We start from the raw sequence: 40,379 nt of genomic DNA, 5'->3' as shown, positions 1-40,379 counted from the left end.
CGCAAGCTTTGGCGATTGAAAAGCACATCAAAGATATGAAAAGCAAAATCTACATTGAAAACCTATTGCGATATCCCGAAGTCATAAATAAATTACTTGAAAAATATAAAGACTGTTAATCAGAGCCCCGAAAGCTTTCGGGGTTGGTTCGAGCCCAAGAGGAGGAGCTTATTAAAAGACTATCATGCAAATGATGGTCTTTTTTTTTCTTAATACAAGTAAAATAACGGATCAATCCCAAAACTGAACTGCATGTCTAACTTAAACCCAAAAGTGGGGCAAGACAATTTTAAAATAGCAGTGAAGTAAAATTTTCGGTATAAATTTCATCATAAAAGAGTTTATACCAATTTATTATCACTTATTCAAATCCGTTTTTTAAAGCAAAAACAGCGAGTCCTACACGGGTTTTTAATTCTAATTTTTCAAACAATGAATCACGGTAGCTTTCGACAGTTCGCGGGCTGCAAAACATTTTTTCTGCTATTTCTTTATAATTCATTTCGGTAATGGTATACTTTAGAAATTCTTTTTCTCTATCAGTAAGTTTGATAGTGCGTTGTTCTTCTTTTTTATTATTCAGGCTGGCAAAAACTATTCTAGAGGCCCAATCCTGATAATAAAAGCCTTCTTTTGCAACTTGTTTTAATGCTTTTTCCAGTTCGTACGGACTTGTGTTTTTGAGTAAATAACCATTTATGCCAAGTTGGATCATTTTAATAACACTTTGCTCATCGTTTTGCATGCTCAATATCATGATTAGAATACCCGGATGTAGTTTCTTCAGCCATTTAGCGGTTTCAAAACCATCCATAATAGGCATGCTTATATCAAGTAAAACGATATCTGGGATTGGTTTTTTTAATTGAAATTTATCTTGTAAATCTTTCCCGTTTTCGCATTCGTATAAAACTTGAAAATCTTCAAAATTTTCAATGATGCCTTTTAATGCTTGTGCGATTAAAATATGATCGTCTACTATTACAATGGTCTTTTTCATCATTTATAAAGAGAAAGTTATGGAAAGTTGTGTTCCTGTTTTTGGGTTGCTTTTTAAATCAAAATTTCCGCCCAGCATTTCTGTTCTTTTTTTCATATTTGAAATTCCAATTCCATTCGCATGTATTTTTGAAATATCAAAACCAATTCCGTCATCTACTAGAGTTAACATTATTTTGTTTTCAAGTTCTTCTAATTCAATAGTTATCAATTTGCATCGTGAATGTTTGATGCTGTTTTGAATGAATTCTTGTGTAATTCTTACCAAAATTGTTTTTAGTTGATAAGGTAAAGCCAGTTTTTTGTTTGTACAATTGAAATCAATTTTAAAAATTTTAAGCTCATTTATCTTTAAGTATTCAGTATTTAATAGCTTATATATTGAACTGGTTTCGATAATATTATCAGTTAATGACTTTGATAATTCTCTTAATTCTTCAAGTGATTGGTTTATGATGTTGTTAATATTTTCAATATTGTCTTTTATTTTTGGTGATTTGCTTTCAAAAGCTAATTGTTGCATGTATAAGCTGGCTAGCGTTAATTTTTGACCAATATTATCATGAATTTCTCTTCCAATATGTTGCATAGTTTGTTCCTGGATCTCAACTTGAGTAGTAAGTAACTCTTTTTGATGTGCTGATTTTTGGTGTAAAAGCATGACAGAGTGTTCTTTCTTTTTTAATTTATACTCGCGAATAAAAATAACGATTCCTGCAATGAATAAAATAAAAAACAGATTAAAGATTATGATTATAATTATAATTTCACTTTTCCCCATATAAAAGAAGCGACAAAGAGTAAGTACATTAAGCAGTTAGAAACCAGAAAGTAAAGATAATATATACTCCAAATAAAAGGTTCTTTTATTATCAAATTATAGAGCCCAAAGAAAGGTAAGGTGCCTACATAAAACATCATTACTCCAATGTTTATGTAAAACATTTTATTTTTTTTATATTCTAAAATATCATCGTTTTGAATTTGTTTTTTGAATTCTAAGAAAACCAATATCATCAATAAAAATGTACCTACAGTATAATTAAAGGAATATACAACTCTTAATTTTTGAAAATACAATTCAACAGGAATAAACGAAAGAATATAAATACATATAAAGATTAAAAAAACTTCTGTTTTTTTTAAAGACTTTAAAGCATAAAGCCAGTAAAAAAAAATAAATTGTATTGGAATTATTACATATGCATAAAAGTATTGCTTATCAATATTTAATATATAAACAACTTCTGAAATGAAAAAATCACTTAAAGCGACAATACATAAATAAACCGCAAACCACTTCCAGTGAGTTTTATTTATCTTTTTAATATAAAACAAGGCCACTCCGGCTGATATCAGTTCAAGATAAAGTAACACAGTTGTTAATATTGGAAAACTTTTATGCATAATATTAAAATGCTCCAGCCATTGGATCAGCAGGAGGAATCAAGTTTCCATGATTTCTGGCCATAGCATCACTTGATGACGCAGTTGACAATGCCATTGGTTGGTACTTTTGTGATTGATAAGGAGCAATTTCATTTTTTTGATCGCGGTTGCTTTTCTTTATAGTAGAAACAAAGCCATTAAATGTACTGGCATCCAGAGGATTAAAGTCGACATCTCCATTTAAATCCTTGTTAAATATTGTAGGTATCATAACTAAAGTATGTCTGGTTGCAAATTGTTTTTTTATTGGGTCTGTTGCCATAAATGCGATATCTCTATTATATGGTTTTGTAAACTCTGAAAGTTCCGGATATGCGGCATAATATATTCTTAATCCTAACTTATTATTTTTTTCAGAACCATTTTTCGCTACGTTTCGTTCAATATGATATATAAATTTTTTTATAGTATCAAGATCAAACCAAATAGAATGGGCGTCTGGCTCATCAATGTCCCTGCTTTTATTTATTGCTGTATATTGATTGGTTCTGTACTGATTAATCATGTCTCTAATTAGACTACTTGTCAATGTACTAGGTCTTTCATTGTGAAAGTCATTGCAGATAGATGTTTCTTTGCTCCCTGATTCTTTAGATCCAAGCCAATTAAAGAATAAAGAAAATACAAGTGCAACAAATAACACTGTAATGATTAATTTTTGTTTTAAGTGTGTTGTCATAATGAAATAGTTTTAGTTTGTAAAGTAAGAAATTATTTAGCAAATAAAGCAAGTCAAAATTATTTTAAGCTCAGTTTTTTCACTATTCCTGCATCCGTTAAATAACGGTATTGTTTTTAGTTAAATCTACAGAATAATATTAGTTTATCGCCCATATATTGATTATGAGATAGTTTGGAGATTTGTAATGTTAGTTTAATGCATTAAATAACAGATTCCAACAGGGTAACCGAAAACTGTATAGAGTAGGTAATTTAAAAATAAAATAAAACAAAATGGAAAATCAATTAAGAAAAAATCGTCCATCTTTCAAAGCGGTTGTAGATGCTTTTCATGAAAACAAAGTAATTAGTAGTAATATAACCTTAAAAGATTTGGCGTCAGTTTCTGATAAGCTAACTAGTACATTAGGTGTTGATGATTTGGCTTCTTGGACTTTTATCGGGCCTAATTTCGTATATACTGGTAGTGATGATATTGCTTCGCCTGAAGTTATCATTAGAAGTAGCAAAGTTTAATTCACTATTCATTTACCAAAATAGCCTAATTATTAAATAAAGTAATTAGGCTATTTTTAATTATATACTATTATGAATGTATTACAAAACATTAGTAACGGAATAAAATCAAATTTAGAGGTTTTTTCATTCGAAAATGGAATTACGGAGGATAGGTATAAAAAATTTGCAGAATTAAGCATTTTTTTTAGTTATTGCTCATCAGATAATTTTGGAAAAGATAACAATGATAGTATTAAAAAGTTTCTTTTGGAAAAAATTAAAAAAATTCCGGCAGACGATATTTTTAAAAATCCCTATATGGTTTTTCATATTACAATGCCATATGTGTTTTTGAGGAAATTCGAAAAAATCCATCTATTAGAATCTTCATTAAAAATAATGTTTAAAAACAATTTGTTTTCTTTTGAAGTCCCACCCCATAGACAAATGGAATGGAATTTTATTAAAAATAAAATGGGAATATCAAATAAGTTCAGATTATGTAATCCTTCCATTTTATCCAAAAATATTTATGTTTGTTCTGTAAATAGAGAAATTGCATATGCGATCAGTCATAGTTTGTTTTATATAACTGATTTTGGCTTTTGCCCTCCTCCGGATAATTTATTGAACATAAAAAAATTAAAGTTTCAATTAGAATGTCTTATTGTTAAATTTTATAAGGAAAATGATTTGGATGTTGTATTAGAATTAAGTGTCAATTACTTTTCATTGATAACTCAGATTGAACTTAGTTTTAATATTCTCAGTATTGTTGATGATTGTATTACTAGAAATTCATTTATAGAAAAAGAATATTCTGAAAAAGTCTTTATTAAAAAATACCATAGTTTATTCGTTATTGGAATACTTTTTTCTCAACTAAAGAATCATTTAAACAACTGCCATCTATCAATTGATATGAGAAAAAAACTGGAAGAAACTCTTAATTCTACTGTTTTTTCAGACAATAAAATTCAAAAAGAAAAGATTAAAAAATTAGATTTAGAGAACTCAAAGGAATTTTTAGCTTGGGAGGCTCTCTTGCAACTTAAGAATAAGGAAATGAATAAAGAAGCATATACAAAGTATGTTGATTCTTTTGGAGTTAATTATTTTTTAGAATTAGAAATAATTTCAAATTTGAAATTATTAAAAAACAGAAATGAAAATAGTTTGCTTTGGGATAGAGAAATAGAATATTTTAAATTAGATAAAAAATCAAGACAACTTTTAATAAAGGAGTATCAAAACAATATTGAATTAGAAATAAAATTTCATGAAAATAGGTGTAAGGATAAGTATATTGAGAATCCGATTATAAAAAAAATAAATAATTACGCTGAGATTATGGTAGAAAATTAACATACCAATTATGGTCTTGAGGAAATGTTGGCTAGGAATATTAAGTGTTCAGAAGGTATTAAAAAACGAAAAGCTGTCAATAATGACAGCTTTTCCGTTAATGTACCCGGAGCCGGAGTCGAACCGGCACGGTTTCCCACAGGTGTTTGAGACCAGCGCGTCTACCAATTCCGCCATCCGGGCTTAGCAGACGAAAAAACAACTAATAAATCAGTTATTTTAACGCAATAGAATAAGTAATTATGAAGTCATAAGTGTACTTATTCCTTTAACACGGTGCAAATGTAAAAAATAAAATTAAATGTGCTACTAAAAATACTTAAATTTTTCCTTTCAGTGTCCAATAAATTTTCTAAATTTGCACCTCGTTAAAACGAAGCACACACAACTAACTACACCCGAGGCAATTATATGTATTTTGCTTTACCGAAAATGGTCAAGCCGAATTGTACAAAGCGCAGCGGAGCAAAAACAACAAATTATAATGTCGCACCTAGAACCAGAAGCTAAAATTTTTGCTTGTTCACAAAGTGTTTATCTTGCAGAAAAAATTGCAGAACAATACGGAATTCCGTTAGGAAAAGTAACGATGTCAACGTATAGTGATGGAGAATTTCAGCCATCTTACGAAGAATCAATTAGAGGATTACGCGTTTTTATAGTGTGTTCGACTTTTCCAACAGCTGATAATTTGATGGAATTGTTATTAATGATCGATGCTGCAAAACGTGCATCAGCAAGACATATTACAGCTGTTATGCCTTATTTTGGTTGGGCAAGACAGGATAGAAAAGACAAACCAAGAGTGCCGATTGGAGCAAAATTAGTAGCTAATTTATTAGATGCTGCCGGAGCGACAAGAGTAATGACAATGGATTTACACGCAGATCAAATTCAGGGGTTTTTCGAAAAACCGGTAGATCATTTATTTGCATCAACGATCTTTTTACCATATGTAGAAAGTTTAGGACTAGAAAACTTAACCATTGCATCTCCGGATATGGGAGGTTCAAAAAGAGCATACGCTTACTCTAAGTTTTTAGAATCAGATGTAGTAATCTGTTACAAACAAAGAAAAGCAGCCAACGTTATCGATACTATGGAGCTTATTGGTGAAGTAAAAGGACGTAACGTAGTATTGGTAGACGATATGATCGATACTGGCGGTACTTTGGCGAAAGCAGCCGATTTAATGATCGAAAAAGGAGCATTAAGCGTAAGGGCAATTTGTACCCACGCTATCTTATCAGGTGGAGCTTACGAAAAAATTGAAAACTCGAAATTGAGCGAATTAATCGTAACAGATTCTATTCCTTTAAAGAGACATTCAGATAAAATAAGAGTAGTGAGTTGTGCACCTCTTTTTGCCGAAGTTATGCATATGGTACACCACAACAATTCCATCAGTGGAAAATTTATAATGTAGTCATTGCGAGGAACGAAGCAATCTCACTACAATAAGAATTAGAATATTTTTAATAACTATATTTTTTTACAATGAAATCGATTACAATTAAAGGATCAGAAAGAGAAAGCGTGGGCAAAGTGTCAACTAAAGCCTTACGTAATGCTGGAGCGGTTCCTTGCGTGTTATACGGAGGAAATCAGGCAGTACACTTCTCAGCAGACGCTGCAGCGTTCAAAAACTTGGTTTACACTCCAAATGCACACACAGTTGTGATTGAGCTTGGAAAAGGAAAATCATTCAATGCAATTTTACAGGATATTCAGGTTCACCCGGTATCTGACAAAATCTTACACATTGACTTCTTTCAATTATTTGATGACAAAGAAATCACTATGGAAGTTCCTGTAAAAGTTGTAGGTACATCTAAAGGTGTTCTTGCAGGTGGTGTTTTACGTTTAAACACTCGTAAATTAAAAGTTAAAGCTTTACCTAAAAACCTTCCAGATTTTGTTGAAGCAGATATTACGCCACTTGAAATGGGTAACAAATTATACGTTACTAAAGTTGGATCACCAGAATACAAAGTGATGCACCCGGACAACACTGTTGTGGCTCAGGTAAGAATTTCTCGTGCTGCAATGAAAGCTGCTCAGGAAGCTGCAAAAGCTGCAAAAGCTCCTGCAAAAGGAAAGAAAAAATAATTTTTTCAATCAATACAAAAGCATCAATCGAAAGGTTGGTGCTTTTTTTGTTTTTAGAGGTTTTGAGTTGCTAAGAGGTTGAGGTTCTAAATTTTCAAATGTCAGACTGAGCGAAGTCGAAGCTTTTTATATTTTTACATTTTTTGTTTGTAGCAGATACTTTTCGTTTTTTCAAGGCCAGACGTTCCTGCCATCCACTTGTATCTTTTCCTGGCTAAAGAAGCCAGAAAAAGGATACCGCTTCTGTCAGGGCTAGCTAAACGTTTAGTTTTTATAAGCTTTTGAGATGAGAAAATCTACAACATGTCAGACTGAGCGAAGTCGAAGTCCAGTAAAACAATTTTCTTTAGATTGTCGAGCTTCTTGCGGAGATCCTTCCTTCGTCAGGATGACAAAAATGTGGGTAAATTTGGTGTTATAAATAAAAATCCGCGTAAATCGGTTTAAAATCTGCGTCATCTGCGTGCTACCCTTAGCGAACTTAGCGAAAAAAACCTTTGCGTTCTTTGCGGTTAATGACAATGTAAATCAAATTATCTAATTGACACATTTTCTAATTACCAAATTAAACCTATTTTTGCAAGCATGATAAAATGGATTACAAAACTGTTTTCATCAACACAAAAAGAAGAGAACACAGATTATATGAAAAAATATTTAATCGTAGGATTAGGAAACATCGGAGCCGAATATGTTAACACAAGGCATAACATTGGATTTAAAGTACTGGACTTTTTAGCCAAAAAAGAAAGCCTTTCCTTCGAAACTGTCAAACTCGGTGCACTTGCCCAATACAAGTTTAAAGGAAGGATCTTTTTGCTGCTCAAGCCAAACACTTATATGAACCTTAGTGGAAAAGCGGTAAAGTACTGGATGGATAAAGAAAACATTCCGTTAGAAAATATTCTGGTCATTACAGATGACTTAAACCTCTCTTTTGGAACCATCCGAATAAAACCAAAAGGAAGCGACGGAGGGCACAACGGACTTAAAAACATCAATCTGGTTTTGAATACGCAGCAATATACCCGATTCCGGTTTGGTATCAGTGATCAGTTCAAAAAAGGGCAGCAGGTTGATTACGTTTTAGGCGATTGGGATGAAGAGGAAAAAACAAAATTACCGGAAAGGTTAGAAGTCGCTTCAGAAATTATCAAATCTTTTGGCACGGCAGGATTAGAAAATACAATGACAACGTTTAACGGGAAGTAAGGATCTTACAGACGTTTTAGTGTTAAAAAAACAATTATAAGGCAACTTAATTCAATTATAACGAAATAGAATTTCCTATTCCAAAGTTAAATGTATAAATTTGAATAAATAATTATAAATCATAAAAATCATATATCATGGCTTTTGAATTACCACAATTACCTTATGCATATGATGCATTAGAACCACATATTGATGCACGTACAATGGAAATCCACCATACTAAACATCATAATGCGTATACAACAAATCTAAATGCTGCCATTGCAGGAACAGATTTAGAAGGAAAAACAATCGAAAATATCTTAATTAACTTAGATAAATCTAACGCTGCAGTACGTAACAATGGTGGAGGTTTCTATAACCACAATTTATTCTGGACTGTAATGTCTCCAAACGGCGGCGGATTGCCAACAGGAGATTTATTAGCAGCTATTGAATCTTCTTTTGGAACTTTTGAAGAATTTAAAGCAAAATTTGCTAAAGCTGGTGCCACACAATTTGGTTCAGGATGGGCTTGGTTATGTGTTCAAAAAGGCGGTAAATTAGACGTTTGCGGAACTCCAAACCAGGATAATCCATTAATGCCGGAAGTAGGTTGTGGCGGAACTCCAATCTTAGGAATGGATGTTTGGGAGCACGCTTACTATTTAAACTACCAAAACAGAAGACCGGATTATATTGAAGCTTTTTTCAGTGTAATTAACTGGACTGAAGTAGCAAGAAGATTTGCTTTAGAAAAATAAAAAGATAGAATAAAGAAATAGAGAATAGACGGATGACAAAAAGGTTGTCCGTCTATTTTTTTGCCCTGCTTTTAATCTATATTTTATTATTCTTTCTTTAAAGAAAATAAAAAAGGCGGAAGAAATTCCGCCTTTTTTGCCCCAAATTACCATATATTTAACCTACTTAATTTATGGTACATCAAATGTATGGTACTGTAATATTTATTTCAAATATTTCGGATGAAAAGCAATTATATCCGATTAAGAGATTGCTTTTAAAAACGTAACTTTATTGCAATAAAAAAGACGGAATTTCTTCCGCCTTTTTTGCCCCAAATCTACCATAAACTTAACCTACTAATGTTATGGTTCTTCAAAGATATATTAGCATTGCACTTTTCCCAAAAATACAGGATGAAATGCAAAAAAATCCGACGAAATGCATATTTTAACTTTTTATTTAGTATGCTCTTGCGTTTTTTCCTTCATAAAAATTCATAAATGCTTTATTTACAACACGATTCCCGCCTGGAGTTGGGTAGTTTCCGGTGAAATACCAATCGCCTAGATTTTTCGGACAGGCAACATGTAAATCTTCTACTTTTTGGAAGATAATTTTCACTTCAGCATTGATTTCCGGAGAGCTTAACATTTCAGCAATTCGGTCTGAAATTTCTTCAGGACTGAATTGATCATAAATTGCGGTTACATAATTTACAACATCGGTGTCTGCATAATTTTCCTGAGCTTTACATTTTGCATACACTTCATCAACAATATGATATAAATTTCTTTCCTTCAATAAATCTAAAGCAGCCCTAAAAGCAACAAGACCTTCCAGTTTTGCCATATCAATTCCGTAACAATCCGGATAACGAATTTGTGGTGCAGAAGAAACAATTACGATGCGTTTTGGTTTTAAACGATCCATCATTTTAATGATACTCATTTTTAATGTAGTACCACGAACAATGCTGTCATCAATAATAACCAGATTATCGGTTGGTTTTATCACTCCGTAAGTAACATCGTAAACGTGGGCGACTAGATCATCTCGGCTGCTGTCTTCTGTAATAAACGTTCTGAGTTTAGCGTCTTTAATTGCAACTTTCTCTGTACGAATTTTTACTGCCAGTAATTCTTGCAGTGTTTCGGCAGTAAGTGTATTTCTGTTTGCTAAGATATAATTGTTTTTTCTCTGATTCAAGAAATCCTGGGCAGCTTCGATTAAGCCATAAAAAGAGGTTTCTGCTGTGTTAGGGATATAAGAGAAAACGGTATTGTCTGTGTCACTGTCTATGGATTCAAGAACAGCAGGTAAAATTAACTTCCCTAAATTTTTTCGTTCCTGATAAATTTCAGCATCACTTCCTCTTGAGAAATAGATTCTTTCAAAAGAACAGGCTTTTTTTACGGTTGGTTCCAGAATTTGATTCATGGTAACTTTTCCGTTTTTCTTTATAATTAAGGCGTTTCCAGGTTCAATTTCTTTAACACTATCAAACGGAACATTAAATACAGTTTGAATCACAGGTCTTTCTGAAGCAACAACAACAACTTCTTCATCCTGATAAAAATATGCAGGACGAATACCTGCCGGATCCCTAAAAACAAATGCGTCTCCATGTCCTAATAAACCAGCCATAGCATAACCGCCATCTAAATTTTTTGCTGAACGTGCTAATATTTTGGCAATATCCAAACGTTCTGCAATTACCGGTGAGGCTTCTCTTTTTGAATAGCCTTCGGCTTTACAATCCTGATATAATTGCATTACTTCCTTATCCAGAAAGTGGCCAATTTTCTCCATAACCGTAACAGTATCGGCCATTTCTTTTGGATGCTGCCCAAGTTCAACTAAATTTTGAAAAAGCTCTTTGACATTGGTCATATTAAAGTTTCCGGCCAAAATTAAATTACGGTGCATCCAGTTACTCTGACGTAAAAATGGATGTACACTTTCGATACTGTTTTTTCCAAAAGTTCCGTAACGAACATGTCCTAAAAATAATTCACCTATATAAGGAATATTTGCTTTTAGCTCTTTCATGTTGTTAGTCAATTCAGGATTTGCTTTTAGTTCCTCACTGATGCGCTCATTGATTTGCTTAAAAACATCCTGTATAGGTTGCGAGTGGTTAGAACGAACCCTGCTGATGTAACGTTCACCTGGCTCTACATCCAGTTTGATGCTGGCAAAACCGGCACCATCCTGACCACGGTTGTGCTGTTTTTCCATCATCAGGTACATTTTTTGTATTCCGTAAAAAGCGGTCCCGTATTTTTCTTTGTAATATTCAAGCGGTTTAAGAAGTCTGACTAAGGCTATACCACATTCGTGTTTTAAAGCGTCGCTCATTGTTTTTGTATTTGTGTGTTGTTGTAAGTTGTCTGTATTGTCGTAATAAAAAAGCCCCGTTTTATCGAGGCTCTTCGGCATTATATTTCTATGTCAAACTGAGTTAACGACTTAAATTGCTGTAATCGAATCGCTACTTCGGCCTTACTTAATGTTTCCATCCTCTCAGTTCCAAATTTCTCGACACAAAATGAAGCTAAATTTGAACCGTAAATAATTGCGTTTTTCATGTTGCCAAACGAAATATTTTCGCTTTGTGCAATAAACCCTGAAAATCCACCAGCGAAAGTATCTCCCGCTCCGGTTGGATCAAAAACTTCTTCTAACGGTAATGCCGGGGCAAAGAACACTTCTCTGTTGTGGAATAAAAGTGCGCCGTGTTCTCCTTTTTTGATCACCACATATTTTGGTCCCATTTCCTGGATTTTAGCTGCCGCTTTTACTAATGAATATTCACCCGAAAGCTGTCTTGCTTCTTCATCATTGATAGTAATAACGTCTACACGCTTAATTACTTCTAATAATTCAGGTAAAGCACAATCCATCCAGAAATTCATAGTGTCTAAAACTACTAATTTTGGTTTTTTCTCCATTTGATCCAAAACACTGCTTTGTACTAACGGATGTAAGTTTCCTAACATTACAACATCAGCATCTTTAAAATTTTGAGGAACTTTTGGCTGAAAATCAGCTAAAACATTTAACTCTGTTACCAAAGTGTCTCTTGAATTAAGATCGTTGTGATATAAACCGCTCCAGAAAAAGGTTTTTCCGCCTTTTACAATTTCGATACCGGAGATGTCGATATTTTTTGAAGTTAGTAAATCTAAATGTTCTTGAGGAAAATCGTCACCAACTACAGAAACTATGGCCGATTGTAAGTTAAAAAAGGATGCTGATAAACCAATGTACGTTGCAGCACCACCTAATATTTTATCTGTTTTTCCGAAAGGAGTTTCAATCGCGTCGAAAGCAACCGTTCCAACAATCAATAATTTATTCATTTTATGAATTTCGAATTAAGGTGCAAAGATACTTCATAAGTTACAATATTGCAACGGTTTGCAATCTCAAAATTTTCATAAAAAAACGACAACGATTTCGAGGTAAAACTCTTGTAAATGAATTGATTAATATTGGTTTTTATGAAAGCTTAAAATATGTTTTCTTGATTTAAAATGCAACTTATATTTTGTAAATGTTTTTAGTTAGATTTGTTTATATATGAATCCTAACGATGAAGAAAATTTTACTTTTATTGCTGTTTTGCTTTTTGTTTTCTTGTGAAAAAAAAGAACCTAATTTTTCTGAAGATATGATTGAAAAATTATCCGTTATGCAGGAATATAAAGATGGGGAATTATTACCATCCATATATTTGGGCTTGGATTTATATGGTTTGACAAAAAACAATGAAGTTTATGGAACCAACAATCATGAATTATTCTTTTTTTTATAAAGAGTACTATTTTAAAAAATTTAAATCCTTTGAAGATTTTTTAAGCGCAGTTCTAAACAAAAATTTTGTTTTGGATAAAGAATTGTTTAAAAAGCGAATTTATCTGGCAAGTTTTAAACTCAACCCAGTTATAGAAAAAGAATATTCAGATTTAGGATTTGATAAATTTCTAAAAAAATATTCGAAACCATCAATTAGAAAAGATGAACTAGAACTGAATAAATCAGTTATAAAGACTGGTGGGTATTCGACAATAAAATATTTTTTATTTTTAAATAGATATGATGTTAGCGTGGATTGCCATAACGGAAAAGATTACATAAGGAAAAGGGAAGGTGCTTTTAAATAATTCACACCTGATACTTCTTATCAAAATAATTCTTTAAAACCCCAACCTGAACCAAAATCATAAAAGGAACAATTAAGATTGCATACAATGTAGTTTTAGAAATATGAATACCGGAAATAATTGCTGAAATTTTATCGGTATACGATTTTCCAATTTCTATATTATTTTCTGCTCCGGCAAAAAAGACATTATAAAGGGCCAAAACAGCCAAAGCAATTCCAATAAAAATCCATGTTGAATTGGAAATCAAAGGTTTATAAGGCTTAATTTTTGCTTTTTCAGCCACAAGAATATGTGACATTAAATTGGACGTAAAGTCGGCAGATGGCGATTCCAAAGTGTTTTCGGCCATCATTTTCTCAATTAGATTTTCTATTTCTTTATCATTTTCTTTCATAACATTCTATTATTTCTGGTTCTAATTGCTTTTTCAAAATTACAGCTAATTTCTGTCGGCTTCTAAATAATTTTACCTTGACATTATTAGCATTAATATTCATGATTTTACCTATTTCTTCTAAACTCTGATCTTCAAAATAAAATAAAGTTAGCAGAAAATTCTCTTCACTTGGTAATAAATTTAAACAATTCTGAATCGTCTGCTTTCGTTCTTTGTCTTCCAGAGCACTCAAAGCATTGTCCATCGTTTTAATTAAGTGTGCCGAAAATTCATCTATCGAAATAGTGTTTTCTTCCTTTTTGCTTTTCTTCAGACGATCTAAACAGGTGTTATATGCTATTTTGTAAATCCAGGTCGAAAATTTAGAATCGCCTTTAAATTTACTCAGTGAATTATATATTTTGATAAAAGTGTCTTGAGCAACTTCTTCGGCTTCTTCCCTGTGTTTAACGATTTTCAGAGCCAACGTAAAAATCATATCCTTATAGCGATCGACTAAGACAGCAAACGCCTTGGTTTCGCCCTGCAGAATTTTATCGATATAATGTTGATCAGGTATTGTACTCATATTATATAGGACGACAATTTGTTCTTTTAGGTTACAAGAATTTTAAAAATAAATTCCAGTTTTTTAAATTTCCAAAATTCCAACTTCGATATTTTACACATATAATTAAGGATTGAACGTTGACAAAAACTTACATTCATAAAAGGTTCATGCATATAGTCATTTCGACTCGTATTTTGAAATTAAATGCTTTTAATGGTACTTAAAATTAGCTGAAAATCAGCAGGTTTTTGGTTTTTTAATTTAAAAATTCAAATTTTTCACCGAAACATGTAACCTCAATTTAAGAGATATCGTCATATGAAGTATCAATCAATTAAAACAATATAAATTATGGGACCGGAAATATTAGTACCATTTAGTTTTTGTGCAACAATCTTTGGGATTGTCTATCTTATTTACTCAACAAGAAACAGAGAACGTCTGGCTCTTATCGAAAAAGGTGTTGATGCCAGTATATTTTTAAAAGGAAGAGGGAAAGGCGGTTCTGCCTGGAAAATTTTTGTTGTAAATCTTGCTTTCTTGTTAATAGGCAGTGGTGTTGGAATTTTTATTGCTTTATTAATTACAACCTACACTTCATTAAATGATGGAGCAGTTTACCCTTCAATTATTTTTGTAATGGCCGGTATTGGACTTTTGGTTGGCTTTAAAACAGCAAAAGATATTGATAAAGAAGGATAAAAAAATTAAGTAAGTAACGAAAAAACGCGTCAAAATAATTTTTGATGCGTTTTTTTATTCTTTAGATCCAATGGTTTCGTAATATGTGTCTGCAGAAAGTTTAGGCTGCATCGATGCCATAACGGCCAGTTGATCACAGCGTTCATTTTGAGGATGATTATTATGTCCTTTAATCCATTTAAAATCAACCTGGTGTTTACGATAAACAACTAAAAACCGTTTCCATAAATCTGGATTCTTTCTGCCTGCAAATTTCTTTTTTTCCCAGCCTAAAATCCATTTCTTCTCAACGGAATCGACAACATATTTTGAGTCTGAAATCACAAGGACTTTCATATTAGGATTTTTTAGTTTCTCGAGACCAACAATTACAGCAAGAAGTTCCATTCTGTTATTGGTTGTCAGGCGAAATCCTTCGTAGAATTCTTTTTTATGCGGAGTTCCAACCAATTCCATTACTACACCATAACCACCATTTCCGGGATTACCTTTTGCGGCACCATCTGTATATATATGTACTTCGTGCATTTAAATTCTAGAGTTTTAAGTTTTAGATCACAAAACTTATCTGAAAATTGATTTTGAATTTTGTTTTTGAAGCTGAAATTTATTCGTTCAATAATTTTTCGATTACCTCCGGGAAGAATTTTTGCTCTAATTCGTGAATCTTTTCAGCAACTGTTTCCGGAGTGTCTTTCTCAGTTACAGCAACATTCATCTGAAAAATGATTCCGCCTTCATCATAATGCTCGTTTACATAATGTATAGAAATTCCGGTTTCCTTTTCTTTATTATTCACTATGGCTCTGTGTATGTGCATTCCGTACATACCTTTTCCTCCGTAATTAGGTAAAAGGGCAGGGTGGATATTAATGATTTTATTTGGATAAAGTTCAATTATATTTTGCGGAAATTTCAGCAAAAAACCAGCTAAAACGATTAGATCCGGGGCGATTTCCTGTATTTTTTGTAGTATGTTTCGTTCTAAAAGTTCGTTTTTTGAGAAGATTTCAACAGGAATTTGATGATTTTTTGCTCTTTCAATAACTTTTGCATTTGGATTATTTGTAAATACTGAAACAACCTGAGCAACTTTGGTTTCTTTAAAGTATTTAATAATATTTTCTGCGTTACTTCCTGAACCTGAGGCAAAAATAACAATTTTTTTCATAATCAAATATATTTTGAGACTGCAAAAAACGGAATAAAAAATCAAAATAAATAGTATTAAAAGAGCTTTCTTGAAATTAATTTTATAAATTAGTAACACATTTATTAACTAAATAGTTGTTTTAAAATAAAGTTTTTTATTTTTGCCAACAAATTAAATTCTAAAATTAAAGATTATGTCAGACATTGCATCAAGAGTAAAAGCGATTATCGTAGACAAATTAGGTGTTGACGAAAACGAAGTTGTAACAGAAGCAAGCTTCACTAATGATTTAGGAGCTGACTCATTAGACACTGTTGAGCTTATTATGGAATTCGAAAAAGAATTTGATATTCAAATTCCGGACGATCAAGCAGAAAACATTGCTACTGTTGGTCAAGCTATTTCTTATATCGAGGAAGCTAAAAAATAATAAATATACACCCGGTTTATAATGTATAAATCGGGTGTTATTATTTTTTTTAAAATTTAAATTTAGATTGGTACACAATCAAAGATATATTTATATTGTAATGCCCATGGCTCTTAAGTAAATACTATAGTTAAGAAAGCATGGGTTTTATTTGTTAAAGACACAAAATACATTTTTATGGCATTAAAGCGAGTTGTTGTAACAGGATTAGGCGCTCTTACTCCTATTGGAAATAATATCCAGGAATATTGGGATGCGCTTATTAATGGAGTTAGCGGTGCTGCCCCTATCACGTATTATGATACGGAGAAGCATAAGACTAAATTTGCCTGCGAAGTAAAAAACTTCAATATTGAAGATTACATGGACCGCAAGGAATCGCGCAGATTAGATAAATTTGCTCAATATGCAGTTGCGGCAAGCGACGAAGCAATTAAAGATGCGGGATTAACAGACGAAAATATCGACAAACAAAGAGTTGGGGTTATTTGGGGAGCAGGAATTGGAGGTTTGGAAACTTTTCAGGATGAAGTAATGTACTACGCAAAAGGGGATGGAACGCCAAAGTTCAATCCGTTTTTTATTCCTAAAATGATTGCTGATATTGCACCGGCACATATTTCTATGCGTAATGGCTATATGGGACCTAATTATACAACTGTTTCAGCTTGTGCTTCTTCTGCAAATGCCTTAATTGATGCTTTCAACTATATTCGTTTAGGAATGTGTGATGTGATTGTGTCTGGAGGTTCAGAAGCAGCTGTTACTATTGCAGGTATGGGGGGGTTCAGCTCAATGCACGCTTTATCTACAAGAAACGAAAGCCCGGAAACAGCTTCAAGACCTTTTGATGCTACCAGAGATGGTTTTGTATTAGGAGAGGGAGCAGGAGCATTGGTTCTTGAAGAATATGAACATGCAAAAGCAAGAGGGGCAAAAATTTACTGTGAAGTTGGCGGAGGCGGAATGTCATCTGATGCCTACCATTTGACAGCACCACATCCGGAAGGAATTGGTGTAATTGCAGTAATGAAAAACACACTACGAGATGCCGGAATGAATCCCGAAGATGTTGATCATATCAATACACACGGAACTTCTACTCCTTTGGGAGATGTAGCTGAATTAAAAGCGATTAGTGCTGTTTTTGGTGATCATGCAAAAAAAATCAACATCAACTCCACAAAATCAATGACAGGACACTTACTTGGTGCAGCCGGGGCTATTGAGGCAATTGCTTCTATTTTAGCGATGAAGTACAGTATTGTTCCTCCAACGATTAATCATACCGTTGTAGATGAGAACATTGATCCCTCATTAAACCTAACATTGAACAAACCTCAAAAAAGAGAAGTAAATGTTGCTATGAGTAACACTTTTGGTTTTGGTGGTCACAATGCTTGTGTATTGTTTAAAAAATTAGCTGACTAATTTTGTCTATGAATATTATCAAAAAAATATTTTCAAAATCCCGTTCTCAAGAAGACGGGATTTTTTTTGACACTATTCAGAAAATTCTTGGTTTTCAGCCAGTTACCATAGGGTTTTACAAGAAAGCATTTACCCATCGCTCCTCTAATAAATTGGATGAATCAGGAAATCCAATTAATTACGAGCGACTTGAATTTTTAGGAGATGCTATGTTAAGCTCCGTAATCGCAGCGCATTTGTTCAATAAGGCACCCAACGGAGATGAAGGTTATTTAACTAAGATGCGTTCAAAAATTGTAAGTAGGGAACACCTGAACGAATTAGGCAAAGATTTAAATTTAGTACGGTTTGTTGAAAGTAAAGTGCCTATTCAGCACTTTGGTGAAAATATTCATGGAAATATTTTTGAAGCACTCATTGGAGCAATTTATTTAGATCGGGGATATTCTTTTTGCGAAAAATTTATTCAAAAAAGGGTCATTATACCTTATGTTGACATTGCCCGTCTTGAAGGAAAAGTGATTAGTTATAAAAGTTTGGTGATTGAATGGTGTCAGAAAGAAAAGAAAATCTTTCATTATGATATTTTTGAGGATAACGGAATTGATGGACAACGTTTGTTTGGTGTCAAATTGAGCATAGACAACAGAATAATCGCAAGAGCAAGGGCAACTTCAAAAAAGAAGGCAGAAGAGAAAGCGTCACAGCGGGCTTATTTCGCATTCCAGGAAAAAATGGATAAGAAATAACACAAAAAGTAGCGTAATATTCTTAATGCTATAACGTTTTCGTTTATAAATTAACAAAAACATGCTGTTCTTAACTATCTAAGCTACGATAGAAATAGTATATTTACAGCTTGATATTTCATGACATGGCTATTCATAGATTGGATTTGGACGAATTTGACGAAATTGATTATTATTTGATGGCAATCCACACTTCTTTAGAAGATTATAGATTGGCCTATTTTATCAATAAAAAGCTTCCGATAAACTTAAGTAAGAGCAAAAACGAGATTCATGCTCAGACTAAGGAAGGCGAGACAAATTTTTCCAGATTCTATTATTATGACACCGACAAAGCCCTTTCATGGAACTTGATTCAGAATAAAAATGAAATCATTTCAGTGAGAGCAAATGATTTTCAGAATTTGTTTTCCAATGAAAATAGTGAGATTTCAACAACAATTCATTTACTTCCTGAATTCAAAAAAGTAGATTTTTTCCTGAAAATAGATAATAGTGGTGAGGCTATAAACTTTTCAGAAATACAGCAAAGGCTAAATACAATTGAGAGTATCGCAGCTATTTATGCTGTGGATATCAATAAAATAAAATCAAAAAACAATTTAATTTTTTAAAAAAAATGCTTACAAACAAAAAAACCAAAATTGTAGCCACACTTGGACCTGCATGTGGAACGAAAGAGATCATCAAAGATATGATCGACGCAGGTGTAAATGTATTTAGAATTAATTTTTCGCATGCTGATTATGAAGGTGTAAAAGAGAAAATAAATATTATTAGAGAACTAAACGAAGAATTTGGTTATACTACAGCAATCCTTGGCGATTTACAAGGGCCAAAACTTAGGGTTGGTGTAATGGAAGAAGGCACAACTGTTAATGATGGTGATATTATAACCTTTACAACAGCCGAAGATATTATAGGAACTGCCCAAAAAGTTTTTATGAAATATCAAAATTTCCCAAATGATGTTAATCCTGGAGAGCGTATTTTGCTTGATGATGGAAAACTTATTTTTGAAATTATCTCTACAGACAAAAAAACAGAAGTTGTTGCTAAGGTAATTCAGGGTGGGGAATTAAAATCTAAAAAAGGGGTTAATCTTCCTAATACTAAAATTTCATTACCGGCCTTAACTGAAAAAGACATTGCAGATGCAATTTTCGCTATTGAGCAAAAAGTAGACTGGATTGCCCTTTCATTTGTAAAAACGCCCCGCGATTTACAGGATTTGCAGGAATTGATTGCAAAACATTCAGATGTTAAAATTCCGATTGTTGCTAAAATTGAAATGCCGGAAGCTCTTGAAAACATGGATCGAATTGTTGCATATTGTGACGCTCTGATGGTAGCACGCGGAGATTTAGGAGTTGAACTTCCTGCACATGAAGTACCATTAGTTCAAAAAGATTTAATTAGAAGAGCTAAAACTGCAAGAATTCCCGTAATTGTGGCAACACAAATGATGGAAACAATGATTACAAGCTTAACTCCAACAAGAGCTGAAGTAAATGACGTTGCAAACTCCGTTATGGACGGAGCTGATGCGGTAATGTTATCCGGAGAAACTGCTACAGGAAACTATCCGGTACAGGTTATTCAAAAAATGACTCAAATTTGTGAGGCTGTTGAAAATTCTCCACTAATTCAGGTGCCTCAAAATACACCACAAATTAAAACAAAACGTTTTATTACTAAAACAATTTGTCAACAAGCGGCTTTAATGGCTAATACAATTCAGGCAAAAGCAATTTGTACCTTGACAAATAGTGGTTATACTGCTTTTCAAATTTCGGCTTGGAGACCATCATCGGCACATATTTTAGTGTTTACTTCAAACAGAAGAATCTTAACACAATTGAATTTGTTATGGGGAGTTAAATCATTCTTCTATGATAAAGATGAAAGTACAGATGACACTGTTACAGACGTAAATAAAATTGCAATTGAAGAAGGATATGCTGCAAAAGGAGATTATTTGATTAATCTTGCTGCAATGCCAATTAAAGATAAAGGAATGGTAAATACTATGAGAGTTTCTGAAATAGAATAATTTTTAGAATAAATTAAATTTTAATTAAAACCACCATTTTTTGGTGGTTTTTCTGTATAAAATACTCTCATATGATTTATCGTTGTAAAGATTAACGATTGGGAGGTACTAAACAGTTCTAATTTTATGAAAAAATCTAAATCACTCAGACTATCTACGGCACGAAATTTTGTTGTAAAGTTCAAAATCTGAATGTATGATAGAAAATGTGTATGATAAATACACTATGGAATATTTTTTTATTCCATAGTGTATTTAATAAAATGTTTTATTTTACTACAATTTCAAAAGAACTTATTGTGCAAAATCTTCCCCAATCAGGCTGGGAGGTTGATATTCCAACAGTAATTGGAGTAGTCTGGTCAATAGTAAATTCTAAAATATATTCAGTTCTACCTATTCCATTGCTAAGGACTCTTTTATACTTTAAGACATCTGTAGCAGTACTAACAGATTCTACATCAGGTAATTCTACATCACCTTTAGCAACGATAATATAAAATCCACCCGGATCACTTTCCAGATGATTTGATTCAAATACAACAACCTTTAATTGATAGGTTGCCGGTTCAGCTGTAACGCTCTGATAAAGTTTGCCATTAGTGATAGCGGGTGCTCCCCAGCCTGATTCAAAATTAACAGTTGCATTATTTGCTTTACCACAGCATCCTCCGTCATATCCTCCATAGCCATTATGATTTTTGGCAGCAGCATTCGTTGTCCAATTTGCAATTACTCCCCATCTGCCACCATCGTAAGATGCATAGGAGAAAGGTTGTTTTGCATTTAGTAAAACTGGGGTTGGCACAGGTCTTACATCTTTATAAGCCGCATAAAAAGTATCAATTGATTTTGTTACAGGTTTATAAAGTGTTGTATATCTATAAGTAGAACCACTCTTGAAATCACTGATAACAACACTCCCTTTGCTAATGTCTGTAAATACTGTTTTTAGCTGATCAGAAGAATTTGTATATTCTATTTCTGTGCCCAAAGCTCCGGAATCTGCATTTAAATTTATGAAATTGACAGTCAGTTCACTACCAATAAGTACGTTATTAAGAATAGGTCTGTTGATTAATGAGCTTATGTATCGATCTCCATAAACCTCCGCAGAAGCTGTTACTGCTATTGACGAATTGCCTTTTGCATCAAAGGTTCTAAACTCGAAATTATAAATATTCTCTTCTAAATTATCTATAATTTTTGAAACTGCATCGATTCCAGAAGTTCTGGTAATGGGTACAGTAACAGAATCTTTTTTATTATTCCAATAAATTCGAAGTTCCGTAACCTTTGGATCTGATATTATAAGCCCTTGAACTTCTAATCGATTTCTTCCAGGAAATAGTTTTAATGAATCTATTTTTCCTGTATAAGAGATTGCTCCACCTTTGGTAAATTTTAAATACTCATCACCGCTTGTACAGGAATTGATAATGAGAACTGACAAAACCACAAAAATTATGACTAAAATATTCCTTAAATTTTTCATTGTTTTCATTTTAATATTAAAAATTAGGATTACCATATACCTGCACTTCAGAAACGGCCATAAACTTACCTCCGACCCAGTTTTCTAAACATTCGATTCTAAGGTATCGAACAGCAGGTTTTTCTAATGCAATTTCATAATCTGCACCATCTCTGGCTGCTAGAAGATCATCGTTATTTTCCTGTCCGTAAGGTAATCCTGAAGGTTTTTTTATTTCATATTCTCCCATCAAAGTCCAATTACTATCCAGAGTACCATCATTCAGGGTATTACTGCCCCAGATTCTAAACTTTTTTACAGCTCCCAGATAGTAATACATTCTCTGGCCTCCGATAGGTTCCGAAAAATTCCACATTCTCATACGGCTTAATTTAGTGGTCTTTCCTATATCAAAAGTTACCAGATGATTCCCTACATCTACAGTTCTGTCTGTAAAATAAGAGCCCCAATATTCTAAAAACTGACCATCCCACAAATTTGTAACCGGGTAAGCATTATTAATTGTTTTAGTATCATTGTTAAGATGCACGGTTACAAAAGCAGATTTTGGCATCATAACTTCAAAAAACGGTTCAATATTAGTAAATAAAGTATCTGTATAGTTGAGCCAGCGATCTCTCACAACTACAGCAAAATCTTGTTTTACAGGTTCCATTCCTCTCAAGCTTTGTCCAATATGATCTACAGACGTATAAATACTTGTAGGTAATGGTACCCAGTCTCCTTTGACATCTTTTTGCATCACTAAAATGCCTATTTCTTCTTTTGTAATGTTATCGGCAGTAATGCGAATACCTCCAAAATCGGGCTGAACTTCTAAAGAATCAAAGACATCATAAATTGGAGCCTTGCCAGGTGCTACTGTAACCGTAACAGGTTTAGATTCTGTTTCGCTTTTATTAACTGCATAAATTTTAACCTCTGTTGTCGATTGGCCTGCAAAACCTTCTAAAAGCATGGAATTAGAATAGTAGGAAGATTTGACTTCCATAGGTTTGCCATTTTCCAGCGTATATCTGGCAACAACATACAAAAGGTCTTCATCTGAGGGTAATGTATAAGTTAGTTTTGCTTTTCCCTGCAAATTTTGGACGATAACATTTGTGACTTCAGCCGGAGCTGTTCCGTTATTTTCTAAAGGTTCAGGTTCCTGATTCTCATTACAAGATACAAAAGCCAGAATTAAAGACATTATGAGTACCCTTGCGGATGATTTTATAATTTGTTTCATAATTTTGTTTTTTATGATTATTACCAACCTGGATTCTGAATCAGATTTGGATTTTGAATAAGTGTTGTTTCGTCAAGTGGCCAAAAATAATCCCTTGGTGCAACAAAACGTTGTTGATTTAGAGTTCGTACCTGATAATAGGCTCCTTCGGTAACTCCAAAAACATTCCAGCCTTTTACGGGTTCATTGAATTCCTGGTTAGCTTTTTTCCATCTTCTGATATCCCAGTAATTCTTGCCTTCATATGCCATTTCAATACTGCGTTCTCTGTGAATAATTTCACGCAAACCTTCCTGAGTAGTATATTTGCCCGGATTTCTGGAAAAATTTGTCCAGGATTCCACAACTCCTTTTAATCCTGCACGCTGACGTATAATATCCAGATATTGCAATACTTCACCGGAAGCTGCAATTCCATCGGCTTCATTAAGTGCTTCGGCATACATTAAATACAAATCAGCCAAACGAAGTTCTGGCCAGGCATATTCTTTGTATAAACTTCCGTTTCCAAAATGTTGTTCCCAATTCACCAGTTTTTTTATGTAGTAACCAGTTATATTAAAATCAAAAGCATCTGCGCTTCCTGCATAGTCCTGATATTTAGCTTTGATATAATATTTCGTCTCATCAGAACCGCTGTCATATTTATAGAAAATAGCTCCGTCAAAACCTAAATCAGCATAAAAACGAGGTTCTCTGTTAAAATTTAAAATGGAAGTACGATAGCCTTCTTTAATATCGAATTTATCTGCGGCAGTTGCTTCTCTTATCGTTGTAATATCACCAAATGTCAAGGTTTTATCTTCCTCTATAGGTACTCCATTTTTGGTATAGAAATTAGATGCAGACTCAATGGTAGGTGAAAGTACTTTTCTGGCCTGGGTATGTGTAATAGTATTGTCAAGAGGCATCATACAAAGTCGCTGTAATTGATAGGTACGACTGTTAGGATTTGCCCAGATAACTTCATCGTTCCAGGGTTCAGTTATTGCCTGTGTGATATTAAGTTTAGTTTTTGCAGTCTGAGAAATAGTAAAGGCAACATCGTTCTTATAGAAAATTTTATGCCCGCCACTTTCAGCGGCTATTATAGCTTCTTTAGCTGCATTTGCCGCCTTTTTCCATTTGTTTACATCATAAGTTGTATTAAACAATGGGGTTCCGTTTTTTGTATTAAATCCTGCCATATCCGAATTTCCATTAAATAACGGACTTGCAGCCATAAGCAATAATTCGGTTTTAATCCCTAAAGCTACAGGCTTTGTAATTCTTCCTAACTCATTTTGAGTATCTGTAATTTGGGGAGGCAATACGACAGCTGCTTCGTCTAATAAAGTAACCAAATAGTCTACTGTTCCATCAATGGGTTCTCTTGCTACCTGAATTTGTTCTACAGAAGCATCAATAGGCAGATTAACACGAATCACAGGAATTGGTCCATACATTCGCATTAAATAATAATGATAATATGCTTTTAAAAATTTGGCTTCTCCTATCCATCGCAAGCGCTCTGATTCTGATAAATCTGCTACTTTAGTCCTGTCTTCTACATTTTCAAGAAAAACATTACAATGTCTGATTCCATCAAAAAGTGGATAAAGATCTCCAGGTCCTGCTGCCTGATAGTTGCCTTCCCAGGCATTCATATAAGGACTTGCTTTTCTTTGCGTACCGGTAGCAATATTAAAAGCATAGCTTGTTATCGCCGCACGATTTGGTGCTACCCATGTTTCATCTCCGGCCAACATTCCTATATTATATACTCCATCTCCATTTTTAGGAATATAAGAATAGCAGGTGAACAAATATTTTTGAGCTTCATTTCTCAATTTAAAAGCATTTTCTAATGTAGTGACATTGTCCGGAACTACATCCAGGAAATCTTTTTCACATGATTGCAAACCTACCAGACAAAGTATCGTCATTACTATCCCGAAAAACTTTCTTCCTTTTTGGAGGCTTATCTTTACTGAAATTATATTTTTAATTTTCATGATTTTATCTTTTTAAAAATTAACCTTAAGACCTACATTGTAAACCGACTGAATTGGATATCCTAAACCACTTCCGCCCATTTCAGGATCCCACATTTTGAAAGCGCTCCAAACGGCAAGATTACTTCCATTAACATAAATCCTAAAGTCTTGTACTCCAATTTTAGTATTAAAACCTTTAGGAGCATTGTACCCAATTTCGATAGATTTTAATCTTAAAAAAGAACCATCCCTCATCCACCAGGTTGATACCTGATTGTTATTTTCAACAAATTTATCGCTCAGTCTTGGCCAGAAAGCATAGGAGTCTCTATTGTCCTCAGACCAGTGATCCTGTGCAATAACATTGAGTAAATTATTCTGATAGGTTAACTGTTTGTTATTATCATCATTTAAGACAAATGGGGCAATGTTTTCGGGATTAATAAAAAAAGAAGTTCTGGCTGCTCCTTGAAAAAATATACTGAAATCAAATTTTTTATAACCAATTGTACCTCCAAAACCATAAACAATTTCTGGTGTTGTAGGGTATCCTAAAGGAACCATATCGCTCGGAGAAATAACACCATCTCCATTAACATCGCGATATTTAATATCTCCTCCTGTGTAATCTCCAAATTGCGTTGGTGAATTATCAACTTCATTTTGATCTACAAACAACCGTTCTGCTATATAACCGTATGCCTGATTAAAATTCTGTCCCACTCTTGAACGATATTTCATATTTTCAGGAAAGTTAATCTCATCGAATACTAATACCTTATTGGTTGAAAACGTAAAATTTCCTCGTAATTCGGTATACCAATCCTGATTCAATTGTTTATTAAAAGTAACAGCTAAGTCCAGTCCTTTACTTTCAATTTCTCCAAAATTAGTTGACGGCTGTGAAGTAAGTCCCATTGTCGCACCTATATTGCTTCTTGTCTGAAGAATATTGGTGCGATGTTGTTTATAAATATCAACAACAAAATTTAAGGCGTTAAAAAATTGCATGTCTAATCCTAAATTGATTTGCCTAGATTCTTCCCATCCAATATTTTCATTAGCATAACGGGCAATATAAACTCCAGGCTGATAATAACTGTATTGTTCTCCAAAAGCTGCCCCATAATTGTTATCTCCAATCCTTACATCGGATAAGTAAAAGAAACGTTGATCAATATTTCCAATCTGATCATTACCTACTAAACCATAAGTGGAGCGTATTTTAAAATTAGTTACGATATCTTTAATAGGTTCCCAAAACTTTTCATTAGAAATATTATAAGCTAAACCAACTGAAGGGAAAAAGCCATAACGATGTCCATCAGCAAATCGTTCAGAACCATTATATCCAAAATTAAATTCGGCAAGATATCTATTATCATATCCATAAGTAAATCTTCCTGAAATTCCAAGATTTCTCGATGGCAAAGAACTTTCCAGAGAGCCTGCATTTCCTTGCTCATAACTAGACATCAAACTGGTCACCATACCTGTTACGGCATGTTTATCATTAAAAGTTCTATTATAATTAATGGTTGCCTGAACATAGATGCGGGAATCCAATAGTTTGGTTCCCTGCGCATAATCTAAATATTCTGTGCCTGTAGGTTTTGCGGTCCCTTGGTCTCCATCATTCAATGCTTCCAACGCAAGTTCTCCCGTTTCCGGGCTTATGTAAGATTTATAATAAAAAGGATTGTATTTTCTGGCAACGTCAAAATAAGAATATCTTCTTATATAAGCCATTGCATTAGCACTAAGTCCGGGTGTCAGAGCTTTTAAATCCTGCTGCAATTCAAGTTGAGTCTGGATTGTTGAAGCTTTAGAAACCTGATAACCTTTTACCATTTGAGCATAAGGATTTACCAACAAATAACCAGATGTTCCTCCTGACAAAGCTCCACCAAATAAAGGATGTTCAACATAAGGTAAATAACTGGAAGGGTATACTTTAGCAAATGCAACCGGATTAGACCACATGGTAAGGTTAAAAATATTTGCACCGCCATCTATGGGTCCATTATAATCATCAAACTGACCATAAAAACGAATAATTGCTTTTGTTGTTGGCGTTAATGACATATCGACATTTGACCGCATGGAGTAATTCCTTAATTTAATATTACTATTAAAATCATTCATACCGTCAACTTTCAAAACCCCATTGTCTACATTATAGGTACCAGCAACATAGTATCTTGCTTTTTCTCCACCTCCACTAACATTCAGATTATATCCCTGATTAATGGTATATGGCTTGATTAATTCATCAATCCAGTTGTTACTTGGGTACAAATAAGGGTCGTCTCCGGCGGCAGTTCTTGCAATTTTATTTTGATTGTAAATGTCCCCTCGTTCCGGATTTCGGGTTCTAACGGCTTCATTAGCTAATTTCATATAAGTGATATTGTCTGCAAAATCGAAATTTTTGGTATTAGAGGACACTCTTGATTCGACTCTAAAATTAAATTTCGTAACACCATTTTTCCCCATCTTTGTAGTAACCAGCACAACACCATTAGCACCTCGGGCTCCATAAACAGCAGCAGCAGCAGCATCCTTCAATACCGAAAAGCTGTCTATGTCATCCGGTTGCAAACGTGCCAAATCATTTGTGGTAGATTCTATCCCGTCAACTAATATCAAGGGATTAGAGGCACCTGAACCAAAAGTTCCTAAACCCCGAATAAAGAAATTCGCATTATCTTTTCCTGGCTCACCACTTCTTTGATAAGCAATCAAACCCGAAACCCTTCCTGCCAACATAGTGGTTAAGTTACTTGTAGGTCCTTTAAGCTCTTTTGGTTTGATTGTCGTAATAGAACTCACCATACTGGCTTTTTTCTGAGTTCCAAAACCAACGATAACAACTTCTTTAAGACTATTATCGGTTGCAGTTAATTTTACATTTATAACACTTTCATTACCCACTTTTATTTCCTGAGTATTGTAACCTACAAATGAAAACACCAATATATTTTCATCCGAATCAATTTCAATGGAGTAATTACCGTCCATATCTGTAACTACAGATTTTCGGGTTCCTTTTATTATTACATTGGCGCCAGGTACTCCCATTCCTTCATCTGATGAAATGACTCTTCCTGTTATTAATCGTTTTTGTTGAAATATGTTTTCAACTGAAGATGGAAAACCCGGATTTTTCCACGCATAACTTGCATTTGTACTAAAGACTATCATTATAGCCATTAAAAATTCAATCCTGATCGTAAGAGACTGAATTAGATAGTTTTTTTTCATTTTGGTTTGGTTAAAGGTTAGTAAAATTGCTGACAACTTTTAGTTGTCAAGTTTTTTCATTATTAGTTGTTTTTTAGGATTATTATAAGTGTGTTTTATACATTTTTAAAATTGGATAAATTTTTTTAGCCGCTTAAACAGATCAATAAAAGAAATACTAAAGCAATGATATATTTCTAAAATGATTTTTAATTTAATAAAGCTATGCGCCAAAAACTGGATATGGTATTGGGATTTCTATAACATTCTCTTTATCAGCTTGGTTTGCTAATAAAATATAAATGTCTTATATAGTTTTTTTGACTGTGTATTTTTGTTTATTGTAAAATAAATGTAAAATGAAAGATTCAAGGGGGGGTAAATTGGTAAAAAATAATGGTCAAATTTGAAATTACATTCTTTTTTGGTTAAAAAACAATCTAATTAATAAAATTAACCAGCTTTAATTAATGTGATCGTTAAATTTTAACAAAACAGTGGTATCTTTGATTATGGTTTAGAAAATTACTTATACAATAGTGATTAGACTTGAATAACTATATTTAAATACCAGTCACAGTAAACCTGATTTTGTGTTTTATTTTAACAACTGCGCTACCTTGTGTAGTTTTAAAATGGTTTTAGTATTGCCTAAATGTTACCTTATTGTTCTTTCAATCGTAGACAAACGGATAGTGATTATGGAGCAAAAACACTATATTAAATGGTTTACTTTTACAGTATTTGTAAGTTTTTAATGCTTAATAAAAATATTGTTTAAAAATTAACTAAAAAATAATGGTTTTTTTGCTTATTATTTAATTGATTTGTAACAAAAATAAAATTCAGACCACTAACAGTCTAATTCTTTAAATCATTTATTATGTATAAAAATATGATGAAATCAGTTATGGCTGCATCCATTTTCTTTTTGGGTGTTAGCAGCTGTTTTGCACAAGACATCTTAGTTAATTCACTAAAGCTGAACGCAAGTGATAAAAGCAAAGAAAATTTTAAATTCACTGAGGTAATTAATTTGGGTACTACTTCAGTAAAACTGCAGGGCTCATCAGGCACTTGCTGGAGTTATTCTACAAATTCTTTTTTAGAGTCTGAGATGATACGTTTAGGAAAGCAGCCGGTTGAATTGTCTCAAATTTTTTCAGCAAGAAATGTATATGTTGAAAAAGGGAAGAATTATGTACGCATGCACGGTGCTGTTACTTTAGGTGATGGAGGATCTTTGCATGATGTAATAAACATGTATAAAAAATACGGAACGGTTCCAAGGGAAGTTTATACAGGGCTAAATTATGGAACAGATAAAAACAAATTTGCTGAAATGGCTGCGCTTATTGAAGGTGTATTAACCGCTGTTGTGAAAAATCCAAATGGTGAATTGACACCAAGCTGGGAAAAAGCTTATGCTGCTGTTATCGATTCTTATTTAGGAAAAGTTCCGGATAATTTTGCTTACAAAGGCAAAAATTATACGCCTCAAAGTTTTGCAAAAGAAGTTGTAGGTATTAATCCTGATGAATATGTAGAGATGTCATCATTTACCAGTGCTCCTTATTACCAAAAAACACTTTTGGCTGTGCCGGATAACTGGTCATTTGATCAGGTTTATAATGTAAAAGTAAATGATATGACTGATGTTATTGATAATGCTTTAAAGAGAGGCTATACAGTAGCATGGGCGACTGATGTGAGTGAGAAAAGTTTTAGCTGGAAAAATGGTGTTGCATATGTTTCTACTAAAAAATATGATGACATGACCGCCGAAGAAAAGGCTGATATGTTTAATGGACCAAAAACAGAGCCTGAAATTACTGCAGAAATGCGTCAGGCAGCTTTTGATAATTACCAAACGACAGACGATCACGGAATGCACATTATTGGTCTGGCAAAAGATCAGACAGGAAAAGAATACTATATTGTGAAAAATTCATGGGGAGAAACAAATGATTATAAGGGTTTCTTGTTTGTTACTAAAAATTTCGTAAAATATAAAACAACCGCCTTAATGGTTAATAAAGGAGGAATTCCAGCCGAGATTGCAAAAAAACTTGGAGTTTGATTTCTATGAAATATTTAATTATCCCGACAATACTTACAAAAAATGTGTTTTTGAGATTGTCGGGATTTTCATTTTAGCAATGTAAATTAGATTAGTAAGTTAATTGTTTATAGAAGATCATTTTCTATATTTTTGTAATTACAAGATTAAATAATTTAAAAAATGAGAACATTTGTTATAGGTGACATTCACGGGGGCTTACTCGCACTTGAGCAAGTGATGCAAAAAGCTGAAGTTACTGAAAAAGACACCCTGATATTTCTTGGGGATTATGTTGATGGCTGGAGTCAATCGCCGCAAGTAATCGATTATTTGATTGATCTGCAAAGTAAGCAGAATTGTATTTGTATCAGAGGAAATCATGACGAGCTATTGTTAGAATGGCTTAAAAATGCAAAAAATAATGAACTTTGGTATCAGCATGGAGGAGAGGCTACCGTTCTGGCGTATGAAAAATTAAATAAGGGAGAAAAGCAGGTACATATAAAATTTTTGGAGTCACTTGAGGATTATCATCTTGATGAACAAAATCGTTTATTTGTTCATGCAGGTTTTACAAATTTGAATGGTGTTGGTTATGAATACTTTCCAAAATTATTTTACTGGGACAGAACCTTGTGGGAAACAGCACTTTCGTTAGATTCTGGAATAAAAAAAGAGGATTTGTATTATCCGAAAAGATTTACCTTGTATAAAGAAATTTTTATTGGTCATACACCAGTTAGTCGTATCGGGGAAACAGTTCCTGTAAATAAAGCATGTGTCTGGAATATTGATACCGGAGCCGCTTTCAAAGGGCCTTTGACAATAATGAACGTAGATACAAAAGAATTTTGGCAAAGTGATCCTTTAAACGAATTGTATTCTAATGAAAGAGGAAGAAATTAGAGTGTAAAACCTTATTTTTGTATAAAAATTGAAATTTATGAAAAAAGTTATAGTACTATTGTTTTTATTGTCATTTGGAATTATCCAGTCTCAACAAGCTTTTAAAGGAAAAGGAGATATAAAAGTAAATGTAGGTGCAAATATTCAGGATGGAGGATCAGGTATTCAGGGGTCAGTTGATTTTGGTTTGGCAGAAAATTTCTCGTACGGTTTTGTTGCTTCTTATTTATTGGGGGTAAATGATTATGGAGCTAATCAATATAGTAATAAAAAACCCGAGTTTAAAGATCGTTTCGATGCCAAATTCAGAATAAATGCTAATATTGGTAATGTTTTTAATATTGATGAAAAATTAGATATATATCCGGGTTTAAGTTTAGGTTTAAAAAATTTTGGAGGACATGTTGGAGGGCGATATCTTTTTACTGAAGGATTTGGTGTTTTTACGGAACTTGGATTCCCAATTGCTAAATATAATGATGATAATGATTTGTTTGACCATCTGAATAATCAGTTTACGTTTAGCCTGGGAGCTTCTTTTAATTTATAAGCTTGTAATAAGCAAAAAAAATCTTTTAATATGAGCGCTAATTTGAATTTTTCGAATTAGCGTTTTTTTATTCTAAAGCCTGCCGGATTGCCAGAAAGAGAGTAAAAGATAAATATATATAAGAATATTCTTTATGTAGATAATCTTTCTCAAATTTGGCTTCCTCAATCAAAAAGTTGGTTTTTTTTTAATGCCCTCCTAATATTTACAGGGGTTTTTATTTAAAGTAACTATATCGTTATAGTTGTGATAATGTTTTATTTTTAAGTTTATTTTTTCATTATATGTTTTTTTATTCTAAAATTTTTATCATTACAAGTATTTAATTACATTTGTGTAATCGATTACATTTGTTCTTTCTGAAATTTTATTAAACTATCTATTAAAACCACATCTATGAAGAAATTTTTACTTTTTATGGCTTTGCTTTTCATTTTTGTTCAGGCCGGAGCACAAACTATCACAAAATCGGCCGGATGGCTGGAATCTGCTTTTGTTGAATGGTCTCCAGTTGCAGGAGCAGAAAGTTACAACGTATATTATACAGGAGGTGGTGAAACGAACAAGAAAATTGACGAACCGCTTATTCGTAGTTATGGAACTTACTTTCGTGCTGATGTTCCGGGTCTGGCCGCAGGATCTTATACGCTTACAATAAAACCTGTAACAGCAAGTGTTGAAGGGACTGGCGCAACAACAGCTGTTTTGACTGTTTTGAGTCACGATCGTAATGGTTTTGCCTTCGATGGTGGGCGCATTCCGGGAGGTTATAATGCTGACGGAACACCTAAAAGCGGTGCTGTCATTCTTTATATTACTCAGAATACAAAGAATACAATTTCGATAAATATTACAGGAGCTAGTGCAAATCCTTGCGTTGGCCTGCAAAATATTTTGTACGGTATTAAAAAAGGAAAAGATACGCGTCCTTTTATCATTCGATTAATCGGAAATATTACAGACATGACAGTGATGGAAGGTGGTGATATTACAATTGAAAATAATAATAATGCCAGCAGTTATCTTACCTTGGAGGGTGTAGGGAATGATGCTGTTGTCAACGGGATGGGAGTTCGTCTTAAATCAGCTTCTAATGTTGAAGTTCGTAATCTCGGATTTATGAACTGTAACAGTATAGCAGGAGATAACATTGGAATGCAGCAGGATAATGACCATATTTGGATTCACAATAATGACTTGTTTTATGGAAACGCTGGTAGTGATGCTGATCAGATTAAAGGGGATGGTGCGTTGGATAATAAAAACTCAACTTATATCACATTGTCTTACAACCACTTTTGGGATAGTGGGAAAGCAAGTCTTTTGGGGCTAAGTGAGGGTACTACAACAGGACTTTATATTACTTATCACCACAACTGGTTTGACCACTCTGACTCGCGTCATCCACGCGTTCGTTATTACTCTGCTCATATTTATAATAATTATTTTGACGGGAATGCTAAATATGGTTCAGGTTCAACTCTGGGGTCTTCTTTATTTATAGAAGGGAATTATTATCGCAACAGTAAAAATCCTATGATGATTTCATTACAGGGTACTGATATCTGGGATTCAGTAAATCAGGTAAATAATGCAGGTACAATGGGGACGTTTTCAGGTGAAGCCGGGGGCAGCATTAAAGCGTTTAACAATACATTTGATGTTGATATTGCAACGAATAGTATGCGTTTTGTGGCTTATGGAGATACTAATCCTTCTTATAACATTTCCGGAAAAATTAATTCTACTACTGATTTCGATGCTTATTTGGCTACAACAAGGGGAGAAGTTGTTCCTAATACAGTTGTTTCAAAATCCGGCGCTAATACCTACAATAATTTCGATACAAACGCAGCTTTATATGTAAAAAATTTAGTAATTGATTCACCTGCTGATGCAAAAACAAAAGTAATGCAATATGCTGGCCGTGTTTCTGGAGGTGATTTAAAATGGAATTTTGATAATTCAGTTGATGATAAGTCTTCCCTTGTAATTACAGCTTTAAAAGCAGCTCTTACCAACTATATTTCATCGATGGTTGCCGTTCAGGGCGAGGTTGTCGCACCAGGTAATCAAACCCTGGTTGCTACTAGTAACAATAATAATCAGACAGTATCCAGTGGTACTGCAATAACCAATATTGTGTTTACCTGGGGGGGAGATGCTACAGATGCGACAGTAGCCGGATTGCCAAATGGAATTACAGCAACTAAAAACACTGCTGCTAAGACATTAACCCTGTCAGGAACTCCAACAGAGACTATGGAGTATACTGTAACTACTACTGGTAGCACTGGAACTTCGGCTTCAGATTCAGGAACAATTACAATATTGCCTCCAAGCAGTCAGGTACTTACTTCTGTCAGTAACAACAACAACCAAACAATCATAGTTGGTTCAGCTATAGTTCCTATAGTATTGACCTGGAGCGGGGATGCTACGGATGTTGATGTTAGTGGATTGTCTGCTGGTCTTACTGCGACAAAAGATCTTCTGGCAAAAACTGTTACAATATCTGGTACACCAACAGCTACTGGTTCTGCTACTTTTACAGCGATTACTTCGGGTAATGCTGGAACACCGGTTGCTGCATCGGGAACCATTACCGTTAATGCTGTTGTTTCAGGAAGTCAAATACATAATTTTACCTTATCTGGAACATCCAGTACTTTCTATACGATAACAGGTTCGCTTTCAACCACCAAGGGAACTGTTAGTTATGATGGATTAACATTGACGCAGTGTTTAAAAATGGAATCTAGTACAAGTGTTGTTTATACAACCACTCAGGTAAGTACATTGACTTTAGTTTTTGTAGAAGCAGCTCCTACAATTAAATTTGATAATGTAAATTACACGGGCTCAGGAGGAATTATAACTTTGACTGTTCCGGCAGGAAGTCATACGATTGCTAAATATAATGTTGCAAATTTATTCTATATTAAAACATCTTATGCAACATTGGGCTTAGGAGGTAATGTTGAAGCTTCAAAATTAGCGATATATCCAAATCCGGTTTCAGATACATTGTATATTTCTTCGGATGATCAAAAAGTAGAAAATGTTTTAATTTATAATATGTCTGGCGTAGTAGTGAAAAATGATTTAAATCGCACGGAATCTGTAGATGTAAGTAATCTTCCTAAAGGAAATTATTTAGTGAGGGTAACTACAGATCAGGGTACTGCAACAAAGAAAATTATCAAAAAATAATGAAATATCAAATTTTAGAAAGGGCTTCCATTTTTGGGAGCTTTTTTTATTGTTATTAGGTGTGTTTTAGATTAGTAAGAAGTAGTTTTGGTTTGATTTTCAGCTTGTTGATTAAAAAAAAGAAGTCTTTTTCTTGTAAAAAATTAAATATTTAATATGTTAATTTCATAAAGCAATAAACGATGTGTTTAGGTTAATTTATGTTAAATCCAATTGTTAGATATGATCTGATGCTTCGTAAAATAAGGGAATTTCAAACATGTGTAATTTATTACATTTAGTGCAACAAATTACATTTTAATTATTTTAATTGTGTTTATTTTAAGTAATGTGTTTTTTTATTGTAAAAATATTATGAATAATTAAATTTTGTATATTTTTGCGTAATCGATTACATTTTTATGTGTCGATAGAATAAAAACCACTTTTAAATGAACTATCAATTAACCAAAACCACAAAATGAGAAAAAAACTATTTTTATTGACCGTTTTGTTTGTTTCAATGCAAACATGGTCACAGCAAATTAATGAAGCAGCCGGATGGCTGGAATCGGCTTATGTAAAATGGCAGCCCGTCAGTAATGCCCAAACGTACAATGTTTATTATACCGGAAATGGTTTTACAAACCAAAAAATTGACAATCAGTTAATCCGCAGTTATGGTTCTTATTATCGTGCCGATATTCCAGGTCTTAAGGCAGGAACTTATACAGTAAAAGTTAAACCGGTTATTTCAGGTATTGAAGGAGCAGGTTCTACCACAAGTACATTAACCGTTTTAGCTCATGATCGTAATGGTTTTGCCTTTGATGGCGGTCGCATTCCGGGAGGTTATAAGGCTGATGGGACACCAAAGGATAATGCAGTAATACTTTACATTACGCAGAATACTAAAAACACAATTTCAATGGACATTACAGGAGCTAGTGCCAATCCGTGTGTAGGGCTTCAAAATATTTTATATGCTATTAAAAAAGGTAAAGATACCCGTCCGTTTATTATTCGTCTGTTAGGAAATATTACAGATATGTCTGTTATGGAAGGCGGTGATGTCGTAATTGAAAATAATAATAATGCTTCAAGTTATGTCACTTTTGAAGGTGTTGGTAATGATGCCGTTGCTAATGGTTGGGGAGTGCGACTTAAATCGGCATCAAATATTGAAGTTAGCAATATCGGATTTATGAATTGTAATAGTACTGCCGGAGATAATGTAGGAATGCAGCAGGATAACGATCATATTTGGGTTCATAACTGTGATCTTTTTTATGGTGACGCAGGTAGTGATGCCGATCAGATCAAAGGAGATGGTGCATTAGATAATAAATCATCTACTTATATTACATTGTCCTACAATCATTTTTGGGACAACGGAAAAGCCAGCCTTTTAGGTTTGAGTGAAGGAACAACAACGGGTTTGTATATTACCTATCATCACAACTGGTTTGATCATTCTGATTCGCGTCATCCTCGTGTTCGTTATTATTCTGCACATATTTATAACAACTATTATGATGGAAATTCAAAATACGGAGCCGGATCTACATTAGGTTCATCTTTATTTATTGAAGGAAATGTTTTCCGAAATTGTAAATATCCAATGCTAACTTCAAAACAAGGAACAGATATTTTTTATGACTCTACGGGTACTTTTTCTGGTGAAGCAGGAGGAAGTATCAAAGCATTTAATAATACCATGACAGGTCAGACACGTTATGTTCCGTACCATACAGCTAATAATCCTGTTGAGTTTGATGCTATTGAAGCGGCTACCAGAGGAGAAATTATTAGCAGCAGTATTAAATCAAAATTGGGAGGTAATAGCTATAATAACTTTGATACCAATGCGGCGTTATATGTTAAAAATCTGGTTATCGATCAGCCGGCAGCAGCACAAAGTAAAGTAATGCAATATTCCGGTCGTGTTTCGGGAGGTGACTTAAAATGGACTTTTGATAATTCAGTTGATGATACCTCTTCAAACGTGATTACGGCATTAAAATCGGCGCTTACGAATTATACCGGAACATTAGTTTCAGTACAGGGTGAAACTAGTGTGGTAAGTAATCAGACTCTTTCTTCAACTTCTAATAACAACCAAACTGTAACAAGCGGAACGGCGATTGATTCAATTGTCTTCACTTGGGGAGGCAGTGCAACAGATGCTACGGTAACAGGATTACCGGCATCAGGCATTACTTTTGTAAAAAATACAACTTCTAAAACCATTACTATTACTGGAACTCCAACGGCAACAGTTTCTTATTCTATTGCTACCACCGGCACCGGTACAGCTGCGACTGGATCGGGAACGATTACAGTAACAACGGCAAGCGCTCAAACACTTACTTCAACTACGAATAATAATCAAACTGTTACCAGTGGAACAGCAATTAGTTCAATTGTTTTTACCTGGGGAGGCAGTGCAACAGATGCTACGGTAACAGGATTACCAGCATCAGGCATTACTTTTGTAAAAAATACAACAGCTAAAACGATTACGATTACAGGAACGCCAACAGCAACGGTATCTTATTCTATCGTTACAACCGGAAGCGGAACAGCAGCAACCGGATCAGGAACCATTACAGTTACGGGTACAGTAGCAGGAAACCAGATTCATAATTTTACAACATCCGGAAAAACAAGTACATTTTACACCATTACCGGAAATATGAATTCGACTGCAGGTTCTGTAGCATATGCCGGACTAACATTGACAGCTCGTTTAAAAATAGAGTCCAGTACCTCTATTACATACACCACGACAGCTGCTTCAACACTAACATTGGTATTTGATTCTAATTTTGCAGGAACAATAAAAGTGAATAATGTATCTTATACTGCTGTTTCTGGAATTGTTACGGTATCCCTTCCAGCCGGAGCAAATACGATAACAAAAGGTTCTGTTGCAAATCTGTATTACATCAGTACAGCCTATAATACTACAGCGCGCGTGTCTACAAATATTTCATTAGAAGAAGATGTGGCTTCTACAAAACTGACCTTATATCCAAATCCGGTTTCTGGTGAATTGAATATTGATTCAGATAAAGCGATTCAAAAAGTCGAAGTTTATAATTTAACAGGATCATTACTAAATGCATATCAGGGAAACAATGCAAGTATTGACATGAGTAATCTTGCTAATGGAACCTATTTGGTAAAAGTACACACAGCGAGTAGTGTTACAACAAAAATTATCATTAAGAAATAATACCCAATTAACTAAATATTATTTTAAAAGTAAAAGGCTTCCAAAAATTCGGAAGCCTTTTATGATTTATTCAATAGTTACAAATCAAATTTAATTCCCTGTGCTAAAGGCAAATTCGTAGTATAATTAATGGTATTGGTCTGGCGTCTCATATAGATTTTCCAGGCATCAGAACCCGATTCCCTTCCGCCGCCGGTTTCTTTTTCTCCTCCAAAAGCACCGCCAATTTCAGCTCCCGAAGTACCAATATTCACATTGGCAATTCCGCAATCAGAACCTGTAACAGACAAAAATCGTTCTGCTTCACGCAAATTATTGGTCATAATTGCTGATGATAGTCCCTGTGCTACTCCGTTTTGAAGCGCTATTGCATTGTCAACTTCTCCCGAATATTTAATCAGATACAAAACAGGTGCAAAAGTTTCATGTTGTACTATTTCAAATGAATTTTGAGCTTCGGCAATAGCAGGTTTTACGTAACAGCCGCTTTCATAACCATCACCAGAAAGTATTCCTCCTTCTACTATAATTGTGCCGCCTTCAGCAACTACGCTGCTTAAAGCTTTCGCATACATTTCGACAGCATGAATATCAATCAGCGGTCCCACATGATTGTTTTCGTCAAGCGGATTACCAATTCGTAATTGTTTATAAGCAACAACCAGTGCTTCTTTTACTCTATCATAAATACTTTCGTGAATAATCAATCTTCGGGTTGAGGTACAGCGCTGTCCAGCGGTACCAACAGCTCCAAAGACAGCTCCGATAACAGTCATTTTAATATCGGCATCCGGGGTTACAATAATGGCATTGTTTCCTCCTAATTCTAACAGTGATTTTCCCAAACGTCCGGCAACAGCCTGAGCCACTATTTTCCCCATTCGGGTTGAACCGGTTGCAGAAATCAAAGGAATTCTGGTATCAGCAGTCATTAATTCACCAATGCTAAAATCACCATTTATTAAACATGAAATACCCTCCGGTAAATTATTTTCTTTAATAACCTGGGCGATTATATTTTGACAGGCAATTCCGCAAAGAGGTGTTTTTTCAGAAGGTTTCCAAACACAAACATCACCAGAGATCCAGGCCAAAGCCGTATTCCAGGCCCAAACAGCTACAGGGAAATTAAAAGCCGAAATGATTCCGACAATTCCTAATGAATGATATTGTTCGTACATACGATGCCCGGGTCTTTCAGAGTGCATCGTTAAACCGTGTAGCTGACGTGACAAACCAACTGCAAAATCACAGATATCAATCATTTCCTGTACTTCTCCGTAGCCTTCCTGTAATGATTTCCCCATTTCATAAGAAACTAATTTTCCCAGCGCTTCTTTGTTTTGGCGTAATTTTTCTCCAAACTGCCGCACAATTTCTCCACGTTGTGGTGCGGGAATTAAACGAAATGTTTTAAAAGCTTCCTTTGCAGACTGCATTACTTTTTCGTAATCTTCAACAGTTGACATTTTTACAGAAGCTATTAATTTACCGTCAACAGGCGAGTAGCTATCTAAAATTTCTCCTGATGAAAAATTTTCTAAACCCGTTGAGGTTCCTTCATTTATAAATTTGATGTCCAACTTTTCTAGGGCTTCATTTATTCCAAATTGTGATGCTATTGTTGTCATTTTAACTTTTTTAATTAAAATTGTTATATTTTTATGTAAAGATATTATTTCGAATCATTGTTGTCCGATAAATAATTTCGTTTTGTTAAATATTGTATATTTTTAGATACTTAACGAGGTTCTATCTTGCTTTAGCTTGTTTTTTAGTATTGTCATTAGAATTCAATAAATGGAAAATA

The 40,379-nt window shown here is 33.8% G+C and carries 34 protein-coding genes and 1 tRNA gene; 19 read left to right on the top strand and 16 right to left on the bottom strand.

Features of this window, described 5'->3' with window-relative positions; all coding sequences use genetic code 11:
- Nucleotides 1–361: 361 nt before the first annotated feature.
- The 4 genes from DMB65_RS20950 to DMB65_RS20935 form a co-directional block, all read right to left on the bottom strand.
- Nucleotides 362–1,003 carry a response regulator transcription factor gene (locus tag DMB65_RS20950; protein ID WP_230470738.1) on the bottom strand — a complete coding sequence of 214 codons (642 nt, stop codon included), beginning with the start codon at nucleotides 1,001–1,003 and terminating at the stop codon, nucleotides 362–364.
- Nucleotides 1,004–1,660: a sensor histidine kinase gene (locus tag DMB65_RS20945; RefSeq protein ID WP_230470737.1), complete on the bottom strand. Its 657-nt coding sequence runs from the start codon at nucleotides 1,658–1,660 to the stop codon at nucleotides 1,004–1,006.
- Between the two features lie 98 nt (nucleotides 1,661–1,758).
- Nucleotides 1,759–2,406 (bottom strand): hypothetical protein, encoded by a 648-nt coding sequence (locus DMB65_RS20940; protein ID WP_110308574.1) that lies wholly within the window; start codon nucleotides 2,404–2,406, stop codon nucleotides 1,759–1,761.
- Nucleotides 2,407–2,410: 4 nt separating this feature from the next.
- Complete coding sequence (locus DMB65_RS20935) at nucleotides 2,411–3,127, bottom strand: hypothetical protein (RefSeq protein WP_110308573.1); 717 nt, start codon at nucleotides 3,125–3,127, stop codon at nucleotides 2,411–2,413.
- Between the two features lie 275 nt (nucleotides 3,128–3,402).
- Between DMB65_RS20935 and DMB65_RS20930 the strand changes: the two genes are divergently transcribed.
- Nucleotides 3,403–3,645, top strand: a complete 243-nt coding sequence (locus DMB65_RS20930; protein WP_110308572.1) for a hypothetical protein — start codon at nucleotides 3,403–3,405, stop codon at nucleotides 3,643–3,645.
- Nucleotides 3,646–3,717: 72 nt separating this feature from the next.
- The gene (locus tag DMB65_RS20925; RefSeq protein ID WP_110308571.1) at nucleotides 3,718–4,992 is read left to right on the top strand and encodes a DUF6895 family protein; all 1,275 of its coding nucleotides are present in this window, start codon (nucleotides 3,718–3,720) and stop codon (nucleotides 4,990–4,992) included.
- 103 nt (nucleotides 4,993–5,095) lie between these two features.
- Here the strand turns inward: DMB65_RS20925 and DMB65_RS20920 are convergent.
- Nucleotides 5,096–5,175: transfer RNA gene (locus DMB65_RS20920), tRNA-Leu, on the bottom strand.
- A gap of 301 nt (nucleotides 5,176–5,476) precedes the next feature.
- Here DMB65_RS20920 and DMB65_RS20915 point away from each other — a divergent pair.
- The 4 genes from DMB65_RS20915 (at nucleotide 5,477) to DMB65_RS20900 (ending at nucleotide 9,059) form a co-directional block, all read left to right on the top strand.
- Entirely contained in the window at nucleotides 5,477–6,418 is a 942-nt protein-coding gene (locus DMB65_RS20915) for a ribose-phosphate pyrophosphokinase (RefSeq protein WP_078226894.1), read from the top strand.
- Between the two features lie 71 nt (nucleotides 6,419–6,489).
- Nucleotides 6,490–7,101 (top strand): 50S ribosomal protein L25/general stress protein Ctc, encoded by a 612-nt coding sequence (locus tag DMB65_RS20910; protein WP_110308570.1) that lies wholly within the window; start codon nucleotides 6,490–6,492, stop codon nucleotides 7,099–7,101.
- 585 nt (nucleotides 7,102–7,686) lie between these two features.
- Complete coding sequence (pth, locus tag DMB65_RS20905) at nucleotides 7,687–8,313, top strand: aminoacyl-tRNA hydrolase (RefSeq protein WP_110308569.1); 627 nt, start codon at nucleotides 7,687–7,689, stop codon at nucleotides 8,311–8,313.
- 137 nt (nucleotides 8,314–8,450) lie between these two features.
- Nucleotides 8,451–9,059 carry a superoxide dismutase gene (locus DMB65_RS20900; RefSeq protein WP_110308568.1) on the top strand — a complete coding sequence of 203 codons (609 nt, stop codon included), beginning with the start codon at nucleotides 8,451–8,453 and terminating at the stop codon, nucleotides 9,057–9,059.
- Nucleotides 9,060–9,501: 442 nt separating this feature from the next.
- Here the strand turns inward: DMB65_RS20900 and DMB65_RS20895 are convergent, their stop codons facing one another.
- Both DMB65_RS20895 and DMB65_RS20890 read right to left on the bottom strand, forming a co-directional pair.
- The gene (locus DMB65_RS20895) at nucleotides 9,502–11,400 is read right to left on the bottom strand and encodes an amidophosphoribosyltransferase (RefSeq protein WP_110308577.1); all 1,899 of its coding nucleotides are present in this window, start codon (nucleotides 11,398–11,400) and stop codon (nucleotides 9,502–9,504) included.
- 80 nt (nucleotides 11,401–11,480) lie between these two features.
- Nucleotides 11,481–12,404 carry a PfkB family carbohydrate kinase gene (locus tag DMB65_RS20890; protein WP_110308567.1) on the bottom strand — a complete coding sequence of 308 codons (924 nt, stop codon included), beginning with the start codon at nucleotides 12,402–12,404 and terminating at the stop codon, nucleotides 11,481–11,483.
- Between the two features lie 233 nt (nucleotides 12,405–12,637).
- On the opposite strand from DMB65_RS20890, the gene DMB65_RS20885 reads away from it, so the two are divergent.
- Entirely contained in the window at nucleotides 12,638–12,859 is a 222-nt protein-coding gene (locus tag DMB65_RS20885; RefSeq protein WP_110308566.1) for a hypothetical protein, read from the top strand.
- On the top strand, nucleotides 12,837–13,208 hold the full coding sequence (locus DMB65_RS20880) for a hypothetical protein (RefSeq protein WP_110308565.1): 372 nt from the start codon (nucleotides 12,837–12,839) through the stop codon (nucleotides 13,206–13,208). Before DMB65_RS20885 ends, DMB65_RS20880 begins: the two co-directional genes overlap by 23 nt.
- Before the next feature lies 1 nt (nucleotide 13,209).
- On the opposite strand, the gene DMB65_RS20875 is transcribed toward DMB65_RS20880, so the two are convergent.
- Together DMB65_RS20875 and DMB65_RS20870 are read right to left on the bottom strand one after the other, a co-directional pair.
- Entirely contained in the window at nucleotides 13,210–13,605 is a 396-nt protein-coding gene (locus DMB65_RS20875) for a hypothetical protein (protein WP_110308564.1), read from the bottom strand.
- Complete coding sequence (locus DMB65_RS20870) at nucleotides 13,592–14,176, bottom strand: RNA polymerase sigma factor (RefSeq protein WP_110308563.1); 585 nt, start codon at nucleotides 14,174–14,176, stop codon at nucleotides 13,592–13,594. Before DMB65_RS20870 ends, DMB65_RS20875 begins: the two co-directional genes overlap by 14 nt.
- Nucleotides 14,177–14,509: 333 nt before the next feature.
- Here DMB65_RS20870 and DMB65_RS20865 point away from each other — a divergent pair, with 333 nt between their 5' ends.
- Nucleotides 14,510–14,860 (top strand): DUF6249 domain-containing protein, encoded by a 351-nt coding sequence (locus tag DMB65_RS20865; RefSeq protein ID WP_031454026.1) that lies wholly within the window; start codon nucleotides 14,510–14,512, stop codon nucleotides 14,858–14,860.
- A gap of 54 nt (nucleotides 14,861–14,914) precedes the next feature.
- Here DMB65_RS20865 and rnhA read toward each other — a convergent pair whose 3' ends face one another.
- Nucleotides 14,915–15,388 (bottom strand): ribonuclease HI, encoded by a 474-nt coding sequence (gene rnhA / locus DMB65_RS20860; protein ID WP_110308562.1) that lies wholly within the window; start codon nucleotides 15,386–15,388, stop codon nucleotides 14,915–14,917.
- Nucleotides 15,389–15,467: 79 nt separating this feature from the next.
- The gene (gene purN, locus DMB65_RS20855) at nucleotides 15,468–16,031 is read right to left on the bottom strand and encodes a phosphoribosylglycinamide formyltransferase (RefSeq protein WP_110308561.1); all 564 of its coding nucleotides are present in this window, start codon (nucleotides 16,029–16,031) and stop codon (nucleotides 15,468–15,470) included.
- A gap of 175 nt (nucleotides 16,032–16,206) precedes the next feature.
- On the opposite strand from purN, the gene DMB65_RS20850 reads away from it, so the two are divergent.
- The 5 genes from DMB65_RS20850 to pyk all read left to right on the top strand — a co-directional run bounded on the left by DMB65_RS20850 (nucleotide 16,207) and on the right by pyk (nucleotide 20,676).
- The gene (locus DMB65_RS20850) at nucleotides 16,207–16,443 is read left to right on the top strand and encodes an acyl carrier protein (RefSeq protein WP_007137004.1); all 237 of its coding nucleotides are present in this window, start codon (nucleotides 16,207–16,209) and stop codon (nucleotides 16,441–16,443) included.
- Nucleotides 16,444–16,620: 177 nt separating this feature from the next.
- On the top strand, nucleotides 16,621–17,874 hold the full coding sequence (gene fabF, locus DMB65_RS20845) for a beta-ketoacyl-ACP synthase II (RefSeq protein WP_110308560.1): 1,254 nt from the start codon (nucleotides 16,621–16,623) through the stop codon (nucleotides 17,872–17,874).
- An 8-nt stretch (nucleotides 17,875–17,882) separates the two neighbouring features.
- Complete coding sequence (rnc, locus tag DMB65_RS20840) at nucleotides 17,883–18,623, top strand: ribonuclease III (protein WP_110308559.1); 741 nt, start codon at nucleotides 17,883–17,885, stop codon at nucleotides 18,621–18,623.
- Nucleotides 18,624–18,748: 125 nt separating this feature from the next.
- Nucleotides 18,749–19,237: an IPExxxVDY family protein gene (locus tag DMB65_RS20835; RefSeq protein ID WP_110308558.1), complete on the top strand. Its 489-nt coding sequence runs from the start codon at nucleotides 18,749–18,751 to the stop codon at nucleotides 19,235–19,237.
- Nucleotides 19,238–19,242: 5 nt separating this feature from the next.
- The gene (gene pyk / locus DMB65_RS20830) at nucleotides 19,243–20,676 is read left to right on the top strand and encodes a pyruvate kinase (RefSeq protein WP_110308557.1); all 1,434 of its coding nucleotides are present in this window, start codon (nucleotides 19,243–19,245) and stop codon (nucleotides 20,674–20,676) included.
- Nucleotides 20,677–20,944: 268 nt separating this feature from the next.
- Here pyk and DMB65_RS20825 read toward each other — a convergent pair whose 3' ends face one another.
- From DMB65_RS20825 to DMB65_RS20810, 4 genes are read right to left on the bottom strand one after another with little or no spacing between them, the layout of a single operon-like run.
- Nucleotides 20,945–22,171 carry a DUF4998 domain-containing protein gene (locus tag DMB65_RS20825; protein ID WP_165835010.1) on the bottom strand — a complete coding sequence of 409 codons (1,227 nt, stop codon included), beginning with the start codon at nucleotides 22,169–22,171 and terminating at the stop codon, nucleotides 20,945–20,947.
- A 16-nt stretch (nucleotides 22,172–22,187) separates the two neighbouring features.
- Entirely contained in the window at nucleotides 22,188–23,402 is a 1,215-nt protein-coding gene (locus DMB65_RS20820) for a DUF4959 domain-containing protein (RefSeq protein WP_110308576.1), read from the bottom strand.
- Nucleotides 23,403–23,422: 20 nt separating this feature from the next.
- Entirely contained in the window at nucleotides 23,423–25,396 is a 1,974-nt protein-coding gene (locus tag DMB65_RS20815) for a RagB/SusD family nutrient uptake outer membrane protein (protein ID WP_110308555.1), read from the bottom strand.
- A 12-nt stretch (nucleotides 25,397–25,408) separates the two neighbouring features.
- On the bottom strand, nucleotides 25,409–28,642 hold the full coding sequence (locus DMB65_RS20810) for a SusC/RagA family TonB-linked outer membrane protein (protein ID WP_110308554.1): 3,234 nt from the start codon (nucleotides 28,640–28,642) through the stop codon (nucleotides 25,409–25,411).
- 862 nt (nucleotides 28,643–29,504) lie between these two features.
- Between DMB65_RS20810 and DMB65_RS20805 the strand changes: the two genes are divergently transcribed.
- From DMB65_RS20805 to DMB65_RS20785, 5 genes are all read left to right on the top strand, one after another.
- Complete coding sequence (locus DMB65_RS20805; RefSeq protein WP_110308553.1) at nucleotides 29,505–30,701, top strand: C1 family peptidase; 1,197 nt, start codon at nucleotides 29,505–29,507, stop codon at nucleotides 30,699–30,701.
- 162 nt (nucleotides 30,702–30,863) lie between these two features.
- Entirely contained in the window at nucleotides 30,864–31,589 is a 726-nt protein-coding gene (locus DMB65_RS20800) for a metallophosphoesterase family protein (RefSeq protein WP_110308552.1), read from the top strand.
- Between the two features lie 37 nt (nucleotides 31,590–31,626).
- Nucleotides 31,627–32,139 (top strand): DUF6646 family protein, encoded by a 513-nt coding sequence (locus tag DMB65_RS20795; RefSeq protein WP_110308551.1) that lies wholly within the window; start codon nucleotides 31,627–31,629, stop codon nucleotides 32,137–32,139.
- A gap of 396 nt (nucleotides 32,140–32,535) precedes the next feature.
- Nucleotides 32,536–35,352 (top strand): pectate lyase family protein, encoded by a 2,817-nt coding sequence (locus tag DMB65_RS20790; protein ID WP_110308550.1) that lies wholly within the window; start codon nucleotides 32,536–32,538, stop codon nucleotides 35,350–35,352.
- Between the two features lie 460 nt (nucleotides 35,353–35,812).
- Nucleotides 35,813–38,569, top strand: coding sequence for a pectate lyase family protein (locus DMB65_RS20785; protein ID WP_110308549.1), 2,757 nt, complete (start codon nucleotides 35,813–35,815; stop codon nucleotides 38,567–38,569).
- A 77-nt stretch (nucleotides 38,570–38,646) separates the two neighbouring features.
- Here the strand turns inward: DMB65_RS20785 and amaB are convergent, their stop codons facing one another.
- On the bottom strand, nucleotides 38,647–40,200 hold the full coding sequence (gene amaB / locus DMB65_RS20780) for an L-piperidine-6-carboxylate dehydrogenase (RefSeq protein ID WP_110308548.1): 1,554 nt from the start codon (nucleotides 40,198–40,200) through the stop codon (nucleotides 38,647–38,649).
- Nucleotides 40,201–40,379 lie beyond the last annotated feature (179 nt).

It is taken from the genome of Flavobacterium cheongpyeongense, assembly GCF_003202435.1.
GTDB lineage: Bacteria > Bacteroidota > Bacteroidia > Flavobacteriales > Flavobacteriaceae > Flavobacterium > Flavobacterium cheongpyeongense.
Note: the sequence above shows the minus strand (reverse complement) of the source record. Positions and strands in the feature narration are given on the sequence as shown.

Coding starts and splice junctions, on each gene's coding strand:
- DMB65_RS20950 (WP_230470738.1), bottom strand. CDS start 1,003: ATGATGAAAAAGACCATTGTAATAGTAGACGATCATATTTTAATCGCA.
- DMB65_RS20945 (WP_230470737.1), bottom strand. CDS start 1,660: ATGCTTTTACACCAAAAATCAGCACATCAAAAAGAGTTACTTACTACT.
- DMB65_RS20940 (WP_110308574.1), bottom strand. CDS start 2,406: ATGCATAAAAGTTTTCCAATATTAACAACTGTGTTACTTTATCTTGAA.
- DMB65_RS20935 (WP_110308573.1), bottom strand. CDS start 3,127: ATGACAACACACTTAAAACAAAAATTAATCATTACAGTGTTATTTGTT.
- DMB65_RS20930 (WP_110308572.1), top strand. CDS start 3,403: ATGGAAAATCAATTAAGAAAAAATCGTCCATCTTTCAAAGCGGTTGTA.
- DMB65_RS20925 (WP_110308571.1), top strand. CDS start 3,718: ATGAATGTATTACAAAACATTAGTAACGGAATAAAATCAAATTTAGAG.
- DMB65_RS20915 (WP_078226894.1), top strand. CDS start 5,477: ATGTCGCACCTAGAACCAGAAGCTAAAATTTTTGCTTGTTCACAAAGT.
- DMB65_RS20910 (WP_110308570.1), top strand. CDS start 6,490: ATGAAATCGATTACAATTAAAGGATCAGAAAGAGAAAGCGTGGGCAAA.
- pth (WP_110308569.1), top strand. CDS start 7,687: ATGATAAAATGGATTACAAAACTGTTTTCATCAACACAAAAAGAAGAG.
- DMB65_RS20900 (WP_110308568.1), top strand. CDS start 8,451: ATGGCTTTTGAATTACCACAATTACCTTATGCATATGATGCATTAGAA.
- DMB65_RS20895 (WP_110308577.1), bottom strand. CDS start 11,400: ATGAGCGACGCTTTAAAACACGAATGTGGTATAGCCTTAGTCAGACTT.
- DMB65_RS20890 (WP_110308567.1), bottom strand. CDS start 12,404: ATGAATAAATTATTGATTGTTGGAACGGTTGCTTTCGACGCGATTGAA.
- DMB65_RS20885 (WP_110308566.1), top strand. CDS start 12,638: ATGAAGAAAATTTTACTTTTATTGCTGTTTTGCTTTTTGTTTTCTTGT.
- DMB65_RS20880 (WP_110308565.1), top strand. CDS start 12,837: ATGAATTATTCTTTTTTTTATAAAGAGTACTATTTTAAAAAATTTAAA.
- DMB65_RS20875 (WP_110308564.1), bottom strand. CDS start 13,605: ATGAAAGAAAATGATAAAGAAATAGAAAATCTAATTGAGAAAATGATG.
- DMB65_RS20870 (WP_110308563.1), bottom strand. CDS start 14,176: ATGAGTACAATACCTGATCAACATTATATCGATAAAATTCTGCAGGGC.
- DMB65_RS20865 (WP_031454026.1), top strand. CDS start 14,510: ATGGGACCGGAAATATTAGTACCATTTAGTTTTTGTGCAACAATCTTT.
- rnhA (WP_110308562.1), bottom strand. CDS start 15,388: ATGCACGAAGTACATATATATACAGATGGTGCCGCAAAAGGTAATCCC.
- purN (WP_110308561.1), bottom strand. CDS start 16,031: ATGAAAAAAATTGTTATTTTTGCCTCAGGTTCAGGAAGTAACGCAGAA.
- DMB65_RS20850 (WP_007137004.1), top strand. CDS start 16,207: ATGTCAGACATTGCATCAAGAGTAAAAGCGATTATCGTAGACAAATTA.
- fabF (WP_110308560.1), top strand. CDS start 16,621: ATGGCATTAAAGCGAGTTGTTGTAACAGGATTAGGCGCTCTTACTCCT.
- rnc (WP_110308559.1), top strand. CDS start 17,883: ATGAATATTATCAAAAAAATATTTTCAAAATCCCGTTCTCAAGAAGAC.
- DMB65_RS20835 (WP_110308558.1), top strand. CDS start 18,749: ATGGCTATTCATAGATTGGATTTGGACGAATTTGACGAAATTGATTAT.
- pyk (WP_110308557.1), top strand. CDS start 19,243: ATGCTTACAAACAAAAAAACCAAAATTGTAGCCACACTTGGACCTGCA.
- DMB65_RS20825 (WP_165835010.1), bottom strand. CDS start 22,171: ATGAAAAATTTAAGGAATATTTTAGTCATAATTTTTGTGGTTTTGTCA.
- DMB65_RS20820 (WP_110308576.1), bottom strand. CDS start 23,402: ATGAAACAAATTATAAAATCATCCGCAAGGGTACTCATAATGTCTTTA.
- DMB65_RS20815 (WP_110308555.1), bottom strand. CDS start 25,396: ATGAAAATTAAAAATATAATTTCAGTAAAGATAAGCCTCCAAAAAGGA.
- DMB65_RS20810 (WP_110308554.1), bottom strand. CDS start 28,642: ATGAAAAAAAACTATCTAATTCAGTCTCTTACGATCAGGATTGAATTT.
- DMB65_RS20805 (WP_110308553.1), top strand. CDS start 29,505: ATGTATAAAAATATGATGAAATCAGTTATGGCTGCATCCATTTTCTTT.
- DMB65_RS20800 (WP_110308552.1), top strand. CDS start 30,864: ATGAGAACATTTGTTATAGGTGACATTCACGGGGGCTTACTCGCACTT.
- DMB65_RS20795 (WP_110308551.1), top strand. CDS start 31,627: ATGAAAAAAGTTATAGTACTATTGTTTTTATTGTCATTTGGAATTATC.
- DMB65_RS20790 (WP_110308550.1), top strand. CDS start 32,536: ATGAAGAAATTTTTACTTTTTATGGCTTTGCTTTTCATTTTTGTTCAG.
- DMB65_RS20785 (WP_110308549.1), top strand. CDS start 35,813: ATGAGAAAAAAACTATTTTTATTGACCGTTTTGTTTGTTTCAATGCAA.
- amaB (WP_110308548.1), bottom strand. CDS start 40,200: ATGACAACAATAGCATCACAATTTGGAATAAATGAAGCCCTAGAAAAG.